General features: G+C 71.1%; 46 protein-coding genes, 1 rRNA gene and 1 pseudogene. 13 read left to right on the top strand and 35 right to left on the bottom strand.

Annotation, left to right across the window (positions count from 1 at the left end; translation table 11 throughout):
* Nucleotides 1-147 precede the first annotated feature (147 nt).
* A 5S ribosomal RNA gene (gene rrf / locus GCN81_RS18585) occupies nt 148-264 on the top strand.
* A gap of 91 nt (nt 265-355) precedes the next feature.
* Here the strand turns inward: rrf and GCN81_RS31910 are convergent.
* The 6 genes and pseudogenes from GCN81_RS31910 to GCN81_RS18560 all read right to left on the bottom strand — a co-directional run bounded on the left by GCN81_RS31910 (nt 356) and on the right by GCN81_RS18560 (nt 6,638).
* Entirely contained in the window at nt 356-2,569 is a 2,214-nt protein-coding gene (locus GCN81_RS31910) for a serine/threonine-protein kinase (RefSeq protein ID WP_197287692.1), read from the bottom strand.
* Nucleotides 2,566-4,968, bottom strand: a complete 2,403-nt coding sequence (locus GCN81_RS18575; protein ID WP_156725759.1) for a protein kinase domain-containing protein — start codon at nt 4,966-4,968, stop codon at nt 2,566-2,568. Before GCN81_RS18575 ends, GCN81_RS31910 begins: the two co-directional genes overlap by 4 nt.
* Nucleotides 4,969-5,090: 122 nt before the next feature.
* Nucleotides 5,091-5,206, bottom strand: a pseudogene (locus tag GCN81_RS32435) (GNAT family N-acetyltransferase); the annotation flags it as partial.
* 5 nt (nt 5,207-5,211) lie between these two features.
* Nucleotides 5,212-6,102, bottom strand: a complete 891-nt coding sequence (locus GCN81_RS18570) for a GNAT family N-acetyltransferase (RefSeq protein WP_156725758.1) — start codon at nt 6,100-6,102, stop codon at nt 5,212-5,214.
* A 69-nt stretch (nt 6,103-6,171) separates the two neighbouring features.
* Entirely contained in the window at nt 6,172-6,366 is a 195-nt protein-coding gene (locus tag GCN81_RS18565; protein WP_156725757.1) for a hypothetical protein, read from the bottom strand.
* Nucleotides 6,363-6,638, bottom strand: coding sequence for a DUF7848 domain-containing protein (locus GCN81_RS18560; protein ID WP_156725756.1), 276 nt, complete (start codon nt 6,636-6,638; stop codon nt 6,363-6,365). Before GCN81_RS18560 ends, GCN81_RS18565 begins: the two co-directional genes overlap by 4 nt.
* 469 nt (nt 6,639-7,107) lie before the next feature.
* Between GCN81_RS18560 and GCN81_RS18550 the strand changes: the two genes are divergently transcribed.
* Complete coding sequence (locus GCN81_RS18550; protein ID WP_156725754.1) at nt 7,108-7,362, top strand: GntR family transcriptional regulator; 255 nt, start codon at nt 7,108-7,110, stop codon at nt 7,360-7,362.
* Here GCN81_RS18550 and GCN81_RS18545 read toward each other — a convergent pair.
* Nucleotides 7,359-8,159 (bottom strand): DUF4389 domain-containing protein, encoded by an 801-nt coding sequence (locus tag GCN81_RS18545; protein ID WP_156725753.1) that lies wholly within the window; start codon nt 8,157-8,159, stop codon nt 7,359-7,361. The two genes, GCN81_RS18550 and GCN81_RS18545, sit on opposite strands and share 4 nt — an antisense overlap.
* A 180-nt stretch (nt 8,160-8,339) precedes the next feature.
* Here GCN81_RS18545 and GCN81_RS18540 point away from each other — a divergent pair, with 180 nt between their 5' ends.
* On the top strand, nt 8,340-8,933 hold the full coding sequence (locus GCN81_RS18540; RefSeq protein WP_231626822.1) for a GNAT family N-acetyltransferase: 594 nt from the start codon (nt 8,340-8,342) through the stop codon (nt 8,931-8,933).
* 53 nt (nt 8,934-8,986) lie between these two features.
* Here GCN81_RS18540 and GCN81_RS32755 read toward each other — a convergent pair whose 3' ends face one another.
* Nucleotides 8,987-10,981 (bottom strand): AfsR/SARP family transcriptional regulator, encoded by a 1,995-nt coding sequence (locus GCN81_RS32755; protein ID WP_267904594.1) that lies wholly within the window; start codon nt 10,979-10,981, stop codon nt 8,987-8,989.
* Between the two features lie 229 nt (nt 10,982-11,210).
* On the opposite strand from GCN81_RS32755, the gene GCN81_RS18525 reads away from it, so the two are divergent.
* The 3 genes from GCN81_RS18525 to GCN81_RS18515 all read left to right on the top strand — a co-directional run bounded on the left by GCN81_RS18525 (nt 11,211) and on the right by GCN81_RS18515 (nt 13,988).
* Nucleotides 11,211-12,098, top strand: coding sequence for a UbiA family prenyltransferase (locus GCN81_RS18525; RefSeq protein ID WP_156725752.1), 888 nt, complete (start codon nt 11,211-11,213; stop codon nt 12,096-12,098).
* 163 nt (nt 12,099-12,261) lie between these two features.
* On the top strand, nt 12,262-13,344 hold the full coding sequence (locus GCN81_RS18520; protein WP_156725751.1) for a sensor histidine kinase: 1,083 nt from the start codon (nt 12,262-12,264) through the stop codon (nt 13,342-13,344).
* Nucleotides 13,341-13,988 carry a response regulator gene (locus tag GCN81_RS18515; protein ID WP_156725750.1) on the top strand — a complete coding sequence of 216 codons (648 nt, stop codon included), beginning with the start codon at nt 13,341-13,343 and terminating at the stop codon, nt 13,986-13,988. Before GCN81_RS18520 ends, GCN81_RS18515 begins: the two co-directional genes overlap by 4 nt.
* A gap of 31 nt (nt 13,989-14,019) precedes the next feature.
* Here GCN81_RS18515 and GCN81_RS18510 read toward each other — a convergent pair whose 3' ends face one another.
* The 25 genes from GCN81_RS18510 to GCN81_RS31905 form a co-directional block, all read right to left on the bottom strand.
* Nucleotides 14,020-15,504 carry a DHA2 family efflux MFS transporter permease subunit gene (locus tag GCN81_RS18510; RefSeq protein ID WP_156725749.1) on the bottom strand — a complete coding sequence of 495 codons (1,485 nt, stop codon included), beginning with the start codon at nt 15,502-15,504 and terminating at the stop codon, nt 14,020-14,022.
* Between the two features lie 88 nt (nt 15,505-15,592).
* Nucleotides 15,593-16,741 carry a hypothetical protein gene (locus GCN81_RS18505; RefSeq protein WP_156725748.1) on the bottom strand — a complete coding sequence of 383 codons (1,149 nt, stop codon included), beginning with the start codon at nt 16,739-16,741 and terminating at the stop codon, nt 15,593-15,595.
* Nucleotides 16,738-17,433, bottom strand: a complete 696-nt coding sequence (locus GCN81_RS18500; protein WP_156725747.1) for a hypothetical protein — start codon at nt 17,431-17,433, stop codon at nt 16,738-16,740. The genes GCN81_RS18505 and GCN81_RS18500 overlap by 4 nt, the downstream gene beginning before the upstream one ends.
* A complete protein-coding gene (locus GCN81_RS18495) occupies nt 17,433-19,811 on the bottom strand; it encodes a beta-ketoacyl synthase N-terminal-like domain-containing protein (RefSeq protein WP_156725746.1) in 2,379 nt (792 codons plus the stop codon). Before GCN81_RS18495 ends, GCN81_RS18500 begins: the two co-directional genes overlap by 1 nt.
* Before the next feature lie 12 nt (nt 19,812-19,823).
* The gene (locus GCN81_RS18490) at nt 19,824-20,876 is read right to left on the bottom strand and encodes an aminomethyl transferase family protein (protein ID WP_156725745.1); all 1,053 of its coding nucleotides are present in this window, start codon (nt 20,874-20,876) and stop codon (nt 19,824-19,826) included.
* Between the two features lie 29 nt (nt 20,877-20,905).
* Entirely contained in the window at nt 20,906-22,945 is a 2,040-nt protein-coding gene (locus GCN81_RS18485) for a GNAT family N-acetyltransferase (protein ID WP_156725744.1), read from the bottom strand.
* 24 nt (nt 22,946-22,969) lie between these two features.
* Entirely contained in the window at nt 22,970-23,524 is a 555-nt protein-coding gene (gene fabZ / locus GCN81_RS18480) for a 3-hydroxyacyl-ACP dehydratase FabZ (RefSeq protein WP_156725743.1), read from the bottom strand.
* Nucleotides 23,521-23,817 carry an acyl carrier protein gene (locus GCN81_RS18475; RefSeq protein ID WP_156725742.1) on the bottom strand — a complete coding sequence of 99 codons (297 nt, stop codon included), beginning with the start codon at nt 23,815-23,817 and terminating at the stop codon, nt 23,521-23,523. The genes fabZ and GCN81_RS18475 overlap by 4 nt, the downstream gene beginning before the upstream one ends.
* 35 nt (nt 23,818-23,852) lie before the next feature.
* The gene (gene fabG / locus GCN81_RS18470) at nt 23,853-24,605 is read right to left on the bottom strand and encodes a 3-oxoacyl-ACP reductase FabG (protein WP_156725741.1); all 753 of its coding nucleotides are present in this window, start codon (nt 24,603-24,605) and stop codon (nt 23,853-23,855) included.
* Complete coding sequence (gene sbnB / locus GCN81_RS18465; RefSeq protein WP_156725740.1) at nt 24,602-25,660, bottom strand: 2,3-diaminopropionate biosynthesis protein SbnB; 1,059 nt, start codon at nt 25,658-25,660, stop codon at nt 24,602-24,604. Before sbnB ends, fabG begins: the two co-directional genes overlap by 4 nt.
* Before the next feature lie 68 nt (nt 25,661-25,728).
* Nucleotides 25,729-26,664 carry a 2,3-diaminopropionate biosynthesis protein SbnA gene (gene sbnA / locus GCN81_RS18460; protein WP_407697987.1) on the bottom strand — a complete coding sequence of 312 codons (936 nt, stop codon included), beginning with the start codon at nt 26,662-26,664 and terminating at the stop codon, nt 25,729-25,731.
* 107 nt (nt 26,665-26,771) lie between these two features.
* Entirely contained in the window at nt 26,772-29,132 is a 2,361-nt protein-coding gene (locus GCN81_RS18455; protein WP_156725738.1) for a lantibiotic dehydratase, read from the bottom strand.
* Nucleotides 29,129-30,523: an aminotransferase-like domain-containing protein gene (locus tag GCN81_RS18450; protein ID WP_231626821.1), complete on the bottom strand. Its 1,395-nt coding sequence runs from the start codon at nt 30,521-30,523 to the stop codon at nt 29,129-29,131. Before GCN81_RS18450 ends, GCN81_RS18455 begins: the two co-directional genes overlap by 4 nt.
* Complete coding sequence (locus GCN81_RS18445) at nt 30,520-30,795, bottom strand: acyl carrier protein (RefSeq protein ID WP_156725737.1); 276 nt, start codon at nt 30,793-30,795, stop codon at nt 30,520-30,522. Before GCN81_RS18445 ends, GCN81_RS18450 begins: the two co-directional genes overlap by 4 nt.
* Nucleotides 30,776-32,350, bottom strand: a complete 1,575-nt coding sequence (locus GCN81_RS18440; protein ID WP_156725736.1) for a class I adenylate-forming enzyme family protein — start codon at nt 32,348-32,350, stop codon at nt 30,776-30,778. Before GCN81_RS18440 ends, GCN81_RS18445 begins: the two co-directional genes overlap by 20 nt.
* On the bottom strand, nt 32,337-33,287 hold the full coding sequence (locus GCN81_RS18435) for an ACP S-malonyltransferase (RefSeq protein WP_156725735.1): 951 nt from the start codon (nt 33,285-33,287) through the stop codon (nt 32,337-32,339). The genes GCN81_RS18440 and GCN81_RS18435 overlap by 14 nt, the downstream gene beginning before the upstream one ends.
* Nucleotides 33,288-33,363: 76 nt before the next feature.
* Nucleotides 33,364-34,194, bottom strand: coding sequence for an ABC transporter permease (locus GCN81_RS18430; RefSeq protein WP_156725734.1), 831 nt, complete (start codon nt 34,192-34,194; stop codon nt 33,364-33,366).
* On the bottom strand, nt 34,191-35,150 hold the full coding sequence (locus GCN81_RS18425; protein ID WP_156725733.1) for an ABC transporter ATP-binding protein: 960 nt from the start codon (nt 35,148-35,150) through the stop codon (nt 34,191-34,193). The genes GCN81_RS18430 and GCN81_RS18425 overlap by 4 nt, the downstream gene beginning before the upstream one ends.
* Before the next feature lie 204 nt (nt 35,151-35,354).
* The gene (locus GCN81_RS18420; protein WP_156725732.1) at nt 35,355-36,878 is read right to left on the bottom strand and encodes a P-loop NTPase family protein; all 1,524 of its coding nucleotides are present in this window, start codon (nt 36,876-36,878) and stop codon (nt 35,355-35,357) included.
* Between the two features lie 6 nt (nt 36,879-36,884).
* On the bottom strand, nt 36,885-38,303 hold the full coding sequence (locus GCN81_RS18415; RefSeq protein WP_156725731.1) for an ATP-binding protein: 1,419 nt from the start codon (nt 38,301-38,303) through the stop codon (nt 36,885-36,887).
* A 13-nt stretch (nt 38,304-38,316) separates the two neighbouring features.
* Complete coding sequence (locus tag GCN81_RS18410) at nt 38,317-39,942, bottom strand: SCO6880 family protein (RefSeq protein ID WP_156725730.1); 1,626 nt, start codon at nt 39,940-39,942, stop codon at nt 38,317-38,319.
* Nucleotides 39,939-41,318 (bottom strand): hypothetical protein, encoded by a 1,380-nt coding sequence (locus tag GCN81_RS18405; protein ID WP_231626820.1) that lies wholly within the window; start codon nt 41,316-41,318, stop codon nt 39,939-39,941. The genes GCN81_RS18410 and GCN81_RS18405 overlap by 4 nt, the downstream gene beginning before the upstream one ends.
* The gene (locus tag GCN81_RS18400) at nt 41,308-42,177 is read right to left on the bottom strand and encodes a hypothetical protein (protein WP_156725729.1); all 870 of its coding nucleotides are present in this window, start codon (nt 42,175-42,177) and stop codon (nt 41,308-41,310) included. Before GCN81_RS18400 ends, GCN81_RS18405 begins: the two co-directional genes overlap by 11 nt.
* A gap of 206 nt (nt 42,178-42,383) precedes the next feature.
* Nucleotides 42,384-42,692: a hypothetical protein gene (locus GCN81_RS18395; protein WP_156725728.1), complete on the bottom strand. Its 309-nt coding sequence runs from the start codon at nt 42,690-42,692 to the stop codon at nt 42,384-42,386.
* A gap of 342 nt (nt 42,693-43,034) precedes the next feature.
* Nucleotides 43,035-44,588 (bottom strand): hypothetical protein, encoded by a 1,554-nt coding sequence (locus GCN81_RS31905; RefSeq protein WP_197287691.1) that lies wholly within the window; start codon nt 44,586-44,588, stop codon nt 43,035-43,037.
* A gap of 323 nt (nt 44,589-44,911) precedes the next feature.
* On the opposite strand from GCN81_RS31905, the gene dnaK reads away from it, so the two are divergent.
* The 4 genes from dnaK to GCN81_RS18370 are packed head-to-tail and all read left to right on the top strand — an operon-like array spanning nt 44,912 to nt 49,186.
* Nucleotides 44,912-46,786, top strand: a complete 1,875-nt coding sequence (gene dnaK / locus GCN81_RS18385; RefSeq protein ID WP_156725727.1) for a molecular chaperone DnaK — start codon at nt 44,912-44,914, stop codon at nt 46,784-46,786.
* Complete coding sequence (grpE, locus tag GCN81_RS18380) at nt 46,783-47,481, top strand: nucleotide exchange factor GrpE (RefSeq protein WP_156725726.1); 699 nt, start codon at nt 46,783-46,785, stop codon at nt 47,479-47,481. The genes dnaK and grpE overlap by 4 nt, the downstream gene beginning before the upstream one ends.
* A gap of 48 nt (nt 47,482-47,529) precedes the next feature.
* Nucleotides 47,530-48,735 carry a molecular chaperone DnaJ gene (gene dnaJ / locus GCN81_RS18375; RefSeq protein ID WP_156725725.1) on the top strand — a complete coding sequence of 402 codons (1,206 nt, stop codon included), beginning with the start codon at nt 47,530-47,532 and terminating at the stop codon, nt 48,733-48,735.
* A 4-nt stretch (nt 48,736-48,739) separates the two neighbouring features.
* Nucleotides 48,740-49,186 (top strand): heat shock protein transcriptional repressor HspR, encoded by a 447-nt coding sequence (locus GCN81_RS18370; RefSeq protein ID WP_156725724.1) that lies wholly within the window; start codon nt 48,740-48,742, stop codon nt 49,184-49,186.
* 76 nt (nt 49,187-49,262) lie between these two features.
* On the opposite strand, the gene GCN81_RS18365 is transcribed toward GCN81_RS18370, so the two are convergent.
* Complete coding sequence (locus tag GCN81_RS18365; RefSeq protein ID WP_156725723.1) at nt 49,263-49,856, bottom strand: hypothetical protein; 594 nt, start codon at nt 49,854-49,856, stop codon at nt 49,263-49,265.
* A gap of 436 nt (nt 49,857-50,292) precedes the next feature.
* Between GCN81_RS18365 and GCN81_RS18360 the strand changes: the two genes are divergently transcribed.
* Nucleotides 50,293-51,114 (top strand): hypothetical protein, encoded by an 822-nt coding sequence (locus GCN81_RS18360; RefSeq protein ID WP_156725722.1) that lies wholly within the window; start codon nt 50,293-50,295, stop codon nt 51,112-51,114.
* Between the two features lie 297 nt (nt 51,115-51,411).
* Nucleotides 51,412-52,410, top strand: coding sequence for a helix-turn-helix transcriptional regulator (locus GCN81_RS18355; protein ID WP_231626819.1), 999 nt, complete (start codon nt 51,412-51,414; stop codon nt 52,408-52,410).
* A gap of 3 nt (nt 52,411-52,413) precedes the next feature.
* Here the strand turns inward: GCN81_RS18355 and GCN81_RS18350 are convergent, their stop codons facing one another.
* Entirely contained in the window at nt 52,414-53,397 is a 984-nt protein-coding gene (locus tag GCN81_RS18350) for a helix-turn-helix transcriptional regulator (RefSeq protein WP_156725720.1), read from the bottom strand.
* A 351-nt stretch (nt 53,398-53,748) separates the two neighbouring features.
* On the opposite strand from GCN81_RS18350, the gene GCN81_RS18345 reads away from it, so the two are divergent.
* On the top strand, nt 53,749-54,069 hold the full coding sequence (locus GCN81_RS18345) for a Rieske (2Fe-2S) protein (protein WP_156725719.1): 321 nt from the start codon (nt 53,749-53,751) through the stop codon (nt 54,067-54,069).
* Nucleotides 54,070-54,122 lie beyond the last annotated feature (53 nt).

Genomic DNA, 54,122 nt, shown 5'->3' with positions numbered 1-54,122 from the left:
CTGGAAGCCCGGTAACGGGTGGAGGTGACTGGTACTAATAGGCCGAGGGCTTGTCCTCAGTTGCTCGCGTCCACTGTGTTGGTTCTGAAACCACGAACAACCCCACGTTTGTCACAGAGCGTGGTGCGGTTGACAGTTTCATAGTGTTTCGGTGGTCATAGCGTGAGGGAAACGCCCGGTTACATTCCGAACCCGGAAGCTAAGCCTTACAGCGCCGATGGTACTGCAGGGGGGACCCTGTGGGAGAGTAGGACGCCGCCGAACTAAATTTGATAGCAGAAATCCCCTGTACCGGGTTCCGGTACGGGGGATTTCTGCGTTCACGGCCAGTTTGTGGGCCGCGCTGACTTGCCCGTTACTCGCTACCCGCCCCGAAACCCATGACCTCACTCTCGTTGGCCACCCACAGCCGGTCGCCGGAACTCACCGTGCTCCACGGCTGCGACAACGTATCCACCGTGTAGGCCATCTCCCATGCCCGATGGCCGTTCCTGAGCGCATAGCCGTACAGGCCCGGGCTGGCACCGCCGTTGATGCCCAGCAGCACGAGTCCCGCGAAGGTGCGCAGGACCGCGTGGAGGCCCTTGCCGAGGTCGGGGGTTTGCCAGTGGCGGGCGCCGGTGGTGAGGTCGTAGGCGGTGAGGGAGCCTTGGGCGGCGGTGATGTTGGTGCCGGGTGGGGGTTCGGGGACGGTGAAGAGGGTCTTGCCCAGCGGGATGAGCTGCTGCCGGGCTTTGGGGTTGTCGCGCCACTGGGTCTTGCCGTTCGTGGTGTTGAGTGCGGCGAAGGAGCCGCTGGCGAGACTTCGCTGGAAGAGTGCGATTCGGCCGTCGGGGCTGAGCTGGGCGGTGGTGGCCAGAGAGACGTTCTGGATGCCTTCGCCGGGGTTTAGGCCGGTGGCGGCCGTCCAGGCCGTCCGTCCGTCGGACACGCGCAGCGCGATGAGTTCGGCGGTGTCGTGGCGCATGGTGAGGGCGAGGCGGACGTTGGGGTTCGGGCCAAGGCCGAACACGGCGGGGGAGTACTTCCAGAGCTGCCCGCCGGTGCGGGCGTCGAGGGCGAACACGGTGCGGCGGTTGTCCGCGCCGCCCGCCTCCCTGGTCACACAGAGGACCACGTCGCCGAGTGGATGGACCTTGGCACGTGGGGCCTCGTGGTGCCAGCGGCTCCTGCCGGTGGAGTCCAGGGCGTAGAGCTCGCCGGTCTGCTGTGAGGTGACGTACACCCAGCCTTCGTCGCCGGGGTGGGCGGCCAGGTCGGTGGCGGCGGGCTGGGGATTGCCGGGTGGCGCGAAGCGCCAGTGTTCCTTACCGGTCAGGAGGGAGCGGGCGTGCAGGCCGCCGTCGATCTCGATGACGTACACGGTGGTTCCAGCGGCCGCGGTGGCGGCGTTGCCGTACGGCTGGCGTCGCCACCGCGCCTTGCCCGTCTCCGGATCGAGTACGGCCGCGCCGCCGCCTTCCTTGGCTGTGACCAGCAGCTGTCCGCGAGCCGCCCGGCGCAGGTGGGTGAAGCCCTCGGGGAGCGGTGCGCGCCACAACAGCTTTGGCGGCGGCGGGGTGTCGGGGGAATTTCCGCGTACGAGGAGCCAGCCGCCGGTGAGTGCCGCCGCCGCGAGGGTGCCGCCTGCCGCCGCGAGTACCCGTCGCCTTCCCCAGCGTCCGGTGAGTCCGTGCCGGGCCAGCTTCTCGCGGGCGTCGTCCTCGCGGCGGCGTACTTCCTGTTCCACGGCGTGCGGCAGCCAGCCGGTGCCGGGCAGCCGCGGGGCGCCGAACAGTCCTGCCAGATCCGGAACGTGGGGACGTTTCCACGGCTCCTTGGCCAGGCAGGAGGCGACTGCCGGGCGCAGGGATTCCGGGGTGGCGGTGAGGTCGGGCTCCTCGTAGGCGGTGCGGTACAGGAGGATGTGCAGCCCGCTCTCGCCGAAGGCGCCGCGTCCGGTGGCGGCGAAGACCAGAGTGGCGCCGAGCGAGAAGACGTCACCGGCTGCCGTGGCGGTGCGTCCGGCGATCTGCTCGGGCGCCAAGTAGCCTGCGGTGCCCAGGACCTGTCCAGCTCCGGTCAGCTTTTCGCCGTCCACCGCGCGGGCGATCCCGAAGTCGATCACTCGGGGGCCGTCTTCGGTGAGCAGGATGTTGGACGGCTTCAGGTCGCGGTGCACAAGTCCCGCCGCGTGGATGGCGGTCAACGCCTCCGCGAGTCCGGCGCCCAGCGTACGTACCGTGGCCTCCGGCATCGGCCCATGTGTGCTCACCGCCTCACTCAGGGAGGGAGCGGGCAGGTAGGCGGTGGCCATCCAGGGCTGTACGGCGTCCGGGTCGGCGGCCACCACGGGCGCGGTGAAGGCGCCACTGACCTTCAGCGCGGCCTCTGTCTCGACCCGGAACCGCTCGCGGAAGCGCGGGTCCTGTGCGTAGCTTTCCCGTACGACCTTCACGGCCACGGGGCGCCCGGCCCGGGTCGACGCCAGATACACCCGGCCCATACCGCCGGAGCCGAGCAGCCGCAGCACCCTGAACGGCCCTATGGAGGAAGGGAGGTTGGCTTCGGGCTGCGGCGGTATGGTCACTCGTCCGCCGCCGCGGGGTAGGCGCGGATCTCGTCACCGTTGCTCAGGTAGACCCTGCTGCCCCGTACCTCCAGGCCCCACATCTCCAGGCCTTGGGGTGCGCCGCTGCCGATGCCGGAAGGTGTGGGTGAGGACGCGGCTCCTGCCTCCTCCCGTAGAGCCCAGAGCTGTTTGCCGTCGGAGGTGCGCAGCACCAGGGCGCCGACCTTGCCGTCCATGGTGGTGTTGCCCTTGGCGTCGAAGTTCAGGGGGCTGAACAACACGGCAGTGACGTCCTTGGAAGCGGCCAGGGTGGGGCCGAAGCCTAGTGACAGCATGAGGTTCACCGGGCTCGTTATGCGCCAACGTATCTTTCCCGTACGCCAGTTGATCGCGTATACCTGGGTCAGGTCGTTAGTGAGCACCACGTCACCGACCACGGCCGGTGGCGACGTCACGGTAGTTGGTACCGACCAGCGGCGTCGTCCGCTCTTCGCGTCATGGGCGGTCAGCCCGCCCTTGACGTTCGCCGCGAGGAGCAGATCACCGACCGCGGTGATGGAGGAGGTGAGCTGACCGCCCCCGGACTGGAGGTACGCGGGGAGGCTGCTGTCCGGATCGGCGGGCACCCTCTCGGACCACCGGGACGTGCCCTTCGCCGCGTCCACGGCATGGATGGTCAGGCCGTCGCTGGTGTCCTCGGTGTAGTAGAACCCGTGCCGGTCGGCGGCATAGCGGTCGCCGGAGGCCGAGTTGGCGATCATGTCCTTCTGCCAGTGGATCTTCCCGGACTTCAGATCGATGGCGAGGGCCTTCGACATGCTCTTGATGTCAGGGGTCGAGCCCGGCGACGGCAGGGTGAAACCACCCTCCAAGATATAGGCGGAGACGTACGCGGTGCCCTCGTGCGTCGCGAGCAGCGTGGTGACGGTGAGGGACCTGTCCAGTGCGGACCGGGACTTCTCCTGGCCGGTCGCCGGGTTCACGAGCGCCACGTAGTGCTGCCTGACGAAGTTGCGGTCGGTGCTCATGCCCGAGACCAGCATCCCGCCCTCGACGGGACCCTGGACGTTCGCGCCGATCCCGAGCGGGGCCTTGCCGCTGGTCGTTCCGTCCCCGGTGGTGAGACTGCCGTGCTGCCAGCGGATGTTGCCCTTCGCCGCGTCGAGGGCGACGGCCGCGTAACCGGTGCCGTGGAGCAGCAGAGTGTCTCGGTAAGCATGCAACCGGGGGATGGGGATGGCGACCGGCGTGGTCGTCGACCACATTGGCTTGGGCGGATCGGTGAGCTTGACGGTGCGGACGTTGCGGCCCAGCGGTTTCGCGCTCTCCTTGGCCGTGGTCGTCGGGGAGTCCTCGGAGTCACCCACGATGTACATCGCGACCGCCGAGCCCGTGGCGGCGGCGCCGAGTGCCGCGAGCCCGCCGATCAGTAACCTTCGGCGGCCGGGCTGCTTGGGCCCCCTGCTGTCGGGTGACCTCCCGGGCGGTGGCGGGACGACCGCGAGCAGCCCAGCCTCCTCCGCCCGTCTCGCCAGCTCCTCCCGTAGTGCCGGAACCTGAAGGTCTCCTGGCTCGGCGGGCGCGAGCCCGGCCTGGATCTCCACCAGGCCGGGGCGCCGGGACGGGGTCTTGTCCAGGCAGCGCGCTAGCAGCGGGTGCAGGGCCTCGGGTACGCCGTGCAGATCGGGCTCGGCGGTGAGGACCCGGTGCAGGGAGCCCTCGTCTCCGGGGCCGAACGGGCCCTCACCGCAGGCGGCGTAGACCAGAACACCGGCCAGCGCGAAGACGTCGGCCTCGGGCCCCGCGTCGTGGGAGGAGGCGATCTGTTCGGGCGCCATGAAGGCGGGGGAGCCGATCACGGAACCGGTGCCGGTCAGCCGGGTGTCGGCGGAGTGCAGGGCCTTGCTGATGCCGAAGTCGATCACGAGTGGGCCGTCCGCGGAGAGCAGTACGTTGCCCGGCTTGACGTCCCGGTGTACCACCCCGGCCGCGTGGATGACCTCCAGCGCCTCAGCGAGGGCGGTACCCAGCGCCCGCAGCGCCGGTTCCTGGAAACTTCCACAGAGCCGGACGGCCTGGTCGAGTGTGGGCGCCGGAACGTACGAGGTGGCGATCCATGGCCGTGGTCCCTCGGTGTCGGCGTCCACCACCGGCACTGTGTAGACGCCGCTGACCCGGCGGGCCGCGGCCACCTCACGCCGGAAGCGGCTGCGGAAGGCTGGGTCGTCCGCCAACTCCTCGCGCACCCGCTTGACCGCGACCAGCCGCCCCGAAGCCATCCGGCACAGGGACACCGCCCCCATCCCACCGCCGCCAAGCTCACGCATCACCACGTACGGGCCGATCGTGTCCGGCAGTACGACGGTCACGTCCTCCGGCCCCGGCTCTCCGCCGCCGTCCGGTCGCTGTAATCCCACATCTGCCTCCCAGAGGGTCTCGACGGTCTCGACGCCGCCACACAGCGGAGCAGGCGTCCGTGATCCAGCAACGGTTCCCGGTGAGCTGATGCCACGTCAACTAGCAGTCGCCGAGGGGTGCTAGGTTCGCCCGGGAGCGCGCCCGGGAACCAGTCGGGCGCCGCCGCGCAGGCCTCGGCAGCGTACCCGTGCCCCCACGCCCGCGGCGGGAAAAGGAGCCGAGTTCGGCTTTCCCGGCAGTGATCAAGACCGGTGGCGTGCGGCGTAGGAGAACGTGTGTCCGGCGAAGTCGGCGACGTGGACGTACCCGATGCGCTGGTAGAGGGCGTTGCTGGTGGGGTTGTCCGGGTCGGTGAACAGGACAACGTCTGTCGCGCCCACGGTCAGCGCGGCTCTGCTCGCCTCGACGGTCACGGCTCCCGCGTAGCCGTGGCCGCGGAGGTGGGCCGGGGTGTAGACGGGGTCGATCCGGACCATGCCGCCGATGACCGAGGTCGCGGCCGCCATCGAGACGGGAGTTCCGTCCGGGGTTTCCCAGAACGTGAAGTGTCTGTCGCCGAAACGCGAGTCGGCCCAGGCGTCGGCGTCGATCAGGTCGATGGAGGACTGCTCCCCGACATCGACACAGAACTCACGGCACCAGCGCACGACTTGCTCATGGTCCTGCCTGCCCGTGACGCGCCCCTGGCCCTCTGGGCGCGGCTGCGGTGGGGTGAGCGTACCGAGACGGTAGAGATGCGTCCGCCAGAACGGTACCGACGCCGCACCCGTGGCCCGCTGCCATGACTCGGCGAAAGCACTGGCGGTGTCGTGGTCCGCGATGACCTGGGAGGGGGAGTGGCCGAGGCCGGTCAGGAAAGCGGCGAGGGTGTCGGTCTGCTTGAGGGTGAGGGGTGTGAGGCCCAGGCGGCCACGCGGAGTCAGATAGAAGATCGCGCAGACCTCGCCCCCTGACTCCAGTCGGCCGAAGACGGCGGCTTCGGCGTCGCGTTCGGCTGTCGTCCTGCGTATCCGCAGCTTCTCGATGTCCGTCAGCGGCGTGTTGTGCAGGGCGGGGCGCGAGCGCAGGAAGTCCTCGGCTCGGGTGAGGAAAGCGTTGACGTCTTGGGTGAGGTGCCAGTCATCCGGGAGCATGCTTCATGCTCCCGGATGACCTCGCGGGAAAGGCGGGCATCTGGTGTTCTAAGCCCTCCTCTTACCTCGTCAGTTCCGCAGACCGGGAGCGGGACCGTGGCCGGTGCGGCAGCGGGGGCAGTGGCACGGGGGCCAGGCGAGTGAGTCCGGGAGGCGCTCTGGGTCCGGGGTGCCCGTGACCGTGCTCGTCGACCGGGTGATCAGCTTGCCGTTGGGGCCGAGCCGGTAGATGTGCAGGGTTATGCGCGGAGCTCCGGCGTTCAACCTTCCCTCCATGCGTAGGGGTTGTCCGCGGCCGGAGTCACCCGCCAGTACGTCTCCGTGGTCAGCTTGAAGCCCCGGTGGTCGGGATGGCGGCCGGTGTGGGTGAGGGCCCAGTCCTGTTGTGGGGTGGCGTCGTTGTCGGTGGCGGGGGACTCGGCGTGGCACGTCATGCACTCGATCTGGAAGATCCCGACCGGGACGCCGGGGCGAGTGTCGGCGCTCACGCTCCACACCGCGTAGGCGAACCGTCTGCGTGGGTTGGCCGTGTCCATCAGGCAGCTCCTCCCGCGCCGACCAGGTGCTGGTCGAGGTCGATGCCGAAGTCGGCGGCGAGCACCAGTGCCAGACGCCGCTGGCGCTGTTCGCAGGCTGCGAGATACGGGCGCACCGATGCGACCGCCGAGCCGTCGAGCGGCGTATCGAGTCCGTACGGGGACCGAGGTGCCGGAGGCCACGATGGCTCGGGCCGAGGCGGGACCGTGCCGGGTGGGGCGGGAACCGTTGGGCGGGACCGGTGACGGCCGCGCGTGCGCGGACCGAACACCGCCACGACCCACATCAGGCAGGCATGGATAATGCCCACTGTCATCAACTCCAGTGCGGTTGGTGGCCACGCCCCGGGGCCCTGCCAGGCCGCCGGGGTCCTTGCTTTAGACGCTAGCCCGGCTGCTCTAGCTTGTCTACCTCGTCTAGGACGTTGCCCATATGCCCAGCGTGTTGGACGTGGTTAACGTCCAGGACATGGATATCGACCGTTTTGATCCGACGCCCATCTACAAGCAGGTGGCGCGAGTCATCCGTGAACGGATCAAGTCAGGCGAGCTCCGGCCAAGGGACCCGATTCCGTCCGAGTCGAAGATGGTCGCGGACTATGGCGTCGCGAGGGACACGGCGCGGCAGGCCGTCGCCCTGCTGCGTTCTGAGGGATGGGTGATAACCCTTCCGCAGCGGGGCAGCTTCGTTGCGGAGCGGCCACCTGCCGAGTCCGCCGACTAGTTGTCGGGCGCTACGGCCGGGGCGACGTGGTCGGTGCCCTTGTCCTCGTCGGTGTAGTTCGCGGTGCTGCTGGTGATGTGGCCCGCCAGGCCGAGCAGCAGGAACAGCACGACGAGGATCTTGGCCGCGGTGCCCATGAGCAGCGGGCGGGTTCCGGAGCGGACCGCGTCCGGTGGGACCGGCTCGTCGCCGAACAGTCGCTTGGGGTAGGCGGGGGTGAGCATCATGCCGTACGCGGTGAAGCGCATCCCGTAGCGGGCGACGGCGGAGGTGGCCGCGTAGATCGGCGCCGGGAGCCGACCCAGCACGACCCCGATGAGCCAGAACACCCAGCTCATGCTGAACCAGCCCGCCTGGACGAGGTTGGTGATGATCGCCGCCGGGATCATCAGGATCAGGCGGAACAGCACCGCGAGGCGGTTCAGTGGCGTGGCGCGCAGCTCGATCTGTACGGGGTAGTCGGGGGCTGAGAACGCGAACGGCGGATAGCGGTCGACCAGGAGCATCGAGCTCGCGTTGACCCGCGTCCGGTAGGCGAGGACCGAGCCGAGGAAAGAGAAGATCCCGTCGGGCAGCCGTCCCATGAACAGCGCGGCGAACCATCCGACGATCGTCACGAAGAACGCCGCGATGGAGAGCAGGAAGACCACCACGAACTGCGGCAGGAGCAGCAGCCAGCGCAGCAGGACGGTCCAGCGCCGCTGCCGCGCGGCAGCGGGGATGTCCAGGACGGGCAGCCACTCGCCGTCTGCGGGATCGGGATCGGTAGCGGTCCGAGGGTCCCAGCCTGTCGCCATGAGCACTCACTCCCAGCTATCCCGCAGTCGTCCTGATCCGGCTGACAGGCCCATGCTGCGGCCGCGCTGCGGGACCCGCTCGCCGCAGCGGTCCAAACGGAGGTGCCCGACCGTGGTGACCGCCGCGTACCCGCGTCAATCGCGTTGCGTACGCCGTCGGCTTCCGCTCAGGATCAGGGCATGGGTATGGGTATGGGTATGGGTATGGGAGTGAGTGCGGGCACGGGCTGCGTGATACGGGCCGTACGGGCGGAGGAATGGCCGCAGGTCAAGGAGTTGAGGCTGGCCGCGCTGCGGGACCCGCTCGCGCCGCTGGCCTTTCTGGAGACGTACGAGGAGGCCGCGGCCAGGCCGGACTCGTTCTGGCGGGACCGGGCGGAAGGGTCCTCGCACGGGACGAAGGCGCGGCAGTTCGTCGCTGAGGCCCCGGACGGGGGCGGCTGGGCGGGGAGTGTCGTGGTGCTGGTCGAGGAGGCGGGGGCGGGCGATCTCTTCGGTGGGGTGATCGCGCGGCGGCAGGCGCACCTGGTCGGCGTGTTCGTACGGCCCGAGTTTCGGCGTCGTGGCGTGCTCGGTGCGCTCTTCGAGGCCGCGGTGGGGTGGGCGTGGTCGCTGGTGGAGCTGGACCGGGTGCGGCTCTACGTACATGAGGACAACGGGCGTGCTCAGGCCGCGTACCGGAAGCTCGGGTTCGTACGGACCGGGGAGGTCATCCCGATGAAGGGTGATCCCTCGGCCAAGGAGCTGGAGATGGAGCTGCGGAGGCCGGGGTAGCCGACGGCTCCGAGGGAGGGGGGTGGGTTCTGCCGCGTCTCAGGCCACTGCTGTCACGCCACCGCTTTCAGGGGGCGGGTGGTGTGGTGGGCGGGTGGTGTGAGGGTGCGGGCGCAGTCCCGCAGGAGTAGCGGGATGGAGAGGTGGGCGGGGCTCGGTTCGTGGGCGAGGTTGTGGTCGAGGAGTGTGTCGAAGAGGCGCTCCACGGCTGAGGGCGCGAGACCGGTGATCGCGCAGGCCCGCGGGATGTCCTGGGTCGTCGCCGAGTGGAGGGCGAGGGCGCGGGCGGGCTGCTGCGCGTCGGGGGGCAGCTGGGCGTAGGAGAGAGCCAGGACGGACATCAGGTCGCGGTCCGCCGTGCGCAGGAACGCGGCGCGGCCCGCGCTCGTGCGCAGACGTGCCGTCGCGTCCGGCACGGTCCACGAGGGGCGGTCACGCAGCCGGGTCGCGGCGATGCGCAGGGCCAGCGGGTGGTGACCGCACAGGGCGACCGCCTGGGTCAGGGGCGGGCCCGTGCGGGCGTCGGCCGCGACGTGGCGGAACAGCGTCTCCGCGTCCTCAGGGGTCAGCGCCCCCAGGGGCAGCGCGCGGGAGCCGTCCGGGGCGGTCAGTTTGCGGCGGGTGGTGATCAGGGTGAGGGTGTCGCCCGAGCCGGGCAGGAGCGGGGCGACCTGGGCCGCGTCGGCCGCGTTGTCGAGAACCAGCAGGGCGCGGCGGTCCGTGAGGCGGGAGCGCCAGAGTGCGCTGCGTTCGGCCAGGCCCGCCGGGATGGCCTCGGGCGCCGTCCCGGCGGAGCGCAGGATGACGCCCAGCGCCTCCTCGGGGGCGAGCGGTGCGCGGTCCGGGGTGAAGCCGTGCAGGTCGATGTAGTACTGGCCGTCCGGGTAGTCGGTGCCGCGGCGGTGGGCGAAGTGGACGGCGAGGGCCGTCTTGCCGATGCCGCCCATGCCGTCGATCGTGACCGTATGGGGAGAGCCGGGGCGCTGGTCGTCGATGGCCCGGTCCAGTAGCGCGAGTTCGGTGGTACGGCCGGTGAAGTCGGGCAGGTCCCGTGGGAGGTAGTTTCCGCGGCCGGGGCGGGTGGTGGCACGCTGGACCGGTGTCGTGCTCACGGGCTGGTGGGGTGTGGCGCTTTCAGGCTGGCCGGGTGTGGCCTCCGCGGGCTGGTGGGGTGTCGTCCCTGTGGGCTGGTGGAGTGTGGTCCCCGCGGGCCGTCCGGGCGTGGTCCCCGCGGGCAGGTGGGGCGTGCTCGCCTCGTGTCGTTCGGGCGTGGTTGCCGCGCGCTGCGCCCGTGGGGCGTCCGAGAGGATCTCGCTGTGCAGGCGCCGCAGGCGGGGGCCTGGCTCCAGCCCCAGTTCGTCGGTGAGCAGGCGGCGGCCGTCGTCGTAGACCGCGAGCGCGTCGGCCTGGCGGCCGCTGCGGTAAAGGGCGAGCATCAGGCTGCCGCGCAGCGCGTCACGCAGCGGGTGCCTGGCGGACAGCGCGGACAGTTCGGCGACCAGCGAGCCGGTCTCGCCCGCCGCGAGGCGCAGCTCCATCAGCTCCTCGACCGCGGTGAGCCGTTGCTCTTCCAGGCCCGCCGCCGCGGCGGTCACGGCCGGGCAGTCGATGCCCGCGAAGGCGTCGCCGCGCCACAGATCGACCGCCGACCGCAGCAGCCGTATCGCCTCAGCGTCGCGGCCCGCGCGCCGGGCGGTGCGGGCCGCGCGGGCCCACTCGGCGAAGCGGTGCGTGTCCACGGCGTCGGGCGGCACGTCCAGGCGGTAGCCGATGTCCACGGTGGCTAGGCCGCAGCCATCAGATGTGGCCAGGCCGCCGCCATCGGACGTGGCCAGGGCGGCGCGCAGATCACGGATCGCGTTGTGCACCTGATGGCGGGCGGATGCGGGTGGGTCCTGCCACAGCTCGTCCACCAGGGTGTCCATCGACACCGGGCGACGGGCGTTCAGCAGCAGAAGTGCGAGGAGTCGCCGTCGGCGCATTCCTCTGAGCCGGACCGGCATCCCTGCCTCGCTGACCTCCAGTGGTCCCAGGACCAGGAACTCCACTTCCGCACCCCCGAACTCCCGGACTCCCGGACTCCCGGACTCCCAACTTTCGGATCCTCGGACTTTCGGATCCTCGAACATCGGCGTTCCGCGTCCTGCGGCGTGTCGATGACGCTGCTGACGCTAGGCGCGGGCGTGGTCCGTATTCAACGCGCGTACTCCTGACGGGACATGCCGTACCTCCAAAGACACACGCCCGAACCGCGAATTCCCGCCGTAGGTTTACGGCATGCACCAGGCCCTCACCACGCGCACCGTCCGGCACTGTCTGCGCGAAGCGCGCCCGCTGGTGCAGGTCATGTTCGTGCTGCGGTTCGTCACGGGCGCGCTGCTGACGGCCTCTGCCGCACACCACCGGCCCGACACCCCGCACCTGCTGGTCGGCGCGGTCGCCTGGTGGGCGGTGACGGTGAGTGTCTACGTCTTCAACGGAGTGAGCGACCTGTGCGAGGACCGGGCCAACAAGTCCGAAAGGCCGCTCGCCAGCGGGCAGTTGTCCGAGTCGGCGGCGCGGCGGGCCGTGGTGGTGACCGCCCTGGCCGGGCTGCTGCTCGGCTGTGCGGCGGGGTGGCGGGTGGCCGAGTCCACCGCCGTCTTCCTCGCCCTGGGATACGCCTACTCCGCGCCGTCGATCGCCGCGAAGTGCCGCTCCTGGTCCGCTTCCGCGGTCACCTGCGTCGCCGCGGGGACGACCTATCTCGCCGGGGCCGCGGCCTCCGGGAGTGCGCTCACCGCGGAGTCCGCCGTCTTCGCCCTGGTGCTCTCGCTCGGCGTAGGGCTGATAGCCGCCGTCGCCAAGGACCTGGGCAGCACGCGGGGTGACTCCCTCGCGGGTCGGCGCACCCTCGCCGTCGTGCGCGGCGAGCGGGGCGCCCGGCGGTTCTGCGCCGTGGCTGGAGGGGCACTGGCCCTGGTCCTCGCGGCTGGTGCCGTGTGGGTGCGTCAACTACCGCTGGAGGCGGCCGCGGTCGCCTTCGCCGTGGGTGCGCTGTGCGTGGCCGGGCGCTGTCTGCCGGTACAGGGGGAGCGGGACAGGCCGCGGGCGCCGTACCGGGCCTGGATGGTCACCCAATACGCCGTCCATCTGGCCGCGCTGGGCGGGCTCGCCTGGGCGTGAACCCTGGGGTGAACCCTCTTTCACCGCAGTTGTCTGTTATTGCCTGCCTTGCTAGCTCTCATTGGCATATTTAACGGTCGTTGTTATGATCACGCTGGGTGTGTGAGTGTGGGGAATCACGCCGACCCGATCGTGACCTCTCCCCAGGTGGGGAGAGCGCGCTGTGGGACTTTCCGCCGATTCGGCGACCGACCGGTCCCGTCTGGTCGAAGTCGTTCTCACCCGCTATGCCGACGGCCTGCGGGAGGCCGGGAATCCGCTCGCGCTCCGCCCGGAGCTGTGGGTCTCCTGCGAGAAGCAGGCCCGGCAGATCCTCGGCGAGTGCGTCGACACCCTGTACGGCACGCGGGTGCAGGTCGCGGCTGAGGCCGAACTCGCCTCGATGGCGCTCGGCGTGCAGCGCTCCTTCGAGAAGGTCCCGCCGATCGACTCGGTGCACGCGGCCCGTGTGCTGTTCGACGTGGCGGTCGAGGCGATGACCGAAGCCGCCGCGCGCCTTCCCTCCGACGTCGCGCTGCCGCAGTGCCTGACCGCCGTACGGATGCTGCACGAGGCGATCTTCACGCGGGTCAGCGCCGCCGCCATCGGCTACGAGTCGGCGACCCTGCGCGACGTGGGGGAGGCCAGCACCGCCCGCCGCCACCAGATCGCCCGGGATCTGCACGATCACATCGGCAGCAGCATCAGCCTGGCGCTGCGCTGCCTCGACCTCCACGCCGTGGAACAGGCGAACGGAGTCGCATCGGCGCGGGACCGGCTCGGGGACGCGCGGCAGGCGCTGCTCGACGTGTTCGCGTTCACCCGCTCCATGGTCAGCGGGCTGCGCGTCAACGAACTGCACGACGGCCTGAAGGAGGAGATCGACGCCTACAGCGCCGCGGCGTCCGACCGGCCCGCCGAGGTCCGCTCCCGTATCGACGGCGACGAGTCGTGGCTGCCCGAGCAGGCCCGCCAGGAGCTGTTCCTCGTCGTACGAGAAGGCCTGCGCAACGCGTTCACACACGCGCGGGCGAGCCATATCGACATCGTCGTGAGCATTTTCCCCGACGCTGTGCACGCCACGGTCGCCGATGACGGGGTCGGGCTGACGCACCACCGCGACGGTGCGGGAGGCGGCGGCCTGACCGCCATGCGGCAGCGGGTCTCCGCCCTCGGCGGGACCCTGGAGCTGATCAGCGAGCCCGGCCGAGGTACGCGGATCCAGGTGCGGGTCCCGCTCGACGGGGCCGAGGCGGGCGGACGATGAGTGCGGGAGTGGACGCGGGCGGCGACATCCGGGTGCTGGCCGTGGACGATCACCGGCTGCTGCGCGAGGCGCTGTGCGAGCTCCTGGAGCTGTATGACGGGCTGACCGTGGTCGCCCAGGCCGACGACGGGCCAAGCGGGGTGCGGATGGCGGGCCTGCACCGGCCGGATGTCGTACTGCTCGACGTGGAGATGCCGGGGCCGGGGCCGCTCGCCAATCTGCGCGGGGTCCGCCAGGCGGCGCCCGATGCCCGGGTCATCGTGCTGACGATGCACGACAACCGCCAGCTCATCGACTCGCTGCTGTCCGCGGGAGCGGTGGGCTACCTGCACAAGGAGGCCGACCGGGAGGTGCTCGTCGCCGCGATCCGCAGCGCGATGGCGGGCGGTACGACCATGTTCCTTCCCCGTACGTCGACCGGCTCCGGGCCGGAGCGGGAACCCCAGGCCGCCGACGCCCTCACCCTCCGCGAGCGGGAGCTGATGGAGCAGGTCGCGCAGGGACTGAGCAACCGGCAGATCGGCAGCCGCCTCGGGATCACCGAGGGTACGGTCAAGCGCCATCTGCGGAACATCTTCGACAAGCTCGGCGCCACGTCCCGGCTCGACGCGGTCAACCGGGCGCGGCCGCAGCGCCGTTACTGAGCCGGTGCTCCGTTGCTGAGTCGCAGCTCCGCTACCGAGACGCCGATCCGCTACCGAGATCCGCGCGTGCGGCCCGTTCGCGGCGGTCGGCGAGCAGCAGCGCGACCGCCGGGACGAGAGTGAGCGCGTACACGGCGAGCAGCCAGTCGAAGGAGTCGGCGAACGCGGCCGGTACGAGTCCGTCGCGCGCCTGCGCGGCCCTGTCGAGCACGACCGTGACCACGGCGAGGGCGAAGGTTCCGCCGATCCGCTGGATCAGGTTGAGCTGCGTCGAGGCGTCCGGGATGGAGCGGGGCTCGATCGACTCGAAGGCCCGGGTCATGGCCGGCACGATGGTCAGGCCCGTACCCAGGCCGCGGACCGCGAGTCCCGTGCAGAGCAGTGCGTACGGTGTGGTGGACGACAGCATCGTCAGCGGCACGGTCGCCAGCATGGTGAGAACGATTCCGATGACGATGGTGGTGCCGCCGCCGATCCTCTTCATGATCGGGCGGCAGGCGAGGCCCGCGACGACGACGCCGGTGCCACCCGCTGACATCAGCAGGCCGGTGACTACGGCGCTTTCGCCGCGGGCCGACTCGAAGTACAGCGGGATCAGCATCATTGGCGAGAAGAGGACGAAGCCGAGGCAGAAGATGTTGGTCGCGGCCGTGCGGTAGACGCGGTGCGTGAACAGGCGCAGGTCCGACAGGGGGGCGGCGGTGCGGAGCTGGTGCCGTACGAACACCGCGCCGCTCACCACGGCCAGCATCAGCGGTACCAGGAACGCGGGATGGGCGGACAGGCCCGTATCGGCGAAGGCGTGCACGGCGAGCACGACGCAGACCGTGCAGGCGGCGGCGGTGACCAGGCCCAGGACGTCGAGGGGGCGATCACCGGCAGGTCCGGCAGGTCCGGCCGGGGTGTCCGCGCGGACATGGCGGACGGCGACGAGCAGAAGCAGCGCGCACAGCGGGATGTTGACGGCGTAGACGGCCCACCAGCCCCAGGCGTGGACGAGGAGTCCGCCGACGGTGGGGCCGAGCAGGGGGCTGATCAGCATGACGCTGCCGTTCAGCGCCTGTACCTGGCCCAGGCGTTCGCGCGGCATGCCGCTGGTGAGCAGGATCGTGGCGACGGGGGTGAGTACGCCAGCGGCCGCGCCGGACAGGCCGCGGGCGGCGATGAGTTCGGGGAGCGTACCGCTGAGGGCACAGGCCGCCGAGCCGACGGTGAACACGGCGAGAGAGGCGATGAACGTGCGGCGCGGGCCGAAGCGGGAGGCCAGCCAGCCCGCGGCCGGCATCAAGGCGACCAGGGCCAACAGGTAGGCCGTGACGACCCACTGGACCTGGGTGAGGGCGCCGAAGCGGGCGGAGGTGTCGGCCAGGGAGACGTTGACGATGGTGGTGTCCAGCTGAGCGAGGAAGGCTCCGCCGATGGACACGGCGATGGTGAGAGCGGCGGTGCGGGTGGCCGGCGCCGCCGGCGTGGGGTCCTCCTGGGCCGGGGGCTCGGTCTTCTGGGGCAGGGACATGCGGGAGTCGTCCTTCGGTTGGGCGGCGGGACTTTCACGACAGGCGCCAAGCGGGCTCGGGGAGATGCCGGAACTTCCCCGATGCCGCTCAGTGCGGCCGCAGTGCCTCGGCGATGTCGGTCAGGAGGGAGTCGGCCGTTTCGCGGGCACCGGGCCGGTCGCGGCAGGAGAGGGTCAGTTCCGTGGTGTCGCCGAAGCGGCAGGCGCTCAGGAACATCTCGGCGTACGGGACCAGCATCGGCAGGGTGGCGAAGGACGTGGCCCGGAAGGCGGGCGTCGAGCAGGTCCGCGGGTCCACCTCGCCGTGGTCGGAGATGATCGCCGTACAGGGGAAGCGGTCGCCGTCGAGTTCTCTGGCCTCGCTGAGGTTGTTGGCGAAGGGGTTGTCGCGCAGGAAGTCCCGGTCGAGGGCGGCGACCTCGGCCTTGGCCAGCAGAGCCCGGACCAGCGTGGCGTGGACGCGCTTCCAGCTGTCGTCGCGGCGCAGGTCGATGACCAGCTGGGAGGTGAGGTTGGCGGTGGAGCGCACCGCCGTGTCGTGGCGGCGCAGGTCCACCGGGACGATCAGGCGGCCGGTGTCCGTGGCGAGGTGGCGGGAAAGCGCGGCGGCGGCGCGGGCCGTGACGCCGGACGGTGCCGCGGGTATCCGTCGGCGCAGCCACAGGGGCCGTTCGCTCGCGGGGCCCCGGCCGATGATCGCGGGCAGCCCGGTGAAGCGGGTGGCCCTGGGGGGCGGGGAGACGGCGCCCGCCACCGCGCGGAAGTGACCGACGTCCACCGTGTCCGGGCAGCCGACCAGGTCATCGCCGCGCAGAGCCCTGAAGAGGTCCGCGATCCACTGACGCAGGCCGTGCCCGTCGGTGACGATATGGCTGGCCCGGATGATCAGCGTGGTCGACTTGCCGCGGATCAGGCCCAGTTCGCAGACGGGGCCGGTGACCACCGACAGGTCACGGTGGAGGAACGGGGCGTCCAGAGCGGTATCGGCGGGCAGTTCCACGACGGCGGGGGCCTTCTCCTCGGCACGCCACAGGGCACCGCGGCGGCGTACCGCGAGTCCGGGGTTCGCCAGGGTGGCCGCGCGCGCCGCCCGCCGCAGTGCGTCCGCGTCGAGCGTGCCCTCGCCCTCGACCACCATCTGGATGAGCTGGGGGGTGCCGGTGGCAGCGGCGTTGAGGTAGCCGCGTTCGACCGGGGAGACGCGGCGGGTGTACGGCCGGGTTGCGGCGGGTGTCATTCCTGCTCCAGGTGGTGGAAGCGCACCGGGGCGGGTGCGTCACAGGCGAGGGCGAGGTGCAGCGGCGGGGTTCCTTCGGCGCGCAGGGCGAGGGAGCGCACCTGGTAGGTGCTGGTGTCGGATCTGGTGCTGGTGCTGGTGCTGGTGCTGGTGCCGGTGCTGGTGTCGGTGGGGCGCCAGCCCGGTCGCCACGCGGGCAGCAGGATTCCGGCGAAGGTGTCCTTCGTCAGGTGCGAGGCCTTGATGAGTGCCTCGCACTCGGTGAAGTCCCGGATCGTCGCTGGTTCCTGACGTCCCAGCAGGTCGCCGAGCCAGCGCAGTGCGTGCGGCCGGTCGCGCTCGTCCTGAAGGTCCACACCGATCACACGGGCGACGGGCGCGGAGGCCACGGCGCTGAACTCGCCGCAGTGCGTTACCGACGCGGCCAGGCCCAGGGCGGGCACCGACCAGCGGTGGTGCGCGTCCCGTTCCAGGGCGCCGGGAGCGACCTGAACCCCGTACATCGTGGCGAGCGCCTGGGCGATCAGGGAGCGGCCCGAGGCGGTGAGCCGCCGTCCCATCCGGTCGCGGGGCAGCCGACGGTGCCGGGAGATCAGGACGTTCACCGCCTCGCCCGGCGCCGTGGGGCCGTCGGGCGCCAGCGTGTACCCGGTCGGGCCCGGAGCGAGGAGCAGTCCCGTGAGGGCGCCCATCACACCTCCGTGTCGAAGACGGCCGCCGCGTAGCTGCCGCCGTACGCGAAGCTGGACAGCAGTACGGGGCCGTGCGTGTCCGCGCCGGTGAGGGCGGCGACCAGGCCGAGGGCGCCCGCGCTGCCGTAGGTCTCGCCCAGCAGCGCCTTCGGGGCGAGGACGGGGCGGTCCGCGAGGCCGGACAGACGCAGGGCCGCCCGCTGCGCCAGGTCGACCAGCGGATGGCCGGACGCGGCCGAGACGACCGTGGCGATCCGCGCCGGGTCGAGGTCCGCGTCGGTGAGCGCCGTACGCAGCGCGCGTCCCCAGGCGGCACCGTCCCGGCCGATGCGGCCGATGCCCACCGCCTCGCCACTGGCTCCGAAGCCGCGGACCCGCGCCAGGACGTCGGCGCCGCGGGCCCGGGCTGCCGCCCGGCTTTCCAGCAGGATCGCCGCGGCACCCTCGCTGAGGATGGTGCCGGTGCGCCCACCGGGCACGATGTGCGCGGACCGGGCGTAGCCGGGCAGTGCCGCCTGGGTGGCGAGGGCCTGTTCGGGGAACTCGTCGGCGACCACGACCATGATCCGGTCGGCGGCGCCGCGGGCGATGACCCGGGCGGCGAGCTGGAGCGCGAGCACCGAGCTGGTGCCGCCGTTCGCGAGGGTCGCGGTGTAGCCGCGGTAGCGGTGCAGCATCGCTACGTGACCGGCGGCGGCGTTGACGACGGTGTTGGCGAACACGGACGGATGGGAGCCGGTTGCCTCCGACCTGGCCCTGGTGGCCTCCGGATCGGGCCCGGTGACCTGCGCCTCGGCCTCGGCGGGAGCCGACAGCAGCACGCCTTCGTGGAACCGGAGGACCGAGGTCACCGGCCCGTAGCCGGTGGCGAAGACGATGCCGGTCGACTCGGCCTCGGCCCGCGACGGCTTGCCGTGCCGCGCGTACAGGTCGCCGACAGCGGACGCGGCGAACAGGCTCAGCGGGTCCATGCGACGGGCCCGGCTGGGGTTCGTACCGCGGGCGGCGGCCCTGATGTCGACCCGGCCGACGGGTACGTCCCCGATCCCCGCGACCGACTCGAACGTCTCGAAGCAGGGACGGCCTTCGGCGAAGACCGCGGCGAGTGCCGCGGTGTCGCCCGCCGCCCCGGCCAGGCCCGCCACCCCGGTGACGACGACCTCCTGTACGGCCTCGCGGCGCGGGGCGTGCGCTCCGGTGCGGCCGGGCCGGTTGAGGACGACGGAGGCGTTGTTGCCGCCGAACGCGAAGGAGTTCGACACCACCACGTCGGGGCGCGCCTCGCGGCCGGTGTCCGGGACGATGTCCAGGCCGGACGGCGAGGCGGCACCGCGGGTGTTGATGGTGGGCGGCAGAGTGCCCCGGTCGATGGCGAGGGTGCTCACCACGGCCTCCACCGCTCCGGCCGCGCCGAGGGTGTGGCCGAGGATCGACTTGGTGGAGCTGGCCGGTGGGATCTCCTGGCCGAACAGCAGCTTCAGCGCCTTCGGTTCGGAGGCGTCGTTGGCGGGGGTGCCGGTGCCGTGCAGGTTGAGGTAGTCCACGTCGTCCGGTGTGAGGCCTGCCGTGTCGAGGGCCTGGGCCATGGCGGCGCAGGCGCCCTTGCCGCTGGGGTCGGGCGCGGTCTGGTGGTAGCCGTCGCAGGACAGGCCGTAGCCACCCAGTTCGGCGAGGACGCGGGCGCCGCGCGCGGCGGCCCGCCCCACCGGTTCCAGGACCATGAACCCGGCGCCCTCGCCGAGGGTGAGGCCGCTGGAGGCGGACAGCGGCGAGCACGGTTCGGCGTCCAGGGCCCCGAGCGCGCTGAACCCGTACGCGGACAGCTCCGCCAGCGGGTCGACGCCGCCGCACACGACATGGTCGACGTCGCCCTTCCACAGCAGCTCGGCGGCGTAGCCGAGGGCCACGGCGCTCGCCGCGCAAGCGTTCGAGAGGACCACGCGGGGGCCCCTCAGATCGAACTCGGCCGCGATGTAGTCGCCCACACAGGGTAGTTGGGACGCCGCCGCCCGCTCGGCGTCCAGCCTGCCCTCCCGTACGAAGGTGCGGTGGGTGGCCTCCAGGGTCGGCATGGCGCCGAGGCTGGAGCCCACCACGACGGCCACCCGATCGCGGTCCACGGTGTCGAGGTCGAGGCCACTGCCGTGCAGGGCCTCGCGTACCGCGGTGGCCGCGAGGGCATAACAGCGGTCCAGGTCGGCGGGCTGCTCGGCGGTGACCATGCCCGCCCAGTCGGTGAGCAGCCTGGAGGTGTCGAAGAGGGTGTTGGCGCGGATTCCGGTGGTGCCGGTCGCGATGGACGACCAGCCCTTCTCCACGTCGTCACCGGCTCCGGTGATCAGTCCGAGGCCGGTCACGGCGATGCTCGGTGGTGTCACGGCCGCCGGCCCTCAGGCGATCTTGGTGGTGAGGGAGCGGGCCACGACCCGGGGAAGGGTCGCGGTGCGCAGCGGACGCGCGTCCCCCGGCTCGTCGGTGGCCGTCAGCTCCACTCCTGGCACCCAGAACGGGGCGTCGAGCAGCGCCAGGACCAGCTCCTCGTCCGGGCGGGCGGCAGGTGCCTGGTGCAGCACGATTCCGACCCGCTGACCGGACGCGGTGAGCTGCGTACCGGCGGCGAAGCGGCTTCCGGCCGGGGCGACGAGGGCGGTCAGGCGGGCGTCGGACCCGGTAGGCGCGGTCAGACCGTCGGAGCCGTGGAACTCGCCGATCCGGCTCCAGTCGATCATCCAGGCCAGGTCGGCCTCGCCGACGGCCAGTTCACCGAATCCGGCGCCGTACACACCCATCCCGGCCTCGGCCTGCACCCGGGCCAGTCCCGCCCCGCCGACCTCGGCGCCGCCCTGCGCGGAAACGGCCGCGAGCAGCATCTCGTGCGCGGTCCCGGGGCATTCGGACAGCAGCAGGTAGCCGTACTCGCCGGTGGTGCCGACGCGGGCCAGGTGGGCGGTGGCGCCGGGGACGCCTGGCGAGGCCTCGGTGACGGCGTGCAGGGGCAGGCCGGAGATGTCGAAGTCCACGAGGCCCGCCGCGACCGACCAGGCGAGCGGGCCCTCGAAGGCGGTGGCGCCCCAGCCCTCGGGGGAGATCTCGACGGTGACACCGGCTGCGGTCTCGAACTGCCGGAGGTAGGTGTCGAGTTCGCTGTCCGTGACGCTGGTACGCGGCAGCAGCCACGTCTCGTCGCCGATCTCGAAGTGCAGCAGGATCGCGAAGGGGGTGCCGTCGGCGTTCAGGGCCAGCACTTCGCGGGCCGTGTCCGGCTCCACGAAGTCGGCGGACTTCGTGAGGAAGCGGTCGAGGTGGGTCAGCCGGTCGTCACCGGTCAGCCGGACCAGTGGGGCGGTGACGCGGTAAGCCCCCACGGTGGTGCGCAGGGTGGCGTAGTCGTCGGTGGCGGTGCGGGCGGCGGCCGGGGTGACGGTGACGGTGGTGGCGGTCATGATCTGTTGTTGCCTTCCGGGTGAACGGTTCAGGAGGAAAGGGGAGACGGGGCGGAAAGGGGAGACGGGGCGGAAAGGGGTGTGTCATGTACGGAGAGCAGCCAGGCGCTGTCCTTCGCGGCGGAGACTCCGCCGATGAGAAGCCCGGACGGGGTGGCGCGCAGCACGAGTTCGTCGTGCGCGGACGCGGCGGGCGCGCAGTGCAGCCAACGCCCGTCCGAGAGCCGGACCGAGGCTCGCCGCGCCCACACCTGACGGAAGCCGCCGGAGGACAACTCCCAGCGATTCCCGGCTGATTCGAGGGCGACGGCCGTATGGCGAGGGGTGTGCGGGGTGAGCCACAGGACGTTCTCGCGGTCCGTGCCGGGCGCCTGGACGTCGACACGGAGACCGTCGGCGTCGGCGGCGATCTCCCAGCCGATGCCGGTGTCCGGGGCGTACAGGCCGAGCGGGTGCTTCTTCTCCCAGGCGCCGGTGGACGGTACCCCCCAGCCGAGTCCGGCGGCCCGGTCGTGGCGGCTGTTCTCCTGGGTCACCCACAGGCCCGCGGACCAGTGGGGGTGGTGGCCGTAGGAGCGGATGCGGGGATACGGGCTGCGCAGCACCTTGGTGGTGCCCTCCTGCCAGACGGTGACGCCGCCCGCACCGGCGCGCACTTCCAGACGGCGCGCGGTGTCCGCGTCGGCGTGCCCTCTCAGACGGCGCGCGGCGTCCGCACGGCCGGGACGGATCTCGGTGCGCATCCGGGCCACGCCGTCCGCACTGGGTTCCACCGCGCGCTCCAGGAGCGTGCTGTGGACGAGCCGGACCCGTCCGTCGACCGGCAGCGAGACCCGTACGCCGCTGCCTTGCCAGGTCAGCACGCCACCCGCCGGGGCGACCTGCGACGCGGCGACGACCTCGGAGGCGTCGCGCACCCCCACCCCGAGCCCGATCGGATACGCCTGCCCTTCGGTGTCGGTGAAGACGCCCTGGCGCAGGCCGACGGTCTGGAAGACGCGGCCGGTGTCGGAGCCGGTGCGGGTGAACTCCTGGAGCAGGGCCGTGCCGTCGAGGGTGAAGGTGCCGGTGACCGTGGTCTCGCCAAGCCGCTCGGTGACCCGGACCCCGCCCGCGACCGCATCCAAGGCGAGGTCGCGAGGCTCACCCTCGCGCCAGCCGGCCGGGCGGTCGGCCCGGCAGCTGGGCCAGGTCGACACGAACACGGGGCCGTGGTGACCCTCGGCCAGAACGCTCACCGTGCCGTCTTCGCCGTCCACCTCGCAGGTGAGCGGGCCCTCGGTGAACCGGTACGGGGCGACACCGCGCGCGGCCCGCACCCGGTACGGCGGCCGAGTGATCCGCAGCGTGCGCACCTCGCCGCCGGGCTCGGTGAGACGGGCGTCGCGCACGGCTCCCCGGTCCACGTCCACGGTCGCGTCGAGCCGGAACTCGCCGAGCGCCAGGCGGTAGTCGACGGTGCGCACCCCGTCCACCAGCCGCACGTCGGAGCCGAGCTCGTCGTCACGGGAATCGGCGACGGAACCGAAGCTGGTCAGGCTGCCCAGCGCGGCCGTGGCCCGCTCGCCCAGGTCGGCGAAGACGCTGCGCAGGACGAGGGGGATGTGGTTGTGCAGCTCCACGTTGCCGTCCTCGCCGGGGACGGCCCGGCCCACCGAGACACAGCCGACGCGCCGGTAGAGCCGGAACGCCACGGTGTTGGCCGGGTTGACGGTCAGCCGGAGTACCAGGCAGCCGGAGCGCATCATCCACTCGACGGCCTCGGTGAACAGCCGCCCGGTGACCATGCCGCCCCGGTGCGCGGGGTGGACGAAGAACATGTCCGCGATCAGTTCACCAGCCCGGGCCGAGCGTCGCCCGGTGTGGTGGAACAGGCCGAACGTGCCCACGAGCCGCTCGTCGTCCACGGCCACCAGGAAGGTCGCCGTCTCCCGCTCGGACAGCTCCCGGGCGAGCTCGGCGCCGGTGACTCCTCCGGCGACCGGGTTGGGGTTGTCGCGGTGGCGGTTGTACAGCTCCGCGATGGTGTGCGCGTCGCCGTCCTCGTACGGGCGGATCGTGAGGGCCATGGCCCCGCCTCCTTCTGTGGGCGCTCAGCTCTTGCGGCCGGTGGTGACGACGAGAGTCCCGGCCGCGGCGAGTTCGGAGCCGACGCTCGCCCGCACCTTCACCTGGCGCAGGCCGCCGAGCCGCTGCCCGAGCCTGGCCTCAAGGGTGAGCTGGTCGCCGGGGACGACGAGCCGGGAGAACTTCATGTTGCTGATGGAGCCGAGGTAGCCGACGCTCCGCGAGGGATCGGCCTCCTCGGGACCCTCGGGACCCTCGGGACCCTCGGGACCCTCGGCCCCGTTGACTCCCTCGGTGATCTCCGCGACGTAGACGACGGCGACCAACTGGGCCATCGCCTCGACGATCAGCACGCCCGGCATGATCGAGTGGTCGGGGTAGTGCCCGGCGAAGAACGGCTCGTTGACCGAGACGCTCTTCACGCCACGTCCCGAAACGCCCGGCACGACGTCGTAGGCGCGGTCGATCATCAGCATCGGCCAGCGGTGCGGCAGCATCCGCTTGATGTCGTCGGACGCATAGCTCAGGGCCTTGGGCGCGGATGTGTCGGCCGGGGCGCCGAGGGCGGTGGCAGGGCTCACGCGGCGGCCTCGCGGTCCTCGATGAAGTCGACCAGCGCGTTGACGGAGCCGAAGGCCTCGAAGTCGTCGTCGCTGATCAGCACGTCGTACTCGTTGTTGACCATGACGACGATCTCCAGCGTGTCCAGCGAGTCCATCTCAAGGCCCCGGCCGAACAGGGGCTGGTTGTCGGACACGACGGACGGCTCGACGTCGAGCCCGAGCCGGTCGATGATCATCGACTTGACCTTCGTGTTCCTGGCGAGACGGGCCTCGGCCCGGGTGCGGATGTCGTCGAACGCGGCAGTGGACATAGTGGGTTCTCCTGTGAACTAGACGGAAAATAGGGTCAGTTGGGGATCATCCCGCCGTCAACGGTCAGGACCTTCCCGGTGATGTACGAGGCGGCGGGCGAGGCCATGAAGACGGCGGCCTGGGCGACCTCGGCAGGAGTCCCGGTACGGCCGAGCGGGACCACCTGGAGCGCCTCCTTCAGTTGGACCGGAGAGACCTTTCTGGTCATGTCGGTGTCGATGAAGCCGGGGGCGACGACGTTGACCCGGATGCCGCGCGGCGCCACCTCGTGCGAGAGGGTCTTGGCCAGCGCGATCACGCCGCCCTTGCTGGCGGCGTAGTTGGCCTGCCCGGCCCGCCCGGCGATGCCGCTGGTGGAGGCGATCAGGACGAGGGAGCCGCCGCCCGCGTACATCTGCTTGGTGGCCTCGCGGGCGGTGAGGAAGGCACCCGTGAGGTTGGTGCCGATGACCTCCTGCCACTTGCCGCTGCTCATGGCGGCGAAGTGGCCGTCGGCGGTTACCCCGGAGTTGAGGACGGCGACCTGGAGCGGACCCCATTCGGTGCGGATCCGCTTGAACATGGCGGTGACCTGCCCCTCGTCCGCGACATCGGCCCGCACGGGGAGCGCCTCCCGCCCCAGGGCGCGGATGCGCTCCGCGACCTGTTCGGCCTTGGCGGCGCTGGAACGGTAGTTGAGGGCGACGTCGCAGCCGTGCTCGGCGAGCGCCAGCGCGGTGGCCGCGCCGATGCCGCGTGAGGCACCGGTGACCAGCGCCCGGGTGCCCTCGGGGAACAGGAAGCTCATGCGGCGCCTCCCGTCATGGCGGCGGTGACCTGGTGCTGCCCGGGGTCGAAGCCCTCGGCGTCACCGCCGATGCCGTCGCGGGTGGCGGCCTTGAGGACCTCCTGGGCGACGGCGAGGTCGAGGATGCCGAGACCGAACGGTGAGAAGACGACGCGCCTTTCGGCCGCCGGAGCCTGGCCCTGGCCCTGGCCCTGGTCCTGGCCTTGACCCTGGCCGAGGATGGTGGCGATCTCGGCGGCCACGAAGCGGCGGTGCCCGGTCTCCTGCTCGGCGCGGTGCAGCGAGGTCTGTTCGCGCAGTGCGTGGTCGATGTCGTCGACGACGTTGTACGCGTCCAGGACGGAGGCCGTAGTCAGGTCGCGCAGCGACAGGTGCAGGACCACCTGGTGCCGGGGGTGGTCGGGGTGGGCGGCGAGGTCGAGCCAGTACGTGGAGTCGGTGGTGGCGATGGACACCGTGTCGGCGCGCAGCGCGTCGTCCAGGTCACCGGTCAGGTACCTCAGCGCCGGTCGCTCGGCCGCGAGTTGGCCCGCGAGGGTCTCGGCGCGCCCGGCCACCGCGTCCTGGAGGGTGACGGTCCGCAGCTCGGGGTGGGTCGGCGCGAGGAAGTCGAGGACGCGCCGGTTGATGGTGCCGCAGCCGATCAGGCCGAGGGTACGGACCGGGCGGTCACCGTGCAGTGCCCGGCTGGCGAGCGCGGCCGATGCCGCGGTGCGGGACGCCGATATCTGGCTGGCTTCCAGGACGGCGGTCGGGTATCCGGTGTCGAGGTCGTTGAGGATCTGCACCGACGCGGCGCGTTGGAGGCCCTTGTCGACGTTGGCGGGGAAGGACGAGATCCACTTCAGGCCCATGACGGGCTCGGGGCCGCCGAGATAGGCGGGCAGGGTGATGGCGCGCGAGCCGGAGTCGCCGGGCGGGCGCAGGAACCCGGAGAACGGCACCTCTGAGCTGCCCTGGCCGTGCAGGAGGTACGCGGTACGGACCGCGTCGAGCACGCTGGCGTCGAGGCCGGTGAGCGCGGCGGCGACGTCCTCGCGACCGAGGATTCTCATGGCTGATCAGTTCCTCTGCGGGGGAAGAGTTGGCGGGATGTACGAGGGAGGAGGGCAGCTGGGCGACGTCAGCCGAAGCGCGACTCCACCCAGGTGTCGCTGTAGATCGTGTCGAGGTAGCGGTCGCCCCCGTCGGGGAGGATCGCGACGCAGGTGGCGCCCGGTCCGATCCAGGAGGCGGCGTCCAGCAGGGCCGCCGTGACCGCGCCGGACGAGCCGCCCGCGAGGATCGACTCCTTCGCCAGGAGTTGGCGGCAGCCGCGCACGCAGTCCAGGTCGGTCACCTTCACCACCCGGTCCGCGAGACCGGTGCGCAGCAGCGGCGGGACCACCGCTGCTCCGTGCCCGGGGATGGTGCGGCGGTGTCCGCGCTCCCAGGGCTCGGGCGGGCCGAAGATCACGCTGCCCACCGCGTCCACCGCCACCACCTGCGTGCGCAGGCCCTCCGCGGTGATGTATTCGGCGCAGCCGCGCAGCGTGCCGGTGGTTCCGGCGGCGACGAAGAGGTAGTCGGGGGCCTTCGGGAGAGCTTCGTGGATCTCGCGCATGGTGTGGTGGTGGGCGCGGGCGTTGTCCTCGTTGCCGTACTGGTTGGGCCAGTAGGCGTCGGGCACCGTGCGCAGGAGTTCGTGCACCCGCCTGATCCGGGACGGCAGGTACTCGCCGCTCTCCGGGTCGCGGTCCACGGTCTCGACCGTCGCCCCGTACGCCCGCATGATCGCGGTGTTCTGAGGGGTGGTCCGTGGGTCGACGACACAGATCAGGCCGAGCCGGTGGAAGCTGCACAACTGGGCCAGGGCGATGCCCAGGTTCCCGGAGGAGGACTCCACGACGGTGGAGACGCCGGGCAGCAACTCCCCGGTGGAAAGAGCGTGTTCGATCATCGATCGGGCGGCGCGGTCCTTGATCGAGCCGCCCGGGTTGAACCGCTCGCACTTGCCGTACACCTGGAAGCGCGCCGGAGGGAACAGCCGGTCGAGGGCGACCAGAGGGGTGGCGCCGATCGTCGCGATGATGTCCGGATGGCTGGGGCGGGGCGCATCGTCGGGGCGGGCCGGATCGCTGCGACGGGCCGCGGCGGCGCGGGGCGCCGCGGCAGAGGAGGCCACGGTCACTCCCGTACCTTTCTGCTGATCTGGAGCCGGAGTTCACTGACGTAGCGCTCACCGTCGGCGTCCGTCAGCCAGGAGTCCTCCGGGTGGGGCAGCGGCTCGCTGAGGATCACGGTGGCGTCCGCGTCGCGGCGCTGGGTGCGGCGGACGAGGTTGGCGAACGACAGCATGAGGGTGGGGCTGGTGAAGTCGACCAGGGACGGCTTCGTCTCCTGCGGGAACTTCACGAACGCCCGGTCGGGCAGCCCGCTGTCGCGCAGCCATCGCCGCACCGCCAGGTAGTCGCGCTCCCGGTCGGGCTTGGCGGCGAGCGGGATCTCCCCGGCCCGCACCCGCCAGGTCTCCCGGAACAGGACCAACCCGCCGAGAGTGACGCGCGGGGCGTGTGCCCGGTCCAGCCCGATCTTGAAGGCGTCCGCCGCGATGATCGACACCGGGACGGCGAGCAGTTCGGCCATGCTCCACACGCGCCCGTCGGGCGTGGTGGCGGTGACCGTGCCGTTCCGTTCGGCCAGCGTGATCGCGACGGCCGCGTCGATGCGCGAGCGGTCGTCGAACGGAGCCCGGGCGAACCCGATGAGCCGGTCACCCGCCCCGATGGGCGCGGGCACCATACGGCCACTGTTGCGCTTCCAGTCGACCGGGAGCAGCGGCACCAGACGCGGCGCGTCGATCGCGGCGTTCACCTTGTCGCGCAGGGAGCCCCCGTCGGCGGTCCGGCCGCCGGTCCGATCGCCGGTCCGATCGCCGGTCCAGTCGAGGAACGGCAGGTCGCAGGTGGCGAGACAGGCGTGCAGCTCGCCGAGGACGACCGTCAGGCCCCCGTCCGTCCCCTGGAGCAGCTGGAGGTCCGGGCTGTGCAGGGCGAGATGGGGCGAGCGGACCGGCCCGGTGCGAAAGGCGGCGCTCGCCCGCTCCTCGATGTCCTCGACCCGCAGGTCGACTCGCGGATCGCCCCGTGGACCGACGCGCGCCGCACCAGCCGGGTCCAGCACCTCTCCCCACCTCTCGGCGAGTTCACGGGTCGCGGTGTGCACCGGTACGGCGCCGTCGCCCCAGAACAGGCCGAGCACCCGCGGCCATACGTCGGCGAGCGTGACGGCGGAGCGCCGCGCGGCAGTGGCCCGTACGAGAGCGGCGACCTCCGCCTCGACCAGCTCCACGACCCGGTTGCCGAACCAGTCCGCCGCGTCCGCCACCAGGGCGAGCGGGCGGGCGACGGTGTCCAGCAGGTCGGTGCCGAGCTCGACCCGGCAGTCGCGCACCGCGTCCTGATAGCAGAGGGTGCGGCCCGCGTACGCCTTGCCCTCGTCGCGGGACGCGTCGAGTCCGGTCGTACGGACGAAGAAGGCGTCCAACGCGTCGAGTCGCAGGGCGAGTTCGTCTGCGGAGACGGCGGCGGCCGCGTCGATGGCGTCGCGATGCCGGTCGAGCTCGGCGAGTACCGTCTCGAAGCGGGCGAAGAGTTCGGGGTCGGCGACGGCGGCCACCCGCCGCCGCAGGATCCGCTCGGCCCGCACATCGACCGGGATGTTGGCGTCCCAGGTCAGCAGGCGCTGCTTGAGCAGCCGCGTCAGGACCTTCTCGACACGGGCCCGCGCCCCGTCCGCCGCCCAGCCGTCCTCGTGTACGAGGGCATCGGTGATCGCCGCGCCATTGCGCTCCCCGTCCGCGTACCCGAGGATCTGGCGGTCCTCCGGGCGCAGCCGCGTGACCCGTCCGCCCGGCAGGAGCAGCCGGTCGCCGTCGAGGTGGACGTCGGGGCGCGGCAACGGCGGGAACCACCAGCGGGCGCCCGGCTGGGCGACCATCCAGTCCGCGAGGGCGGCCAGCGCCCAGCGCTCGAAGAACGTACGGCTCTCCACGGTCAGCCGCTCGCCGTGGTCCACCGTGAGCGCCTCGGGTACGCGACCGACGGAGAGCCAGGCGGCCGGGCCGAAGAAGCCGATCGTCTCGGCCTTGGCGCAGTAGCGCAGCCAGTACATGGCGAGGGTGCGTTCGCGCTGTCTGCGCTTGGACTCCTTGCCGGTGCCCGCGGCGAGCGCGTCGAGGATCCGGTAGACGGTCCGGTTCTGCCAGGCGATGGCCGTACGGACCCGCTCGTCTCGGGCGAGGTCGGCCAGGCGCCGTGACTCGGCCTCGCTGTCGGCGCGGTAGGCGGCGGCGAAGGCGCCTGGGTCGCCGCGGTCGGCAGCGGCCGCGGCGGTCGGCCCGCCGAGCAGGGCGACACCCGAGGCGGGGAACCCGGCGCTGCGCAGCAGCCCGACGCCCCAGGTGTGCCACTGGCTGTCGCCGAGGCGACGGGTGGGCCGGAAGTCGGCCCAGTCGTGCGCGTGCGGCGCTTCACGGGTGCTGGTCACGCGGCCCGCCTCTCGGCGCCTGTGCCCGTGCTCGCGCCTGTGCCCGAGTCCGCGCCTGTGCCCGAGTCCGCGCCTGTGCCCGAGTCCGCGTCCGGGCCCGAGTCCGCGTCCGAGTCCGAGTCCGCGTCCGAGTCCGGGCTCAAGTACGAGCCCGCGCCCGCACCTGCGCCCGCGCGCGAGTCGGTTTCCGCGGTGACCTTCGCGTCGGTTTCCGCGTCGCGCAGTGCGACCGCGAGACGGGAGACGCCCTCGGCGATGCGGTCACGAGGGGCGTTGCTGAAACAGAGCCGCAGCGTGTCGGCGCACTCCCCGTCCAGCCCGAAGTGGCCGCCGGGCACGAAGGAGACGCCTTGCTCCGCGGCGGCGACCGCCAGGCGCCGGGTGCCGGCGCGACCCGTGTGCCGCAGCCACAGATAGAAGCCGCCATCCGGCCGCCGCCACCGCCAGGGCCCGTCCGTACCCAGCTCCCGCTGGAGCGCGTCGGCCATCAGCCCGCACCGCTCCCGGTAGCGCTCCCGGTAGGCGTCGAGCAGCGTGTCCCACCCGCTGCGGGCGTGGAACGCGGCGAGCGCGGCCTGGGTGAACGCCGAAGGGGACAGCGCCATCACCTCGGTCGTACGGCGCAGTCGCCCGGCGAGCGGCTCGGGCGCGGCGATCCATCCGCAGCGCAGGCCAGGAGCGAAGACCTTGGAGAAGGTGCCGAGATAGACGACGTTCTCCGGATCGATCCCCTGGAGGGTCTGGAAGGTGCGCCCGTCGAAGCCGAGCAGTCCGTACGGGTTGTCCTCGACGATCAGCAGGCCTGACTCCCGGGCGACGTCGAGGAGTTGGTGACGGCGCTCGACGGACAGGGTCGCGCCGGTGGGATTCTGGAAGGTCGGGTTGCAGTAGAGCATCCGCACTTGCCGCCCTTCGGCACGCAGCCGTGCCACGGTCGCGCGCAGCGCCTGCGGATCGAGCCCCTCGGCGTCCTCGGGGGCGCCGTACGGTCGCAGCCCCGCCGTGCGGAACGCGGCTGCCGCGCCCGGGTAGGCGGGGGTCTGGCAGAGCACGGTCTCACCCGGTGTGGCGAGGCCGAGGCCGAGGGCGAGCAGCCCCATCTGGGAGCCCGCGGTCGGTACCAGGTTCCCGGCGCCCCCGGCGCTGCCGCCCTCCCGGGCCATCAGATCGGTGATCGCCGGGACGAGGGCCTTGGCCAGGTGCGGGGTGCTGTACTGGAGGGCGATCCGTCCGCCGAGCCGGGTCAGCCGGGCCAGCTGCTCGGAGAGTTCCTTCAACGGCAGCAGGTCGAGGTCCGGCAGGCCACCGGCGAACGAGATCAGGTCCTCGCCGCGTTCGAACAGCCTGGGCATCCCGGCCGCGGGTTGCGTGTCGGTCCACATGGCGGTCATTCCCCCGACGGCGCGGACGTGCTGCCGGACGGCGCGGGCGCGCGGCCCGGCAGCTGTTCGCGCACGACCCTCAGCAGACCGGCCGACGAGGTGAGGGAGAGGTCAGCGAGGGCATCGGGGTCCAGCTCGATGCCGAACCGGTCCTCGACGGCCATCACCAGGGCGACGGTGTGCAGCGAGTCCACGCCGAGGTCCACGAGCGGCGTTTCGGAGTCGGTGACCCGCACGGCGCAGATCTCCTCGACGAGCTGGTCAAACTGCGGCTGGTTCATGGGGGTTCCTCGTGGGTGCGGTGATGTCAGTGGCTGTGCGGGTGCCGCCGGTCGAGCCGTCGTCGCCCTCGGCCATGAGCAGCCGGGCGACGGCCGCGCGGTCGGGTTTTCCGTTGGCGGTCAGCGGTACGGTGCCGATCCGGACGATCCGGTCGGGGAGGCGGGCCGGGTCCAGGTGGCGGGAGAGGGCGGTACGGACCTCGTCCGGGCCGAGTTCCGTCTGCACGGCGAGCAGCAGCCGGGCGTCCTCGTCGGCGGGGCACGGGGCGACGGCCGCGTATACGCCGGGGACGCGCTCGGCGGCGTACTCGATCTCCGACAGGGCCATCCGGACACCGCGCCGCTTGATCATGTCGTCGTCGCGGCCGACGAAGTACAGCAGCCCGTTGGAGTCGAGCCGCCCCTGGTCGCCGGTGTGGAGTTCGAGGGAGCCGTCGGCGCGGCGCACGTACCGGCTCTGCCGCTCCAGGGGGACTCCCCAGTACCCGGCCATCACGGTCTCGCCCCACACGACGATCTCGCCGACCTCGCCCGGAGGCAGCGTCCGCTGGTCCGGGCCGACGATCCGTATGTGGTCGCCGGGGATGGACCGGCCCACCGATTCGGGGTGCTCCGCGTACAGGGCGGGGTCGAGGACCGAGACGCGCTTGCACTCGGTCATCCCGTACATGGACGCGAAGACCGAGCCGGGGAAGGCGTCGAGCAGGTCGCCCATCACGGCGCGGCTGGGCCGGGCGCCGGTGTTGGTGAACAGCCGGACCGTCGTGGGGCGGCGCGGTTTCTTCCGGAGCAGGGCGAGGATCCGCGCGAGTGAGGGCACGAGCGGGATGACGGTGACGCCGTGGCGTTCGATGGTCCTGATCAGGCCGAGGTCGCCGTCCCGGTCGGCGAGGACCAGGGTGGCGCCCGTGAGTGCGCACAGCAGGGCCTGGTAGAGGCCGTAGTCGAAGGAGAGCGGCAGTCGGCACAGCACCACGTCGTCGGCGCGGTAGCCGAGGCGGTCGTTGATGGCGCGGACGGCGGCGAGTACCTGGCGGTGCGGGCAGACGACGCCCTTGGGGCGTCCCGTGGTGCCGGAGGTGTAGATCAGCAGGGCGACCGCGTCGTCCGCGACCTCGGCGGTGGCGAAATCGGGGGTGACGGGATGGGCCGGTGCCTGCCGTGTCCGTCGTATCTCCCGTATCTCTCGCGCGGCCCGCTCCACTTCGACGGTGACCCGGGCGCCCGCGCCCCCGGCCGACGGGCCGAGCGCGAGGGCGGCCGCGCAGTCCCGCACGATGTGGTCCGTCTGGTCGTCCGTCAGGCCGGGGTGTACGGGGACGAAGACAGCCCCGATGCGCAGCGCGCCCCACAGCAGGGCGAGGAAGGTGCGGTCGCCCGCGCCCGCGTGGACGACCCGGTCGCCCGCGCACACCCCCTGGCGGCGCAGCCAGCTGGCCGCCCGGTCGGCCTCGGTGCCCAGCTCGGCGTAGGTCAGCGGGCCTTCGGCGTCGATGAGCGCGACGCGGCCGGGGTGCTCATCGCGAGCATGGGTGAGAAGGTCAGACACGGGCATGGCCGAGGTCCTCCTTCCGGGAGACGGCCGCGCCGAGCCGTGCCCGCACCGTGTCGAGGTCGCGGGGAGCGGTCACGCGGACGACGGCGAGCGTGGGCAACTGGCGCTTGTAGATGCCCGCGAGGGTGCGGGCGGGCGGCAGACAGACCGTCACCTCGGGCGCGATCCGGCCGAGCGTGGCCAGGCACAGGTCCCAGCGCACCGGCCTGACCACCTGTTCGACGAGGCGGTGGCGGACGTCGTCCGGCTCGCTGACGACGGTGCCGTCGGCGTTCGACAGCAGCGTCCCGGTCGGCCGCAGGAACGGTGTCCGCTCGGCCGCCGCCGCGACGGCCCGCCGCGCGGACTCCATGTACGGGGTGTGGAAGGCGCCCGCGACCGGAAGCGGCTTGACCGCGGCAGCGGGCGGCGGGGCGGCGGCGAGCCGCTCCAGGTCCGCCACGGCTCCGGCCGCGACGATCTGGCCGGGACCGTTGAACGTGGCCGCGTACAGCCCCAGTTCGCCGATGCGGTCGAGAACTCCGGCCTCGTCGCCACCGACCACGGCCGCCATCGAGGTGGGGGTCTCGGCGCAGGCGGCGGCCATCGCCCGGCCCCGTACGGCGGCGAGCCGTACGGCGTCGGCGGGGGTGAGCGCTCCGGCGTAGACCGCCGCGGTCAGCTCCCCGACCGAGTGCCCGGCGGCCACCAGCTGTCCCCCGGGCCAGGCCGGGCCGAGCGCCTCGTAGGCGAGGAGTCCGGCGGCGACGAGCAGCGGCTGGGCGTGGTCGGTGCGGGTGATCTCGGCGGCCGTCGCCTTGCCGCCGAGGTGTAGGAGGTCCACGTCGGCGGCATCGGACCAGGCCCGCAGCCGCTCGGCGTACTCCGGATCGCGCAGCCAGCCGGCCAGCATGCCCGGCGTCTGGGCGCCTTGCCCCGGCGCAACGAATGCGTACATGCGTTCGAATCTCCTGTCGTGCGGTGACGGCGGCCGGTACGGGGGAACCTGGTAGGGGGAACCTGGTATCGGAGAGCTAGCCGCGGCCGGTGCTCTTGCGGAACCGGCGTACGGCCATGAAGGAGAAGGCCGCGAACCAGGCGACGGTGTTGACCACCGCCAGCGCGAGGCTGGAGTGCTCGCCGCTGAAGGAGTAGCCGTCGGTCAGGCCGTAGCGGGCCAGCGTGGAGACGCCGAACATCGGCGAGTACCGGGAGATCTCCAGCATCGTGCCGGACAGCGGGATGAAGAGATTGCCGAGGAACGCGAGTGCCGTCATCGTCAGACCCGGCATGTGCATCACGGTGTCGGGTTTGAGGGCGAGACCCAGCGTGATGCCGAGCGCGGCGAACACGGCGGAGCCGAGCCACGCCACCAGCAGCGACGTCACCCACACCGTGGCGGTGGCCCGCACGCCGGTGAAGGTGCCGAGCACGCCGACGATGACCACCGGCACCGCCGCCATCAGCACGGAGGACAGCACCTTGACGAAGAGGTAGCCGGGCGGCGCGAGCGGGCTGAGCGCCATGGTGCGCATCCAGCCGGACGCCTTCTCCATGGAGATGGTGGCCGCGGAGCTGACGGCCGCGGTCGCCGCTCCGTACACGGCGATGCCGGTCATCATCCAGGCCGCGAAGTTGCCGTGCGGGAGTGTGGCGTCGTCGGGCGCGGTGCGGAACAGCGCCAGGTACAGCACGGTCGGCAGCAGTAGCGTGAAGATCGTGGTCTGCCGGTTGAAGCGGCGGCGCAGTTCGTAGCCGATGAAGACGGCGTTGACGCCGCTGAACGGAGAGGTCCTTGCCCCGCGGGCGGACCAGAAAGGGGCGGAGGGTGCGGAGGGCGCGGAGGGCGCGGAGGGGGCGCTCATCGGGTTCCCTCCTCGACGGTACGGCCGTGCTGCGTGATGGTCATGAAGGCCTCTTCGAGGCTGCGTGGGGTGACTTCGATCTCGGTGGCCGAGTTCTGCCCGACCAGCAGGCGCAGCAGCGCGTCGGAGTCGGTGGTGTCGAAGTGGTACCGGCCACCGCGCAGGGTGCACGATCGCACCAGCGGGGACCGGGCGAGGGCGGCGGCGGTCCGCTCGCCGGTCCGCGCCGACACCGTGCGCCCACTGAGCGCGGACCGCACGTCGGACACCGATCCGTCGGCGACGACGCGACCGCGGTCGATCATCACCACCCGGTCCGCGAACCGGTCCGCCTCCTCCATGTAGTGGGTGGCGAACATGACCGTCATCCCGCGCTCGGCGTCCTCGCGGACGGCGGCCCAGAAGTCCCGGCGGGCGACGACGTCCATCCCGGCGGTCGGCTCGTCGAGGACCAGCAGCTCAGGCCCGGAGAGCAGGGCGAGGGCGAACCGCAGCCGCTGCTGCTCGCCGCCGGAGCACTCCGCGACGCGGCGGCCCCGCAGCCCGTCGAGTCCGGCCCGCGCCAGCACCGCGTCCGCGTCGGAGCCCGGGTGCAGCGAGCCAAGCATCCGAACGGTGGCCTCGACGGTCAGGTCGGGCAGCAGTCCGCCGGTCTGGAGCACCGCCGCGACCTGCCCGGAGCGCACCGCCTGCCGCGGCTCACGTCCGAACAGCTCCACCGAGCCCTCGTCGGGCCGGGTCAGTCCGAGCAGCATGTCGATGGTGGTGGTCTTGCCCGCGCCGTTCGGCCCGAGGAACGCCAGGATCTCGCCCCGCCGGATGCGCAGGTCGATGCCGTCGACGGCGGTGAAACGCTCTCCCCTGGTATCGCTGAACCGCTTCACGACCGAGCTGAGCTGAACGGCATCCGGGGACGTCACCTCCTCGGACACCGGGCGCGGTCGGGATTTGATCATCTTCGGTCCTCACCATCTCCACGGGGCTGCCTGGCGAGAACCACTCTTCCCGTGCCGTCTATCGGCCGCGGCCCGGCTGGCTACCCGGTGGCTATCCGCCCGCTATCCGATGGCTGTCCGGCAGCTCGGGCGGCTCGGGCGGCTCGGGCGGCTCGGGCAGCTCGGGCAGCTCGGGCGGCTCCGGCGGCTCCGGCGGCTGTCCGGTCAGCCGCCCAGGGACTCCGGCCAGCGGGAGCGGCCCTGTTCGTGGGAGCGGAGGAGCGCGAGGGTCGGCAGGCCCTGGTCGGGGCCTGTGGCGAGGAGGTCGGGGAGTTGGGGGAGGGGAGCTACCGCGGCGATGTCGTCCAGGACGAGCGTCAGTGGTGGGTCGAGCCGACCGGAGGATGACCCTGCGGCCATGCGCCGGCCGTGCTCGACCACGTTTGACGCGAGCGCGGTGAGGAGTGGCATCGCGCCCGGCTGGGACCTGGGGTCCTCGATGGACTCACCGACCACATACAGCGTGCCCCCTTCGGCCACGAAGGAATCCAGCGTGAGGGCGTCTGTTCGGTTTGGGGCGCAGGACTCGCGGATGTGGATGGAGAAGAGGGAGGACAGGGCTCGGGCCGTCAGTTCCTGGGCCATGTCCCGGCGTTCGGGGTGTGCGGTGAGTTGGCTTTCCAGCTCGCCCGCCGTGCCCGGTGCTGCCTTGGGGTGGGTGCGCAGGATGCGTACGGCGTCCTGGACCTGGGTGCCCTGGCACCAGCGGTGTACGTGCTTGAACTCGCGGCCGTCCACGGCTGCGGCGTGCAGGTAGCTGCGCAGTAGGGTCTCGGCGGTGTCCGCTACGGCTGTGTCCAGCTTGGCAGTTGGGCGGACGGGGGCTAGTAGGGCTTGGGCCCTGGCTCTGGCCGTGTCCTTGTCCTGGCAGCCGCTGCCGGGGTTCCAGTGCATGCGGGCCGGGGTGTCGCAGAGGTGGGCGGGGTCGTAGAGCAGTACGGGGCCGAGCTTGGACCTGGCGTCCTTGGTTTCCTCCCACACGGTGGGGTCGGAGGTGACGACGAGCGCGGCGCCTTCAGCGTCTTGTACGGCTTGCACGGCGGCGGGGCGTCTGGTCTCGGTGTCGCCGAGTACGAGAGGTGGGGTGGGGGTGGGGGTGGGGGTTCTTGGTGCTGGCAGGGGCGTGCTGAGCGTGGGGGTGCTGATCGTGGGCGTACTTGTTGGGGGTGCGCTGGTCACGTTCGTGGTGCTTGGCACGTCCGTCGCGGGTGGTGGCTGCACCTGTGCGGGCTTCGGTGCGGGCTCGCCCGCGGCCTCGCTCTCGACCTTGGCCTCGGTCGCCCCCGCCACCGCCGCAGCCTTCGCCCGCCGCATCGCCCGTACCGCGCGCCACCTCGTCACCGTACCCATCACGAAGATCGTCAGCACGATCAGCACCAGCACCTGGCCGATCAACAGGCCCCAGAACAGCCCGTACCCCGTGAGCTGTTCCGCAGGCGTGGACGGCCACGCGCCCGCCACGTCGTGGGGTTCCGACACCAGGTGCCGTACGGCGATGGCCGTACGCGAGAACGTCACGCCCTCAGGCCAGGAGCCGTGGGCGAGCAGGCCCGCGAGGCCGGTGGAGGACCAGGCCAGGAACGTCAGGCCGACGATGAAGGCCAGGACGCCGATCAGCAGTCCGTCCGGGACGCCGCCCCCGCCCCCATCCCCTGGAGCGCGCCTGGGCTGCTCGTACGGCTCTCTCATGTCACCTCACGCCACCGTGGACTCGGACGAGTCGCCCCACTGCTGTTCCATATACGCCGCCGCCCGCTCCTCCGCCTCCCGCTCGGCGGCCAGCAGATCATCGTGGATCGAATCGGGCGCGGCCGACGACTCCGTCATCGCCCGGTCCGTGTAGACCAGGGGCCGCTCGGTCTCCGTGATCAGGTGTTTGACCACCTGGACGTTGCCGTTCACATCCCAGACCGCGATGCCGGGGGTGAGGGTCGGGATGATCTCCACCGCCCAGCGCGGGAGGCCCAGCACCCGGCCCGTGGCCCGTGCCTCGTCCGCCTTCTGCGCGTAAATCGTCCTGGTCGAGGCCATCTTCAGGATCGCCGCCGCCTCCTTGGCCGCCGAGCCGTCCACCACGTCAGAGAGATGGTGCACGACCGCGACGAAGGACAGGCCGAGCCGCCGCCCGAACTTCAGCAGCCGCTGGAACAGCTGCGCCACGAACGGCGAGTTGATGATGTGCCAGGCCTCCTCCACCAGGAAGATGCGCTTCTTCCGGTCGGGCCGGATCCAGGTGTGCTCCAGCCAGACCCCGACGATCGCCATCAGAATCGGCATGGCGATGGAGTTACGGTCGATGTGGGACAGGTCGAAGACGATCAGCGGGGCGTCCAGGTCGATCCCCACCGTCGTCGGGCCGTCGAACATGCCGCGCAGGTCGCCGTCGACCAGGCGGTCCAGGACCAGCGCGACATCCAGGCCCCAGGCCCGTACGTCGTCTATGGCCACGTTCATCGCCTCGGCGGACTCCGGCTCCGGGTGGCGGAGTTGCTCCACGATGTCGGTCAGGACCGGCTGGCGGTCCACGATGGTCTCGTTGACGTACGCGTGTGCCACCTTCAGCGCGAAGCCGGACCGCTCGTCGAGGCCATGGCCCATCGCCACCTCGATGATGGTGCGCAGCAGCGCCAGCTGACCGGTCGTGGTGATGGACGGGTCGAGCGGGTTGAGGCGGATGCCGTGGTCCAGGGCGGCCATCGGGTCGAGCCGGATCGGCGTTATACCCAGCTCCTGCGCGATGAGGTTCCATTCGCCGACGCCGTCCTCGCCCTGCGCGTCGAGCACCACGACCTGCCGGTCGCGGAAGCGCAACTGCCGTAGCACATACGTCTTCTCCAGCGCCGACTTGCCGTTGCCGGACTCGCCGAGCACCAGCCAGTGCGGGGCGGGCAGCTGCTGCCCGTAGAGCTGGAAGGGGTCGTAGATGTAGCCCTTGCCGCTGTAGACCTCGCGGCCGATGATCACGCCCGAGTCGCCGAGGCCGGGCGCGGCGGTCGGCAGGTAGACGGCCTGGGCCTGGCCGGTCGAGGTCCGTACGGGCAGTCGGGTGGTCTCCACCTTGCCGAACAGGAAGGCGGTGAAGGCGTCGGTCAGCATGGACAGCGGGTCTCGCATCAGCTGTACGCCCTTACCTTCGGATGCCGGTCGCGAACGGGAGCGTGTTGACGAAGGCGCGGTGGTGCTCGCGGTCGCACCACTCCAGCTTGAGGTAGGACTTTCCGGCGGAGGCGCGGATGGTGCGCTTGTCGCGGGCCAGTGCCTCGGGGGAGCGGGCCGAGACCGTGATGTAGCCGACCAGGTTCACCCCGGCCGCGCCGCTGGCCAGGTCCTCGCCGCGCTGGTCGAGGCGGGAGTGGGCGGCCATGTCGCGGGGGTCGACGGTGCGGTTCATCTTGGCCTGACGGGAGGCCTCGGCCTCGTCGTTGGTCTTCTCGGTCAGCATCCGCTCGATCGCGACCTCGGTGGGTTCGAGGTCCATGGTGACCGCGACCGTACGGATCACGTCCGGGGTGTGGACGAGCAGCGGCGCGAGGAAGTTCACCCCGACCGGCGTCATCGGCCACTCCTTCACCCAGGCGGTGGCGTGGCACCAGGGCTCACGGGTCGAGGACTCGCGGGTCTTCGCCTGGAGGTACGTGGGCTCCATGGCGTCCAGTTCGGCGGGCCAGGCGTTGCGCCGGGTCATGGCCTGGATGTGGTCTATGGGGTGGTCCGGGTCGTACATCGAGTGGACGAGCGAGGACAACCGGCCCTGGCCGAGCGGCTGGCGGACGCGGATGTCCGCCTCTTGGAGGCGTGAGCAGATGTCGGTGAGCTCACGGGCGAGGACGATGGCGAGCCCGGCGTCCTTGTCCAGTTTGCGGCCACGGGAGGCGCCGCCGGACGCGTCAGCGGGGGCCGAGTGCGCGCGGGAGGCGCGGGCCAGGGTGCTGGCCTCGGCCGCCAGTTCGCGGTTGTAGTGCATGCAGGCGACCAGGTAGGCGCGGTGCTGCTCGCTGCTGGTGGACACCATGGACTGGAGCTGGTCGTACGAGCCCTGCAGCCAGCCTGGCGCCCGGTCGTTGCCGCGCGCCGCGACGTCCTTGGCGTGGGCGTCCGGGTCGGCGGGCAGCGTACGGGCGAGCATCTGGATGCGGGTGACGAACCCGTCGCCGTTCGCCACATGCTTGAGCAGCGTCCCGAAGCGGTCGACGAGGGCTTCCTGGTCCTCGGAGTCACGCAGGCCGACCCCCGGCCCCTCGATCTCGATGGCGGCGGTGACGGTACGGCGGTCCGCGTGCAGCAGTACGGCGATCTCGTCAGGACCGAAGGGCGCGGCCAGCCAGGTGATCCGCCCGATCCCCGGCGGCGGCCCGACCTCGACCTCCCGGCCGTCGAGGCGCACTCCGGCCTCGGCCGCCCCCGAGCGGTAGGTGGCGGCTCTGCCGCTGCCGCGCAGGCTGCGCTTGTAGCTGCGGTTGATCTCGAACCACCGGTAGAAGGTGCGGCCGTTGTACGGGACGTAGACGGCGGCGAGCGCGAGCATCGGAAAGCCCATCAGGAGCACGATCCGCAGCGACAGGACGGGGACGAGCAGTCCGCACATCATGCCGACGAACGCGCCCGCGATGATCAGCGCGATCTCGCCGGTCTCGCGGTTCTTGCCGATGATCGCGTTCGGCCGGGCGCGGCCGATGAGATACGTGCGGCGGGGTGCGACCGTATGGGACTGGTAGGACTGGTGCGACTCGTGGGAGTGAGTCTGGGTCGTCAACGCCCGTCACCTCCTGTGCGGTTGTTCGGTGTGCGGGGCGCGGTGGGCGCGGTGGTACGAGGCGGGGCGGCCGCTGCCGCACGGGAGCCGTGCGGTCCGCTGGTGGGGCTGCTCGTACGGGGGGCGGGGGCGGCGGAGGGGACAGTTCCGCCGCCCTTCGGGGCCGCGGCGGGCGCGGGGCCGCGCTGGCCGTGCGCGGCGACGCCTCCGCTCGCGGGGTTGGCGGGGCGGGCGGCCTGGGAGCCGCCTTCGGAGCCGCCTCCGCTTCCGCCACGGCCGCTGTGCGTCTTGATGCCCTGCGACACCATCGACGCCGGGGAGGAGATCACGGCGGCGGCCTTGCCTTCGGCACCCTGCATGATGCGGTTGTTGCGGCCCGCGGCGATCTCGTCGCCGAAGCCGGGAACGAAGCGGTAGATCATCGCCGACGCGAAGATGGCCAGCAGGATGATCGCCAGCCCGGAGACGACCGCGGAGAACGAGTCGGGCCCGTCGTCCGATGAGAGCGCCCCGGCGAGCCCGAGCACGATCACGATGACCGGCTTGACCAGGATCACGGCGATCATGATCCCGGCCCAGCGGCGTACGTGGCCCCAGAGGTTCTTGTCGACCAGCCCTGCGTAGACGACGGTCCCGAGGAGAGCGCCGACGTAGAGGAGGGCCGCCCGGAGGACGAGTTCCAACCACAGGACACCCGCGGCGAGGATCGACACCAGCGACACGACGATCAGCATGATCGGGCCGCCGCCGATGTTCTCGCCCTTCTCCAGCGCCTCGGAGAACTGCCCGAAGAACGCGTCGGTCTGGCCGCCGGTGCCCTTGGCGATGACCTCACTGACGGCGTCGGTGGCCGAGACGATCGTGTAGAGGATGAGGGGGGTGAAGGCGGAGGCGAGGACGGTCAGCCAGAGGAAGCCGATGGCTTCGGAGATGGCGGTGGTGAGGGGGACGCCCCGGACGGCCCGCTTGGCTACCGCGAGCAGCCAGAGGAGGAGGGTGAGGATCGTGGCGGCGGCGAAGACGACGGCGTACTGCTGGAGGAAGGTGGGGTTGGTGAAGTCGACGTTGGCGGTGGAGTCGACGGCGTTACTGAGCTTGTCGACGGTCCAGGAGGCGGCTTCGGCGCAGCCTTTGGCCAGGGAGGAGAGGGGGTCTAGGACGCCTAGGCCGCCTTCTGTGGGGTCTTTCGTTGAGCCGCCACTGTCGTCGCCGCTCTCGCAGTACTCCTTGGCGGGGCCGCGGATGAGATCACAGGGGTCGTCGTTGTCCGGGTCCGGCGCTGCGACGACTCGTGAGGCGAGCAGCAGACAGGTCCCCTGCACGGCCGCCAGGGTGGCTGTCAGGGGGAGAGCGCGGCGGCGAAGTTTACCGGGCATAGGTGAACCCTCCGAACTGCTCAACCGCCTCGGCCATCTCCTCGGCTGTGGAGGCTGTTTGGTCACGGGCCACGGGGGCCGGGCCCTCTTCCTGCTCGAAGTCGGTGACCTTCCAGTCCCCATCGACCCACTTCAGGTCGAACGTGTTCGTGTACCAACTCTCGGAGACCGGGTTCGGTGAGCCGGTACCGGCCAGCCCGAACAGGGCTGAGTACCAGACCGCGACGCGTGCGGTGCCGTCGCTGTACTTCTCGACCTTGGTGCCGAGCGGGCTGAAGCGAGAGACGAACGTCTGGTCCTTGGGGGGCGAGCCGTCCTCGTTCAGGCCGATGCTGGTTAGGAACTTCGTGTCGGAGTAGACCTTGTCGAGGTCGCCTTGCCGCTGAGCGGCCACGTCAGGGGCGTATACGGTGCTCACGATCTCCTGCCGACGTCCCGCGTCGAACATGCCGTCAGAACCCAGCGCCACCGCATAGTTCGCCGCCGCGCTCTGCGCGCCCTCGCGATCCCGCGTGTACCCCGTCGGGATGCCCCCCGCCTTCCCCGTGACCGGGTCCTGGCCGGACGCTGCCGTCGGGGCCGCGCCTGGCTTGCCGCCGCCATCGTTGTCGCTGGAGCCGTCGCCCCCGCCGTCCCCACGGTTCGCGAACGCGATCGCGGCGATGAGGAGTACGACCACGCCGACGACCGTCACGAGGCTGCGTGAGGAGCGCGCGGGGCGGCGCGCGCCGCCGTAGATGTCCCGGCCCTCGGGGAGGCGGGTACGGGTCTGGCCCGTGCCGCCGTAGCCGTCGTCAGGGTTGGCGTACCCGCCGTCGCCGCCGTCCTCCGGTCGGCCTCGCTCCTCGCCGAGACTCATGCCGCGTACGCCCCCTCAACCTTTTGCTTGAACCGCGTAGTAAGACGGTAGCCCTGCTGGTTCCCGCGCGGGCGCGGTGTGGTGACTCGACATCAGGGTGACGCAACCTCAGCCGGTGGGCACGAAAGGGTGGATGGGGGACGGGGGGTCAGGGACGACGGGGGCCGGGCGTGCGCCGGACGTGGGGTGCGCGAGTGGTGGCGGGGCTAGACGGCCATCCCGTACACGATGGTGAAGAGTGTGCCGAGTGAGCCGATGATGAAGACACCGGTCAGCCCGGCGATGATGAGGCCCTTGCCCTGCTCCGCGCTGAAGGTGTCCCGCAGAGCCGTGGCGCCGATGCGTTGCTTGGCCGCGCCCCAGATCGCGATGCCGAGACAGAGGAGGATGGCGATCGCCATCACTACCTCGATCATCACCTTCGCTTCGGTGCCCAGGCTCCCGAAGGGCCCCCAGTCGGGGGCAATCCCACCAATGATGGTGGTGATGTCGCCCTCTTCGGCTGCCATAAGCATGATGTAACTCACCGCCCCTATTGGGTAGTTATGCACCCTCTGCTGGTGTGCAGAGGTCACGCCTATTCTCGCTGAGAATTTCCCTGTCGTATCGCGACTCGAGCCATTCGTCAGAAGACTTGCCATGGATCTCCGTCAGCCGCCCGGTGGCAGGACGCCGGGCGGCATGCGAAGGCCTGTATCGTCACTCTGTGTATCACGAGGGTTGACGCCGAGCAATGAGCAGACCGTAACCGTCACGGTGTGTGGTCGTTGTTAAGGCTCATCGCGGCGACGCGATTGGCTGGTTCTTTTCGGTGCGCCGCGCCAAGTGCCGGGCTACGCGCCGGGCTGCGTGCTGGGTTACTCCGGTATCTCTGGTTCGGGGTAGTGGCTGAAGGCCGCCGTCAGCAGGCAGCCAGCCCCGAACAGGCCGAGCAGCAGGCGGGGGAAGCCGGAGACCGCGCCGGTGAACAGCAGGGCGCTGGAGGCCAGGGTCAAGGCGTACGAGACGAGTGAGACGCGGCTGATGACCAGAGGCCACATGCCCCGCGCGAGCCAGGGGCGTACGGTCCTGGTCGCGTCCACCGGTGCCCGTGGGCTGTCCGCGGGGACGCCTACGCGGGCCGGGTCCTGGACGGTGGGGTTCTGAGGGGTGCTCAGCTGGGGGAAACGGGCCGTGCCGTACAGGACCCAGCCGTCGTCGAGGATCAGGGCGGCCCTGGCCTCCTTGGCCTTTGGGCCCCGCCGTGGCTGGCGCTTGCTTCTCGGGTTCTTGGGCGGGGGGCCGTCGACCCGCAGCCGGTTGGGGTCCCAGCACAGCCAGGCCTGACGGCCTTCCAGGGCGGGGCTCAGGTTGCCGTCGCTCGGGGGGTCCAGGAAGAGCCGTACGCGGGTGTCCCCTGCCGCGATGTGCCGGTCGGTGTAGGTCCCGTACAGGGCGCGGGTGTGGCCGGGCAGGACGCTGACGGCCTTGAGTCTGCGGATTAGCCGGTAGGCCACGGGAGGCAGGACGAGAACCGTCCACAGGATGCCGCAGACCCAGAGCTGGACGCTGGAGAGGGTCCGGCCCTCCAGGATGCGGTGGAGGTCGGACTCGTACCCGACGAAGCTGCCCCCGGGGTGGGAGTTGGCCCCGACGTAGGCGCCGAGCTCGGTGGCGCTGGGTGCGTAGATGACCTTGATGGTGCTGAGGCCGATGAGGCGGGGGTGCTCCGAGCGTCGGGTTTGGACACTCAGGGTCCTGGTCTCGCCCTTGTCGTCCTGGACGCTGACGCTGAGTCGCATGGTCCAGGTGTCGTTGCCGGGGGCGCGCCTGCCGTCTCGCATCGCCTTGTGGTGCTCGATGACCCAGGAGCCGGTGACGGGTACCTCGGCGACGATTCCGCCGGCGCGGCGGATCTCCGCCACCTGAGGGGGCGGGTTCGGGCTGCCGATCACGAGGAAGAAGAACCCGACGAACCAGCTGCCCAGGCCCAGCTGTACGAGCGCGGAGCGGAGGTGGGCGCGGGGGGTGCGGGGGATGGTGTGGGGGAGGGGGGTGCCGGGTGGGGCGGGGTCCAGGGGGTCCAGGGGGTGCAGGGGGTCGTGGGTGCCGCTGGGGGTGCCGCTGGGGGTGGTGCGTACGCCCTGGTCGTCGAGCACGGCCCGCGTGATCTCGCTCGGCTGGACCGGGCCGTTGGCTATGCGGTTCCGTACGAGCGCGGCGAGGGCGGTGGCCGCGAGCCCCAGGCAGGCCAACAGGATGAGGAGCCGCTGGTCGGGGTCGCCCCAGAACATCCACACCAGCAGCCCGGACCCCGCGGCCATGGCCCCGACGTCCCCCGCCCACAGGAGCGCCGGTGGCCGCCGAAGCGCCCGCGCGGCACCGTCCGCCTCGACCGCGTCCCCCTCGACCGCGTCCCCCACACCGCTCACCGAGGCGGCTCCCCCTTACACGTGTTGGCCCGTCGGCCCGTCGGCCTGTCGCTCTGTCGCGCTCTCGCGCTCTCGCCCTGTCAGGTGAGGGTACGAGATGGGCGAACCTAGGGGCGCTCGCGTCCCGGGTGCATCGCGTGACCCGTTCGCCTCCATTCGCCCCAACGGGCGGCTCCCCTTGCGCCTCCTCCTCCCCCTCCGCCTCACGGTTGCCCGTAAGGCTGGGATAAAAGTTGAGTCGGTGCGACTCAGGTCTGTTGACGTCGGTCAGAGTGTCGTGCATCCTTGAGCCAGATCCACTCAAGTTCAATGGAGGAATCGAAATGGCACGTGCGGTCGGCATCGACCTGGGCACGACGAACTCTGTCGTCAGCGTTCTGGAGGGCGGTGAGCCCACCGTCATCACCAACGCCGAGGGCGCCAGGACCACGCCGTCCGTCGTCGCCTTCGCCAAGAACGGTGAGGTACTCGTCGGCGAGGTCGCGAAGCGGCAGGCGGTCACCAACGTCGACAGGACCGTCCGGTCGGTCAAGCGCCACATGGGCACCGACTGGAAGATCAACCTCGACGACAAGAACTTCAACCCGCAGCAGATGAGCGCGTTCATCCTGCAGAAGCTGAAGCGCGACGCCGAGTCCTACCTGGGCGAGAAGGTGACCGACGCGGTCATCACCGTCCCGGCGTACTTCAACGACTCCGAGCGCCAGGCCACCAAGGAGGCCGGTGAGATCGCGGGTCTGAACGTCCTGCGGATCGTCAACGAGCCGACCGCCGCCGCCCTGGCGTACGGCCTCGACAAGGACGACCAGACCATTCTCGTCTTCGACCTCGGTGGCGGCACCTTCGACGTCTCGCTGCTTGAGATCGGTGACGGCGTCGTCGAGGTGAAGGCCACCAACGGTGACAACCACCTCGGTGGTGACGACTGGGACCAGCGCGTCGTCGACTACCTGGTGAAGCAGTTCAACAACGGTCACGGCGTGGACCTCAGCAAGGACAAGATGGCGCTCCAGCGCCTGCGTGAGGCCGCTGAGAAGGCCAAGATCGAGCTGTCCTCGTCCACCGAGACCAGCATCAACCTGCCCTACATCACGGCCTCCGCCGAGGGCCCGCTGCACCTGGACGAGAAGCTCACCCGCGCCCAGTTCCAGCAGCTCACCAGTGACCTTCTGGAGCGCTGCAAGACGCCGTTCCACAACGTCATCAAGGACGCGGGCATCCAGCTCAGCGAGATCGACCACGTCGTTCTCGTCGGTGGCTCGACCCGTATGCCCGCCGTCGCCGAGCTCGTCAAGGAGCTGACCGGCGGCAAGGAGGCCAACAAGGGCGTCAACCCGGACGAGGTCGTCGCCATCGGCGCCGCCCTGCAGGCCGGTGTCCTCAAGGGTGAGGTCAAGGACGTCCTGCTCCTCGACGTCACCCCGCTGTCCCTCGGCATTGAGACCAAGGGCGGCATCATGACGAAGCTCATCGAGCGGAACACCACCATCCCGACCAAGCGGTCGGAGATCTTCACGACGGCCGAGGACAACCAGCCGTCGGTGCAGATCCAGGTGTACCAGGGCGAGCGCGAGATCGCGGCGTACAACAAGAAGCTCGGGATGTTCGAGCTCACCGGTCTGCCGCCGGCCCCGCGTGGCGTCCCGCAGGTCGAGGTCGCCTTCGACATCGACGCCAACGGCATCATGCACGTGACCGCGAAGGACCTGGGCACGGGCAAGGAGCAGAAGATGACCGTCACCGGCGGCTCCTCGCTGCCGAAGGACGAGGTCGACCGGATGCGCCAGGAGGCCGAGCAGTACGCCGAGGAGGACACCCGGCGCCGCGAGGCCGCCGAGTCCCGTAACCAGGGCGAGCAGCTCGTCTACCAGACCGAGAAGTTCCTCACCGACAACGAGGACAAGGTCCCCGCCGAGGTGAAGACCGAGGTCGAGGAGGCTGTCACGGAACTGAAGGAGAAGCTCAAGGGCGACGACTCCGCCGAGATCCGTACCGCCACCGAGAAGGTCCAGGCCGTCGCCCAGAAGCTGGGTCAGGCCATGTACGCCGACGCGCAGGCCGCTCAGGCGGCCGGTGGCGCCGAGGCCGGTGGCGCGGGCGCCCCGGGCGGCGAGCAGGCCAAGGCTGAGGACGACGTGGTCGACGCCGAGATCGTCGACGACGAGAAGCCGGGCGACGCCAAGGGTGGTGCCGCGTGACGGAGGAGACCCCGGGCTTCGAAGAGCAGCCCGACGTCCCTTCCGGCGCCACCGAAGCCGACGCCGAGTCGAAGGCCGCCTCCTCCTCCCCGGAGGAGGGGGCGGCCCCGGCAGGGGACGCAAGCGCACAGGCGGCCGGTGACGCCGCCGCCCAGACCGCTGGCCTGAGGGCTGAGCTGGACCAGGTTCGTACCGCGCTCGGTGAGCGCACCGCGGACCTCCAGCGGCTCCAGGCCGAGTACCAGAACTACCGCCGTCGGGTGGAGCGTGACCGGGTCACGGTCAAGGAGATCGCCGCGGCGAATCTCCTGACCGAGCTCCTGCCCACGCTCGACGACATCGGCCGCGCCCGTGAGCACGGCGAGCTGGTCGGTGGCTTCAAGTCGGTGGCCGAATCGCTGGAGACGGTCGTCGCCAAGCTGGGTCTGCAGCAGTTCGGCAAGGAGGGCGAGCCCTTCGACCCGACGATCCACGAGGCCCTGATGCACTCGTACGCGCCGGATGTCACCGAGACGACCTGCGTCGCGATCCTGCAGCCTGGGTATCGCATCGGCGAGCGCACCATCCGCCCCGCGCGGGTGGCCGTCGCCGAGCCGCAGCCCGGGGCGCAGACGGTCAAGGGCGAGGGCGTCGCCGCCGACGACGCCGAGGCGACGGCACCGGAGAAGGAGAGCGGTGGCCCGGACGAGGGCTGACGCGACCAGAGCAGTGCAGGGACAGGCAGGAGAGGAGGGACGTCGGGGATGAGCACCAAGGACTTCATCGAGAAGGACTATTACAAGGTCCTCGGCGTCCCCAAGGACGCCACCGAAGCCGAGATCAAGAAGGCGTACCGCAAGCTGGCCCGGGAGTTCCACCCGGACGCCAACAAGGGCAACGCCAAGGCTGAGGAGCGCTTCAAGGAGGTCTCCGAGGCGAACGACGTCCTCGGTGACCCCAAGCGGCGCAAGGAGTACGACGAGGCCCGCACCCTCTTCGGGAACGGCGGCTACCGCCCCGGCCCCGGCGCTGGCGGCAACTTCAACTTCGACCTGGGCGACCTCTTCGGAGGCGGCGGCCCGGGCGGAGGGACGTCCGGTGGCGGTACGGGCGCGGGCGGCGCGGGTGGCTTCGGCGGCGGCCTCGGGGATGTGTTCGGCGGCCTGTTCAACCGGGGCGGCGCGGGTACGGGTACCCGTACCCAGCCGCGCCGTGGCCAGGACATCGAGTCCGAGGTGACGCTCAGCTTCACCGAGGCGGTGGACGGGGCCACGGTCCCGCTGCGGATGTCCAGCCAGGCCCCCTGCAAGGCCTGCTCCGGCACCGGCGACAAGAACGGCACGCCGCGCGTGTGCCCGACCTGCGTCGGCACCGGTCAGGTCTCGCGCGGCGGCGGAGGCGGTTTCTCGCTCACCGACCCGTGTGTGGACTGCAAGGGCCGGGGCCTGATCGCCCAGGACGCCTGCGAGGTCTGCAAGGGCTCGGGGCGCGCCAAGTCCTCCCGCACCATGCAGGTCCGCATCCCGGCAGGGGTCGCGGACAGCCAGCGCATCCGGCTGCGCGGCAAGGGCGCGCCAGGCGAGCGGGGCGGTCCGGCCGGTGACCTGTATGTGGTCGTCCACGTCGACGCCCACCCGGTCTTCGGCCGCAAGGGCGACAACCTCACCGTCACGGTGCCGGTCTCCTACCCGGAGGCCGCGCTCGGCGGCGAGGTCAAGGTGCCGACGCTCGGCGGGCCACCGGTCACGCTGAAACTGCCGCCCGGCACCCCCAACGGCCGTACGATGCGGGCGCGGGGCAAGGGCGCGGTCCGCAAGGACGGCACCCGGGGCGACCTGTTGGTCACCGTCGAGGTGGCGGTGCCCAAGGACCTGGACGCCGACGCCCGTACGGCGCTGGAGGCCTACCGCAAGGCGACAGCGGGCGACGACCCGCGGGCAGAACTGTTCCAGGCCGCGAAGGGAGCATGACGCGATGGACGGCCGCCGCCGACAGAACCCGTACCAGCTCACGGACGAGACACCGGTCTACGTGATCTCGGTGGCCGCCCAGCTCTCCGGCCTGCACCCGCAGACCCTGCGGCAGTACGACCGCCTGGGCCTGGTCTCGCCTGACCGCACGGCCGGGCGCGGCCGCCGGTACTCGGCCCGCGACATCGAACTGCTGCGCACCGTCCAGCAGTTGTCGCAGGACGAGGGCATCAACCTGGCGGGCATCAAGCGCATCATCGAGCTGGAGAACCAGGTCGCCGCGCTCCAGGCCCGCGTCGCGGAGCTCTCCGCGGCCGTGGACGGCGCGGCGGCGGCGATGCAGCAGCGCGAGGCCCAGGTCCACGCGTCGTACCGGCGCGACCTGGTGCCGTACCAGGAGGCGCATCCGCCGAGCGCGCTGGTGGTGTGGCGGCCTCCTAAGCGCGACTGACGGGGTGTGGGTGTGCGTTTGCCGTAAGAGCGGGGCCGGGAGCTGAGCGTTCCCGGCCCCGCTTTCGCTTTCGCGCTCACGGCAACGCTGAACTCACCGCGTCAGCCGCCATCATCCACCAGGGCTGCCCGCCCGTGCCGAACGCGGCGGCCAGCGCGTACCCGATGGCCGCGTCGACTGGCTGTACGTCAGGGCCCTCGCGCTTGCCCTCGCCCTCGCTTTCGCCCGTGCGGTCGCGGTTGCGGTCGCGCCACTCGGCGATCACCCGCCCGTCGCCGTCGGACAGGAAGTCCCCGACGTACGCCCCGTCCCGGGTCAGCCGACTACTGGGCACCGAGTCCGGCACCAGCCGGTACCGGACCCCGTCGTGCTCCACGTCGACCCGATAGGACCGCCGACTGATCCCGCCCTTCCCGAGCCGCAGCGTCGCCTCAGCCCCACCCACGGTCAGCCGGAGCCGCTCGCCCTCACGCGTCCCGATGGCCACGTGCTCGTCCACGTCGGCCTCCGGGTCACGGCGCAACGTGACCCGGGGAATCAGCTCACCCTCGACCATCAGGCGGCCTTCCTGGACGTCCAGTTGGACGGTGATCTCACCGAACAGGTCGTCGTGGACAGGCGCCGGAACGGAATCGGAAGCGGGAACGGACGGCGACTCCGCGTGGTGCATGTTCATCCTTAGGTAAGTGACGATTCAGGACGCCCAGAAGCCCGTTCTACGGGCGTTTCGGCGTCCCAAACCGCCCACTTGAGAGGCGGCCTCAGCCAGGCTAGCCGTGGTCAGGAATCCGCGGGCACCCCGGTAATGGTGATCTCCCCACCCTCGAACACCCCGTCAAGGCCTTGCCCGTGGAACCGGGGCGACACCTGGTGATAGCGCAGGCTGTGCAGCGCCCGCAGAACGGTCACAGCCTGAACCGGGGTCTTCTTGCCGTCGCGGTCGTTGGACTCCTTTTGATCGCAGCCAGGTAGATTCGGGGCAACCCGGCGCCCCACCCATCGGCCGGAACGGCGAACACGTCCGGGGCGTGCGACTGCCGGAACAACAGTGCGGCCGTAGGGGCTCTTGGTCTTCGCAAGCGTGAAGCGTGAAGTAGTGTGCGGGCATGTCCATGCCGCATCAGCCGCCCCCGCAGGGCGGGTTCGGGGCTCCCGGTCCGTACGCCGCCCAGCAGCCGCCGTTTCCGCAACAGCAGGCGTACGGCCAGCCGCCGTACGGGGTTCCGCCGAACGGGCCCGTCGGCCCCGGGGGATGGGGTCCGCCGCCCCCTCCGCCGCAGCGGAAGAACCGTACGGCCCTCGTCGTCGTGCTGATTGTGGCCGGACTGCTGTTGCTGGGCTACCTCGCCAAGATCGGCAAGGAAGTTCAGACGCGCGGTGCGGGGCCCGACAGCTCCTACCCCGTTGCCGAGTACCGGCTTGAGCTGACCGAGACGCTGCTGGACGGCACGTACTCGCTGACGCAGGACCTCTCCACCGCTGGGCCGCAGGACGACGGCAGTTGGAACAGGTCCGACCTCAAGGACTTCAAGCCGGTCGTGGGCCAGTACACCGGCAAGGGCGGTGCCGCCTCCGGAGAGGTGCTCGTCGTGTCCGGGATGTACGCCCGGATCAAGGACCCTGACGCGGTCCGCGCGGGCATGCTGCGGGGCGCGGAGGACGGGCAGGGCGCCACCCTTGCCGTACCACCCAGGGACATCACGCCCAAGGGGTCGGACCTGGTGGTGAGCTGCCAGGTGCTGACCGTGGACCAGGCCGGGGGCACGACCACGATGCCCCTGTGCGCCTGGGCCGACGACAACACCGCTGCTTCTGTTGGCGAGATCACCAAGGAGATCGCCGTACAGGACCCGGCCTCCGTCGATCTGGAAGCGGCGGCGGCCCGGGCCCTGGACGTCCGCGAGGAGATGCGCCAGCCCCTCAACTGACCTGCCCGTCTCGAACCTTGTCCCGACAACGCCGACTGGTCGGCGTGCACCGCGGTGGAGCGGCGGAGCGGCGGTCGGCGAGGGGCTGAGGTGGTATCGGCCGTAACGTCAGGAATTCGGGGAGATTGTCATAGCGTCCTCTTCCGGACATGCAGTTAGATGACGGTTCCGTGGTGCGGCCCGGCCGGGCATCGTGGTGGGCGGCACCCCGGTCGGCTTCCCCCGTTCGGTCGGGGTGCCTGCCATCATGATGGCGGCCACCACGCCCGAGGGTCGGGCGGGCCCAGGGGGTGGGGTGTGGCGGGGGATGAGCGGGAGCCGCATCGGCACGGGGTCGACCGGCTGTGTGAGTCTGGGGAGCGGGTCTACGCCGAGGCGCTGAGGGGCGGCCGTGTCTCGCGGGTGGACGCTCATGCCGCGCCCTGTCTGATCGATTTGGCGCTCCTGCATCCCGATCCGGCCGATACGGACTGGCTGTTGCCCACAAGTCCGGCGCGGGTCGTGTCTCGCCTGATGCGGGGAGTCAGAGCCGACCTCAGCGCGACCCATCGGCGGATGACGGTCGTGGCCGAGGCCGCCGAGCGCTTCGCGGGGTTCGATGCCGAGGTTCTTCCGGCGAGCGACACGCTGAGGGTGTTGGAGGGGATTCCCCGCATCAACGAGGCCCTGGATGAGGCCAACGCGGCGTGTGAGTCCGAGCTGTTGAGTGTGCAGCCAGGGGGGATCAGGCCCGAGAAGGATCTGATGGCCGCGTTGCCCCGGGCGCTGGACCTACAGCGGCGCGGGGTGCGGATACGGTCGTTGTACACGCATGTGGCGCGGCACGGCCGGGGGCTGTACCACTACCTGGAGTCGGTCCGGGGAGTGGGAAGGGACAGCGAGATCCGGACACTCGACGAGGTCACCGAGCGGCTGCTGATCTTCGACCGGACGGTCGCTTTCATCCCGGCCAACGCCGAGCGCACCCGCGCGCTGGAGCTGCGTCAGCCCGCTGTCGTCGAGTTCCTCGCCGTCGTCTTCGAGCGGCTGTGGCATCTGGGTGTGCCGTTGGACGAAGAGCCGCCGCCGCAGGCTGGGTTGGACAGGGTCAGTCGCCGGGAGCACGCCATCGCGGCGCTGCTGGCGGAGGGCTGTACGGATGCGGAGATCGCGCAGCGGATGGGGATGCACGTCAGGACCTGTCGGGAGCACATCCGCAGGCTGAGTGAGGCGCTGGGAAGCTCCAGCCGGGCTCAGTTGGGGGTTCGGATCGCGCAGGCCGGGCTGCATGTGCCTCCCCCGACGGGGGCCAGGTAGCCCTCACTGCTCCTGGTCCAGGATTCCTGACTGGGCGATGAGGTAGCCGAGTTGGGCGCGGCTGCCGCTGCCCAGTGTGGCGGCGAGCTTGGCTATGTGGGCGCGGCAGGTACGGACGTTCATGCCGAGACGGCGGGCGATGGCGTCGTCGACGTGCCCCTCGATCAGCAGCCGGGCTATGGAGTACTGGACGCTGGTGATGCCTTCGGGGGTACGGGTGCGGGGGAACTGCTCGTCCAGGGGGAGGGCTCGGTTCCACGCGTCTTCGAAGACAATGGCCAGGTAGCCGATCAGGCCTGGATGGCGTAGTTCGAGCGCGACCTGACGGTCATCCCGAGCTGGGATGAACGCGGTCTTGTGGTCGATGATGATCAGGCGCTCGACGAGCTGTTCCAGCGTGCGGATCTCCATCCGCTCGGAACCTGCCTGCTCCTTGTAGGCCTGGATGCCCTGACTGTGCCGGGCCGTGTGCTGGTAGAGGGTCCGTATCCGCACTCCCCGGTCGAGGAGTGGCTGCACGCGTTTCAAGGCGGTGGTGAGGATGTCCGGGCTTCGCCCGCCGCCAGGTTGGAGCGTGAGCAGCTCCTGGGAGCACTCGGCCGTGGCGCGGCTCAGCGCGTCGTCGATTCGGCTGAGTCCCTCAAGGACGGTGATGGCGTGCGTGGTGGCGGGGTCCTGAGCGCTTATCGCCATGAAGGGCTCGAAAGTGCCGCTGAGGGCGATGGTCAGCCGTCGGCGCTCCTGTATCTCCTCCTCGAGGGGGAGCAGAAGTTGAGCCAGAGCGGCGGTAGGGGGAACCGGACGCAGCCACTCAGCGTCATCTGGGTCCGGATGCAGGAGAGAGAGGTCGGTGAGGCACGGCGCCGAAACCACTTCGGACCTGGCTATACGACCTCTCCGCAGGGCGCTCGCGTAAAGGCTGGCCCCTTGCTCGCACAGCTCCAGGTGACTATGCGGATGCACTGGATCATCCGCGTTTGTCCGCATTTGAACACCCCCCAGGCTCTTGAATTTCAGGAACATGATGCACGTACTCGGTGGTGAAACCGCAAGGACTGAGCCATTGTCGAGACCGCGGGGGAGCAAAAACAATCAAGTGAGGTCGAAGCCGCCCATGTTCAAGAGAACGCTTCGCTCGGTGCTTGCTATCGCCTTCGTCGCGGCGGCCGCTGTGGGCGTCGCGGTGCCGATGGACCCGGTCTGGAATGCTGCCCCGGCAGCGACCGTTGCGGCACCATCGGACCCCGTCTGGGACGCGGTCCCGGTAGCCATGCAGGACCCTGTGTGGAATGCGATGCCGGGTGGGACCCCTATGAGCACAGGGACGGAGTCAGTCGCATGACCACACCCCCCGACGACCGTTCCTTTCGTCGCGAAATGGCCACCGCCTACCGCTCCGGGTGGCACTTCATCGACCTCGTCACGGCGTTGCCCAGCCCTGGCGACTCGTTGATGGTCACCCTCCTCGGTCAGCCGGTCGTGGTCGCGCGTGATGACGAGGGTGATGAGATCCGGGCGTATCAGTGCTTGCGGCGTCCCAGGGGTGCCCCACACCCCGTGCGCTGTGCCATCCGTTACGGAATGATCTTTGTGAACCTCGATCAGCGTGATCACCAGCTGGTTGAACCCCTGACCACTGCCACCCCCCGCAGCGCCTGACGCGATTCCCCCGTCGTTGTAGATCGCTCAGGCGCTCCCCCCGCAGCGGCGCC

It is taken from the genome of Streptomyces apocyni (assembly GCF_009739465.1).
GTDB lineage: Bacteria > Actinomycetota > Actinomycetes > Streptomycetales > Streptomycetaceae > Streptomyces > Streptomyces apocyni.
The sequence above is the reverse complement of the archived record's forward strand: the minus strand, read 5'-3'. Positions and strand labels throughout refer to the sequence as shown.

Coding starts and splice junctions, on each gene's coding strand:
- GCN81_RS18550 (WP_156725754.1), top strand. CDS start 7,108: ATGGATATCGACCGTTTTGATCCGACGCCCATCTACAAGCAGGTGGCG.
- GCN81_RS18370 (WP_156725724.1), top strand. CDS start 48,740: ATGGACGGCCGCCGCCGACAGAACCCGTACCAGCTCACGGACGAGACA.
- GCN81_RS18545 (WP_156725753.1), bottom strand. CDS start 8,159: ATGGCGACAGGCTGGGACCCTCGGACCGCTACCGATCCCGATCCCGCA.
- GCN81_RS18395 (WP_156725728.1), bottom strand. CDS start 42,692: ATGCTTATGGCAGCCGAAGAGGGCGACATCACCACCATCATTGGTGGG.
- GCN81_RS18485 (WP_156725744.1), bottom strand. CDS start 22,945: ATGGCCCTCACGATCCGCCCGTACGAGGACGGCGACGCGCACACCATC.
- GCN81_RS18445 (WP_156725737.1), bottom strand. CDS start 30,795: ATGAACCAGCCGCAGTTTGACCAGCTCGTCGAGGAGATCTGCGCCGTG.
- sbnB (WP_156725740.1), bottom strand. CDS start 25,660: ATGAGAATCCTCGGTCGCGAGGACGTCGCCGCCGCGCTCACCGGCCTC.
- GCN81_RS18350 (WP_156725720.1), bottom strand. CDS start 53,397: ATGCGGACAAACGCGGATGATCCAGTGCATCCGCATAGTCACCTGGAG.
- GCN81_RS18440 (WP_156725736.1), bottom strand. CDS start 32,350: ATGCCCGTGTCTGACCTTCTCACCCATGCTCGCGATGAGCACCCCGGC.
- GCN81_RS18570 (WP_156725758.1), bottom strand. CDS start 6,102: ATGCTCCCGGATGACTGGCACCTCACCCAAGACGTCAACGCTTTCCTC.
- GCN81_RS18450 (WP_231626821.1), bottom strand. CDS start 30,523: ATGACCGCCATGTGGACCGACACGCAACCCGCGGCCGGGATGCCCAGG.
- GCN81_RS18360 (WP_156725722.1), top strand. CDS start 50,293: ATGTCCATGCCGCATCAGCCGCCCCCGCAGGGCGGGTTCGGGGCTCCC.
- dnaJ (WP_156725725.1), top strand. CDS start 47,530: ATGAGCACCAAGGACTTCATCGAGAAGGACTATTACAAGGTCCTCGGC.
- GCN81_RS18490 (WP_156725745.1), bottom strand. CDS start 20,876: ATGACCGCCACCACCGTCACCGTCACCCCGGCCGCCGCCCGCACCGCC.
- GCN81_RS18505 (WP_156725748.1), bottom strand. CDS start 16,741: ATGACACCCGCCGCAACCCGGCCGTACACCCGCCGCGTCTCCCCGGTC.
- dnaK (WP_156725727.1), top strand. CDS start 44,912: ATGGCACGTGCGGTCGGCATCGACCTGGGCACGACGAACTCTGTCGTC.
- GCN81_RS18405 (WP_231626820.1), bottom strand. CDS start 41,318: ATGCCCGGTAAACTTCGCCGCCGCGCTCTCCCCCTGACAGCCACCCTG.
- GCN81_RS18420 (WP_156725732.1), bottom strand. CDS start 36,878: ATGAGAGAGCCGTACGAGCAGCCCAGGCGCGCTCCAGGGGATGGGGGC.
- GCN81_RS18560 (WP_156725756.1), bottom strand. CDS start 6,638: ATGGACACGGCCAACCCACGCAGACGGTTCGCCTACGCGGTGTGGAGC.
- GCN81_RS18500 (WP_156725747.1), bottom strand. CDS start 17,433: ATGGGCGCCCTCACGGGACTGCTCCTCGCTCCGGGCCCGACCGGGTAC.
- GCN81_RS18475 (WP_156725742.1), bottom strand. CDS start 23,817: ATGTCCACTGCCGCGTTCGACGACATCCGCACCCGGGCCGAGGCCCGT.
- GCN81_RS18425 (WP_156725733.1), bottom strand. CDS start 35,150: ATGATCAAATCCCGACCGCGCCCGGTGTCCGAGGAGGTGACGTCCCCG.
- fabG (WP_156725741.1), bottom strand. CDS start 24,605: ATGAGCTTCCTGTTCCCCGAGGGCACCCGGGCGCTGGTCACCGGTGCC.
- GCN81_RS18415 (WP_156725731.1), bottom strand. CDS start 38,303: ATGCGAGACCCGCTGTCCATGCTGACCGACGCCTTCACCGCCTTCCTG.
- GCN81_RS18430 (WP_156725734.1), bottom strand. CDS start 34,194: ATGAGCGCCCCCTCCGCGCCCTCCGCGCCCTCCGCACCCTCCGCCCCT.
- GCN81_RS18525 (WP_156725752.1), top strand. CDS start 11,211: ATGCACCAGGCCCTCACCACGCGCACCGTCCGGCACTGTCTGCGCGAA.
- GCN81_RS18540 (WP_231626822.1), top strand. CDS start 8,340: ATGGGTATGGGTATGGGTATGGGTATGGGAGTGAGTGCGGGCACGGGC.
- GCN81_RS18510 (WP_156725749.1), bottom strand. CDS start 15,504: ATGTCCCTGCCCCAGAAGACCGAGCCCCCGGCCCAGGAGGACCCCACG.
- GCN81_RS18345 (WP_156725719.1), top strand. CDS start 53,749: ATGACCACACCCCCCGACGACCGTTCCTTTCGTCGCGAAATGGCCACC.
- GCN81_RS18435 (WP_156725735.1), bottom strand. CDS start 33,287: ATGTACGCATTCGTTGCGCCGGGGCAAGGCGCCCAGACGCCGGGCATG.
- GCN81_RS18365 (WP_156725723.1), bottom strand. CDS start 49,856: ATGCACCACGCGGAGTCGCCGTCCGTTCCCGCTTCCGATTCCGTTCCG.
- GCN81_RS18515 (WP_156725750.1), top strand. CDS start 13,341: ATGAGTGCGGGAGTGGACGCGGGCGGCGACATCCGGGTGCTGGCCGTG.
- GCN81_RS18400 (WP_156725729.1), bottom strand. CDS start 42,177: ATGAGTCTCGGCGAGGAGCGAGGCCGACCGGAGGACGGCGGCGACGGC.